The sequence below is a fragment of the Mycobacterium sp. M23085 genome (assembly GCF_045343915.1).
Lineage (GTDB): Bacteria > Actinomycetota > Actinomycetes > Mycobacteriales > Mycobacteriaceae > Mycobacterium.
This window is the reverse complement of the sequence record NZ_CP174280.1, coordinates 1884569-1940148: the sequence shown is the minus strand read 5'-3', so window position 1 is coordinate 1940148 and position 55580 is coordinate 1884569. Positions and strand designations below refer to the sequence as shown.

The 55580-nt window shown below is 68.4% G+C and carries 57 protein-coding genes, 3 pseudogenes and 1 riboswitch (2 of these 61 running past the window's edge); of the genes and pseudogenes, 28 read left to right on the top strand and 32 right to left on the bottom strand.

Features of this window, described 5'->3' with window-relative positions:
- Together ACIUM1_RS08720 and ACIUM1_RS08715 are read right to left on the bottom strand one after the other, a co-directional pair.
- Positions 1–484, bottom strand: the 5' portion of a protein-coding gene (locus tag ACIUM1_RS08720; RefSeq protein ID WP_406816787.1) for a YbaK/EbsC family protein. It extends 2 nt beyond the left edge of the window; the window shows 484 of its 486 coding nt (coding positions 1–484); its start codon is at positions 482–484; the stop codon is cut by the window's left edge — 1 of its three bases falls inside, at position 1.
- 59 nt (positions 485–543) lie between these two features.
- On the bottom strand, positions 544–1392 hold the full coding sequence (locus ACIUM1_RS08715) for an SDR family oxidoreductase (protein ID WP_406816786.1): 849 nt from the start codon (positions 1390–1392) through the stop codon (positions 544–546).
- 179 nt (positions 1393–1571) lie between these two features.
- Between ACIUM1_RS08715 and ACIUM1_RS08710 the strand changes: the two genes are divergently transcribed.
- A complete protein-coding gene (locus tag ACIUM1_RS08710; protein ID WP_406816785.1) occupies positions 1572–2354 on the top strand; it encodes a sigma-70 family RNA polymerase sigma factor in 783 nt (260 codons plus the stop codon).
- On the top strand, positions 2351–2665 hold the full coding sequence (gene rsrA / locus ACIUM1_RS08705; protein WP_406816784.1) for a mycothiol system anti-sigma-R factor: 315 nt from the start codon (positions 2351–2353) through the stop codon (positions 2663–2665). The genes ACIUM1_RS08710 and rsrA overlap by 4 nt, the downstream gene beginning before the upstream one ends.
- Positions 2666–2671: 6 nt before the next feature.
- Here rsrA and ACIUM1_RS08700 read toward each other — a convergent pair whose 3' ends face one another.
- Positions 2672–2746, bottom strand: coding sequence for a 50S ribosomal protein bL37 (locus ACIUM1_RS08700; protein ID WP_011728008.1), 75 nt, complete (start codon positions 2744–2746; stop codon positions 2672–2674).
- A 235-nt stretch (positions 2747–2981) separates the two neighbouring features.
- Between ACIUM1_RS08700 and ACIUM1_RS08695 the strand changes: the two genes are divergently transcribed.
- The gene (locus ACIUM1_RS08695) at positions 2982–3197 is read left to right on the top strand and encodes a biotin/lipoyl-binding carrier protein (RefSeq protein ID WP_225329925.1); all 216 of its coding nucleotides are present in this window, start codon (positions 2982–2984) and stop codon (positions 3195–3197) included.
- Positions 3198–3247: 50 nt separating this feature from the next.
- A complete protein-coding gene (locus tag ACIUM1_RS08690; RefSeq protein WP_406816783.1) occupies positions 3248–4747 on the top strand; it encodes a sensor histidine kinase in 1500 nt (499 codons plus the stop codon).
- Between the two features lie 88 nt (positions 4748–4835).
- Here the strand turns inward: ACIUM1_RS08690 and whiB1 are convergent, their stop codons facing one another.
- Both whiB1 and ACIUM1_RS08680 read right to left on the bottom strand, forming a co-directional pair.
- Entirely contained in the window at positions 4836–5090 is a 255-nt protein-coding gene (gene whiB1, locus ACIUM1_RS08685; protein ID WP_003874607.1) for a transcriptional regulator WhiB1, read from the bottom strand.
- A gap of 281 nt (positions 5091–5371) precedes the next feature.
- Positions 5372–6337: a diacylglycerol/lipid kinase family protein gene (locus ACIUM1_RS08680; protein WP_406816782.1), complete on the bottom strand. Its 966-nt coding sequence runs from the start codon at positions 6335–6337 to the stop codon at positions 5372–5374.
- Positions 6338–6472: 135 nt separating this feature from the next.
- Between ACIUM1_RS08680 and ACIUM1_RS08675 the strand changes: the two genes are divergently transcribed.
- Complete coding sequence (locus tag ACIUM1_RS08675; RefSeq protein WP_406816781.1) at positions 6473–6904, top strand: hypothetical protein; 432 nt, start codon at positions 6473–6475, stop codon at positions 6902–6904.
- Here ACIUM1_RS08675 and ACIUM1_RS08670 read toward each other — a convergent pair.
- From ACIUM1_RS08670 to ACIUM1_RS08660, 3 genes are read right to left on the bottom strand one after another with little or no spacing between them, the layout of a single operon-like run.
- A complete protein-coding gene (locus ACIUM1_RS08670) occupies positions 6856–7338 on the bottom strand; it encodes an N-acetyltransferase family protein (protein ID WP_406816780.1) in 483 nt (160 codons plus the stop codon). The two genes, ACIUM1_RS08675 and ACIUM1_RS08670, sit on opposite strands and share 49 nt — an antisense overlap.
- Complete coding sequence (locus ACIUM1_RS08665) at positions 7335–8432, bottom strand: isochorismate synthase MenF (RefSeq protein ID WP_406817598.1); 1098 nt, start codon at positions 8430–8432, stop codon at positions 7335–7337. Before ACIUM1_RS08665 ends, ACIUM1_RS08670 begins: the two co-directional genes overlap by 4 nt.
- Before the next feature lie 53 nt (positions 8433–8485).
- The gene (locus tag ACIUM1_RS08660) at positions 8486–9076 is read right to left on the bottom strand and encodes an acid phosphatase (RefSeq protein WP_406816779.1); all 591 of its coding nucleotides are present in this window, start codon (positions 9074–9076) and stop codon (positions 8486–8488) included.
- Between the two features lie 132 nt (positions 9077–9208).
- On the opposite strand from ACIUM1_RS08660, the gene ACIUM1_RS08655 reads away from it, so the two are divergent.
- A complete protein-coding gene (locus ACIUM1_RS08655; protein WP_406816778.1) occupies positions 9209–10009 on the top strand; it encodes a ParA family protein in 801 nt (266 codons plus the stop codon).
- Positions 10010–10071: 62 nt separating this feature from the next.
- Here ACIUM1_RS08655 and ACIUM1_RS08650 read toward each other — a convergent pair whose 3' ends face one another.
- Positions 10072–11298 carry a hypothetical protein gene (locus tag ACIUM1_RS08650; protein WP_406816777.1) on the bottom strand — a complete coding sequence of 409 codons (1227 nt, stop codon included), beginning with the start codon at positions 11296–11298 and terminating at the stop codon, positions 10072–10074.
- Positions 11299–11314: 16 nt separating this feature from the next.
- Complete coding sequence (locus ACIUM1_RS08645) at positions 11315–12865, bottom strand: DEAD/DEAH box helicase (RefSeq protein WP_406816776.1); 1551 nt, start codon at positions 12863–12865, stop codon at positions 11315–11317.
- 281 nt (positions 12866–13146) lie between these two features.
- On the opposite strand from ACIUM1_RS08645, the gene ACIUM1_RS08640 reads away from it, so the two are divergent.
- On the top strand, positions 13147–13866 hold the full coding sequence (locus ACIUM1_RS08640) for a ferritin-like fold-containing protein (protein WP_406816775.1): 720 nt from the start codon (positions 13147–13149) through the stop codon (positions 13864–13866).
- A gap of 164 nt (positions 13867–14030) precedes the next feature.
- On the opposite strand, the gene ACIUM1_RS08635 is transcribed toward ACIUM1_RS08640, so the two are convergent.
- Complete coding sequence (locus ACIUM1_RS08635) at positions 14031–14753, bottom strand: MmpS family transport accessory protein (RefSeq protein WP_406816774.1); 723 nt, start codon at positions 14751–14753, stop codon at positions 14031–14033.
- Positions 14754–14971: 218 nt separating this feature from the next.
- Between ACIUM1_RS08635 and ACIUM1_RS08630 the strand changes: the two genes are divergently transcribed.
- Positions 14972–15232, top strand: coding sequence for a DUF3107 domain-containing protein (locus tag ACIUM1_RS08630; RefSeq protein WP_406817597.1), 261 nt, complete (start codon positions 14972–14974; stop codon positions 15230–15232).
- Here ACIUM1_RS08630 and ACIUM1_RS08625 read toward each other — a convergent pair.
- Complete coding sequence (locus ACIUM1_RS08625; RefSeq protein WP_406816773.1) at positions 15229–15915, bottom strand: TetR/AcrR family transcriptional regulator; 687 nt, start codon at positions 15913–15915, stop codon at positions 15229–15231. The genes ACIUM1_RS08630 and ACIUM1_RS08625 overlap by 4 nt on opposite strands.
- A gap of 93 nt (positions 15916–16008) precedes the next feature.
- Between ACIUM1_RS08625 and ACIUM1_RS08620 the strand changes: the two genes are divergently transcribed.
- The 3 genes from ACIUM1_RS08620 (at position 16009) to ACIUM1_RS08610 (ending at position 19363) form a co-directional block, all read left to right on the top strand.
- Positions 16009–17139, top strand: coding sequence for a DUF3152 domain-containing protein (locus ACIUM1_RS08620; protein ID WP_406817596.1), 1131 nt, complete (start codon positions 16009–16011; stop codon positions 17137–17139).
- Between the two features lie 93 nt (positions 17140–17232).
- Entirely contained in the window at positions 17233–18417 is a 1185-nt protein-coding gene (gene moeZ, locus ACIUM1_RS08615) for an adenylyltransferase/sulfurtransferase MoeZ (protein WP_406816772.1), read from the top strand.
- A gap of 91 nt (positions 18418–18508) precedes the next feature.
- On the top strand, positions 18509–19363 hold the full coding sequence (locus ACIUM1_RS08610; RefSeq protein WP_406816771.1) for a TIGR02569 family protein: 855 nt from the start codon (positions 18509–18511) through the stop codon (positions 19361–19363).
- On the opposite strand, the gene ACIUM1_RS08605 is transcribed toward ACIUM1_RS08610, so the two are convergent.
- The 3 genes from ACIUM1_RS08605 to ACIUM1_RS08595 are packed head-to-tail and all read right to left on the bottom strand — an operon-like array spanning position 19360 to position 20701.
- A complete protein-coding gene (locus tag ACIUM1_RS08605) occupies positions 19360–19668 on the bottom strand; it encodes an MGMT family protein (RefSeq protein WP_406816770.1) in 309 nt (102 codons plus the stop codon). The genes ACIUM1_RS08610 and ACIUM1_RS08605 overlap by 4 nt on opposite strands.
- A gap of 1 nt (position 19669) precedes the next feature.
- Positions 19670–20455, bottom strand: a complete 786-nt coding sequence (locus tag ACIUM1_RS08600) for an alpha/beta fold hydrolase (protein WP_406816769.1) — start codon at positions 20453–20455, stop codon at positions 19670–19672.
- A gap of 45 nt (positions 20456–20500) precedes the next feature.
- Positions 20501–20701, bottom strand: coding sequence for a hypothetical protein (locus ACIUM1_RS08595; protein ID WP_406817595.1), 201 nt, complete (start codon positions 20699–20701; stop codon positions 20501–20503).
- A 166-nt stretch (positions 20702–20867) separates the two neighbouring features.
- Between ACIUM1_RS08595 and ACIUM1_RS08590 the strand changes: the two genes are divergently transcribed.
- The 4 genes from ACIUM1_RS08590 to nudC all read left to right on the top strand — a co-directional run bounded on the left by ACIUM1_RS08590 (position 20868) and on the right by nudC (position 29410).
- On the top strand, positions 20868–24005 hold the full coding sequence (locus ACIUM1_RS08590; RefSeq protein WP_406816768.1) for a PD-(D/E)XK nuclease family protein: 3138 nt from the start codon (positions 20868–20870) through the stop codon (positions 24003–24005).
- The gene (locus tag ACIUM1_RS08585; protein WP_406816767.1) at positions 24002–27313 is read left to right on the top strand and encodes an ATP-dependent helicase; all 3312 of its coding nucleotides are present in this window, start codon (positions 24002–24004) and stop codon (positions 27311–27313) included. Before ACIUM1_RS08590 ends, ACIUM1_RS08585 begins: the two co-directional genes overlap by 4 nt.
- A 94-nt stretch (positions 27314–27407) precedes the next feature.
- A complete protein-coding gene (locus ACIUM1_RS08580) occupies positions 27408–28478 on the top strand; it encodes a potassium channel family protein (RefSeq protein WP_406816766.1) in 1071 nt (356 codons plus the stop codon).
- Positions 28478–29410 carry an NAD(+) diphosphatase gene (gene nudC / locus ACIUM1_RS08575; RefSeq protein WP_406816765.1) on the top strand — a complete coding sequence of 311 codons (933 nt, stop codon included), beginning with the start codon at positions 28478–28480 and terminating at the stop codon, positions 29408–29410. Before ACIUM1_RS08580 ends, nudC begins: the two co-directional genes overlap by 1 nt.
- Positions 29411–29418: 8 nt before the next feature.
- On the opposite strand, the gene mrx1 is transcribed toward nudC, so the two are convergent.
- A complete protein-coding gene (gene mrx1, locus ACIUM1_RS08570; RefSeq protein ID WP_085292553.1) occupies positions 29419–29673 on the bottom strand; it encodes a mycoredoxin Mrx1 in 255 nt (84 codons plus the stop codon).
- A 112-nt stretch (positions 29674–29785) separates the two neighbouring features.
- Here mrx1 and ACIUM1_RS08565 point away from each other — a divergent pair, with 112 nt between their 5' ends.
- From ACIUM1_RS08565 to ACIUM1_RS08545, 5 genes are all read left to right on the top strand, one after another.
- Positions 29786–30673 (top strand): oxaloacetate decarboxylase, encoded by an 888-nt coding sequence (locus ACIUM1_RS08565; protein WP_406816764.1) that lies wholly within the window; start codon positions 29786–29788, stop codon positions 30671–30673.
- Complete coding sequence (locus tag ACIUM1_RS08560; protein ID WP_406816763.1) at positions 30666–32603, top strand: aconitate hydratase; 1938 nt, start codon at positions 30666–30668, stop codon at positions 32601–32603. The genes ACIUM1_RS08565 and ACIUM1_RS08560 overlap by 8 nt, the downstream gene beginning before the upstream one ends.
- Before the next feature lie 43 nt (positions 32604–32646).
- Positions 32647–34758 (top strand): ATP-dependent DNA helicase UvrD2, encoded by a 2112-nt coding sequence (locus ACIUM1_RS08555; RefSeq protein ID WP_406816762.1) that lies wholly within the window; start codon positions 32647–32649, stop codon positions 34756–34758.
- A 100-nt stretch (positions 34759–34858) separates the two neighbouring features.
- On the top strand, positions 34859–35026 hold the full coding sequence (locus ACIUM1_RS08550; RefSeq protein WP_406816761.1) for a hypothetical protein: 168 nt from the start codon (positions 34859–34861) through the stop codon (positions 35024–35026).
- A gap of 141 nt (positions 35027–35167) precedes the next feature.
- A complete protein-coding gene (locus ACIUM1_RS08545; RefSeq protein WP_406816760.1) occupies positions 35168–35440 on the top strand; it encodes a WhiB family transcriptional regulator in 273 nt (90 codons plus the stop codon).
- On the opposite strand, the gene ACIUM1_RS08540 is transcribed toward ACIUM1_RS08545, so the two are convergent.
- Together ACIUM1_RS08540 and ACIUM1_RS08535 are read right to left on the bottom strand one after the other, a co-directional pair.
- Complete coding sequence (locus ACIUM1_RS08540) at positions 35437–36783, bottom strand: ABC1 kinase family protein (protein ID WP_406816759.1); 1347 nt, start codon at positions 36781–36783, stop codon at positions 35437–35439. The genes ACIUM1_RS08545 and ACIUM1_RS08540 overlap by 4 nt on opposite strands.
- 156 nt (positions 36784–36939) lie before the next feature.
- Positions 36940–37230, bottom strand: a pseudogene (locus ACIUM1_RS08535) (cyclodehydratase); the annotation flags it as partial.
- A 38-nt stretch (positions 37231–37268) separates the two neighbouring features.
- Between ACIUM1_RS08535 and ACIUM1_RS08530 the strand changes: the two are divergent.
- From ACIUM1_RS08530 to ACIUM1_RS08515, 4 genes and pseudogenes are all read left to right on the top strand, one after another.
- Entirely contained in the window at positions 37269–38774 is a 1506-nt protein-coding gene (locus tag ACIUM1_RS08530) for a recombinase family protein (protein WP_406816758.1), read from the top strand.
- Between the two features lie 468 nt (positions 38775–39242).
- Positions 39243–39338: pseudogene (locus ACIUM1_RS08525) on the top strand (hypothetical protein); the annotation flags it as partial.
- 158 nt (positions 39339–39496) lie between these two features.
- Complete coding sequence (locus tag ACIUM1_RS08520; protein ID WP_406816757.1) at positions 39497–39691, top strand: hypothetical protein; 195 nt, start codon at positions 39497–39499, stop codon at positions 39689–39691.
- Complete coding sequence (locus ACIUM1_RS08515; protein WP_406816756.1) at positions 39688–41730, top strand: bifunctional DNA primase/polymerase; 2043 nt, start codon at positions 39688–39690, stop codon at positions 41728–41730. The genes ACIUM1_RS08520 and ACIUM1_RS08515 overlap by 4 nt, the downstream gene beginning before the upstream one ends.
- Positions 41731–42065: 335 nt before the next feature.
- Here ACIUM1_RS08515 and ACIUM1_RS08510 read toward each other — a convergent pair whose 3' ends face one another.
- Both ACIUM1_RS08510 and ACIUM1_RS08505 read right to left on the bottom strand, forming a co-directional pair.
- The gene (locus tag ACIUM1_RS08510) at positions 42066–42821 is read right to left on the bottom strand and encodes a hypothetical protein (RefSeq protein WP_406816755.1); all 756 of its coding nucleotides are present in this window, start codon (positions 42819–42821) and stop codon (positions 42066–42068) included.
- Positions 42822–43452: 631 nt separating this feature from the next.
- Complete coding sequence (locus ACIUM1_RS08505) at positions 43453–44841, bottom strand: helix-turn-helix domain-containing protein (protein ID WP_406816754.1); 1389 nt, start codon at positions 44839–44841, stop codon at positions 43453–43455.
- Between the two features lie 88 nt (positions 44842–44929).
- Between ACIUM1_RS08505 and ACIUM1_RS08500 the strand changes: the two genes are divergently transcribed.
- Positions 44930–45673: a GIY-YIG nuclease family protein gene (locus ACIUM1_RS08500; protein WP_406816753.1), complete on the top strand. Its 744-nt coding sequence runs from the start codon at positions 44930–44932 to the stop codon at positions 45671–45673.
- A gap of 52 nt (positions 45674–45725) precedes the next feature.
- On the opposite strand, the gene ACIUM1_RS08495 is transcribed toward ACIUM1_RS08500, so the two are convergent.
- From ACIUM1_RS08495 to ACIUM1_RS08460, 8 genes and pseudogenes are all read right to left on the bottom strand, one after another.
- A complete protein-coding gene (locus tag ACIUM1_RS08495; RefSeq protein WP_406816752.1) occupies positions 45726–46001 on the bottom strand; it encodes a hypothetical protein in 276 nt (91 codons plus the stop codon).
- 94 nt (positions 46002–46095) lie between these two features.
- Positions 46096–46368 (bottom strand): annotated as a pseudogene (locus ACIUM1_RS08490) (hypothetical protein); the annotation flags it as partial.
- A gap of 49 nt (positions 46369–46417) precedes the next feature.
- Positions 46418–46957, bottom strand: coding sequence for a recombinase family protein (locus ACIUM1_RS08485; RefSeq protein WP_406816751.1), 540 nt, complete (start codon positions 46955–46957; stop codon positions 46418–46420).
- Positions 46958–47188: 231 nt separating this feature from the next.
- Positions 47189–48916 (bottom strand): serine/threonine-protein kinase PknH/PknJ, encoded by a 1728-nt coding sequence (locus ACIUM1_RS08480; RefSeq protein ID WP_406816750.1) that lies wholly within the window; start codon positions 48914–48916, stop codon positions 47189–47191.
- Positions 48913–49209: a hypothetical protein gene (locus tag ACIUM1_RS08475; RefSeq protein ID WP_406816749.1), complete on the bottom strand. Its 297-nt coding sequence runs from the start codon at positions 49207–49209 to the stop codon at positions 48913–48915. The genes ACIUM1_RS08480 and ACIUM1_RS08475 overlap by 4 nt, the downstream gene beginning before the upstream one ends.
- A 59-nt stretch (positions 49210–49268) precedes the next feature.
- Positions 49269–49730 carry a hypothetical protein gene (locus ACIUM1_RS08470; RefSeq protein WP_406816748.1) on the bottom strand — a complete coding sequence of 154 codons (462 nt, stop codon included), beginning with the start codon at positions 49728–49730 and terminating at the stop codon, positions 49269–49271.
- A 385-nt stretch (positions 49731–50115) separates the two neighbouring features.
- Positions 50116–50409 carry a DUF732 domain-containing protein gene (locus ACIUM1_RS08465; RefSeq protein WP_406816747.1) on the bottom strand — a complete coding sequence of 98 codons (294 nt, stop codon included), beginning with the start codon at positions 50407–50409 and terminating at the stop codon, positions 50116–50118.
- Between the two features lie 57 nt (positions 50410–50466).
- Positions 50467–51597: a hypothetical protein gene (locus ACIUM1_RS08460; RefSeq protein ID WP_406816746.1), complete on the bottom strand. Its 1131-nt coding sequence runs from the start codon at positions 51595–51597 to the stop codon at positions 50467–50469.
- A gap of 340 nt (positions 51598–51937) precedes the next feature.
- Between ACIUM1_RS08460 and ACIUM1_RS08455 the strand changes: the two genes are divergently transcribed.
- From ACIUM1_RS08455 to ACIUM1_RS08445, 3 genes are all read left to right on the top strand, one after another.
- Positions 51938–52168 carry a helix-turn-helix domain-containing protein gene (locus ACIUM1_RS08455; protein ID WP_406816745.1) on the top strand — a complete coding sequence of 77 codons (231 nt, stop codon included), beginning with the start codon at positions 51938–51940 and terminating at the stop codon, positions 52166–52168.
- 69 nt (positions 52169–52237) lie between these two features.
- Positions 52238–52615, top strand: a complete 378-nt coding sequence (locus ACIUM1_RS08450; protein ID WP_406816744.1) for a DUF732 domain-containing protein — start codon at positions 52238–52240, stop codon at positions 52613–52615.
- A gap of 159 nt (positions 52616–52774) precedes the next feature.
- Positions 52775–52893: riboswitch (SAM riboswitch) on the top strand.
- Between the two features lie 7 nt (positions 52894–52900).
- Positions 52901–53197, top strand: a complete 297-nt coding sequence (locus ACIUM1_RS08445; protein ID WP_406816743.1) for a hypothetical protein — start codon at positions 52901–52903, stop codon at positions 53195–53197.
- A gap of 604 nt (positions 53198–53801) precedes the next feature.
- Here ACIUM1_RS08445 and ACIUM1_RS08440 read toward each other — a convergent pair.
- The 4 genes from ACIUM1_RS08440 to ACIUM1_RS08425 form a co-directional block, all read right to left on the bottom strand.
- The gene (locus ACIUM1_RS08440; protein WP_406816742.1) at positions 53802–53993 is read right to left on the bottom strand and encodes a hypothetical protein; all 192 of its coding nucleotides are present in this window, start codon (positions 53991–53993) and stop codon (positions 53802–53804) included.
- Between the two features lie 77 nt (positions 53994–54070).
- A complete protein-coding gene (locus tag ACIUM1_RS08435) occupies positions 54071–55129 on the bottom strand; it encodes a hypothetical protein (RefSeq protein ID WP_406816741.1) in 1059 nt (352 codons plus the stop codon).
- Positions 55130–55423 (bottom strand): hypothetical protein, encoded by a 294-nt coding sequence (locus ACIUM1_RS08430; RefSeq protein WP_406816740.1) that lies wholly within the window; start codon positions 55421–55423, stop codon positions 55130–55132. It lies immediately after the preceding gene.
- A 144-nt stretch (positions 55424–55567) separates the two neighbouring features.
- Positions 55568–55580, bottom strand: partial view of a hypothetical protein gene (locus ACIUM1_RS08425; RefSeq protein ID WP_406816739.1) — the 3' portion only. 773 nt of this gene lie beyond the right edge of the window; 13 of the gene's 786 nt are visible here — the last part of the coding sequence; its start codon lies beyond the right edge, outside the window; the stop codon is at positions 55568–55570.

Genomic DNA, 55580 nt, shown 5'->3' with positions numbered 1-55580 from the left:
ACGTTCGGCTGATGTCGGCGGTGATCGCGCCGGTGAGGCGGATCAGATCCTGCGGCGCCACCGCGACCTCCCAACCCCGACGGCCGGCGCTGCAGAACACCCGCTCCCACGCCAGCGCACCGGAATCGACCACCGTCGGCAGCTGCTTGCGCTGACCGAACGGCGACACCGCACCGACCACATAACCGGTGCTGCGCTCGGCGACCGCGGCCTCGGCCATCGACGCCCTGGCGACGCCCAGCGCGGCGGCGGCCGCCTTCAGCGACAGCCGCGCGGTCGCCGGCACGATCGCGACCGCCAGCCCACCGGGCACCGCGATGATGAGGGTCTTGTAAATCTGTCCGGGTTCGATGCCGGCGGCCTCGGTGAGCGCCCTGACCGCCTGCGCGCCGAACGATTGCTCCCGCCGATCGTGATCGAACGTCAGGACTTGGTGCGGCACACCGGCTTTCACCAACGCAGCAATGCCCGGTGTGGCGGCCACCGGCTACTTCCGATGGTCGTGACCCGCCACGACCGGCTGCGCCGCGCTCGCGATCACGACTAGGGGCCCGTGTACCCCGGCGGGTTGACGCCGTCTACCCAGAAGTCGACGCCCAGCTTGGAGCCGGGGATGCAGTCGTAGGTCGACAGGTCGGTGACGCCGGAATCCACCAGCACGTCCTCGCACAGCAGCATGTTGCCGGTGAACTCCTTGGCCGGCTTGTTGAGGATGACGTAGGCCGCGTCGGAGTAGATCTCCGGCTTGCGGGCGCGTCCCATCGCCTCGTCGCCGCCGAGCAGGTTCTGCACCGCGGCCGTCGCCACCAGCGTGCGCGGCCACAACGTGTTGGAGGCGATGCCCTCCTCGCGCATTTCCTGCGCGATTCCCAACGCGCACAACGTCATACCGAACTTGGCCATCATGTACGCGGTCGGCTTCAGCCATTCCTGGCCCAGCAGCACCGGCGGGGACAGCGTCAAAATGTGCGGGTTCTCCCGGCCCTTCATGTGGGGCAGGCAGGCTTGCGACACCGCGTAGGTGCCGCGCACCTGAATGCCGTTCATCAGGTCGAACCGCTTCATCGGCACCTCGGCGATGGACCCCAGGTTGATCGCCGACGCGTTGTTGACGCAGATGTCGATGCCGCCGAACTGCTCGACGGTTTTGGCCACGGCCGCCTCAACCGAATCCGGGTCGCGGACGTCCCCGACGATCGGCAGGGCCTGCCCGCCGGCTTCCTCGAGTTCCTTGGCCGCGGTGAAGACCGTTCCCGGCAGCTTGGGGTGCGGCTCGGCCGTCTTGGCGATCAGCGCGATGTTGGCACCATCCTGTGCGGCGCGCTTGGCGATCGCCAGGCCGATGCCGCGGCTGGCGCCGGAGATGAACATGGTCTTGCCGTGAAGAGACATGGCGTCACACTAACGCCACGCCCGAATCGGCCGGATCGGGGTGGCCCGGCCGGTATCGCCCAAATCGTGCTGCGGAAATAGCGGGGTCGCGCGCGCTGTTGATCTTGACGGTCTCACATGCGGTGGAGCGGACCCGGACAAAGAGTGTCGGGGTCAGCCTTTAGATTGGAAGGAGCAGTGTGGTGTCAACGGCGACGAGCCTGTTAGGCGAGGAGCGGTTGGCTGGCTTCCTTGCGAGTCCGGTGGCGCTTTCGGTGCTCGCCGGTAACACCGCCGCAGAAGGGACCGGGTTGATCGACATGGCCGACTCTGATGATGGCCGCGATGACGCGACAGGGCCCGAGATCGCCGCGTCCGCGGCGCACGAAGAGACGGACGCGGAACTGACGGCGCGATTCGAACGCGACGCGATCCCCCTGCTTGACCAGCTCTACGGCGGCGCGCTGCGCATGACGCGCAATCCCGCCGACGCCGAAGATCTGCTGCAAGAGACCATGGTCAAGGCCTATGCGGGATTCCGCTCCTTCCGGGCCGGCACCAACCTCAAGGCGTGGCTGTACCGGATCCTGACCAACACCTACATCAACAGCTACCGCAAGAAGCAGCGCCAGCCCGCGGAGTATCCAACCGAGGAGATCACCGACTGGCAGCTGGCCTCGAACGCCGAGCATTCGTCCACCGGGCTGCGCTCGGCCGAGGTGGAGGCGCTGGAGGCGCTGCCGGACTCGGAGATCAAAGAGGCGCTGGCGGCGTTGCCGGAGGAATTCCGGATGGCCGTCTACTACGCCGACGTCGAAGGCTTTCCATACAAGGAAATCGCCGAGATCATGGATACGCCGATCGGAACGGTAATGTCACGGCTGCACCGCGGCCGCCGGCAGCTGCGCGGCCTGTTGGCCGACGTCGCCAAGGAGCGGGGTTTCAACCGTGGTCAGCAGAGGCACGAGGAGGTGTCGTCATGAGCGAGTTCTCCGGCCCGGGCGCTGCCTCGCCCGATGCCTGCCCCAACGACGAATCCCACGGCAGCGTCGGCTGCGCGGAGGTCATCCGCCAGGTCTGGCTGCTGCTCGACGGGGAATGCGGCCCGGACACCCGCGAGCAGCTGCGCAAGCATCTCGAGGCGTGCCCCGGCTGCTTCAAGCACTACGGGCTCGAAGAGCGGATCAAGGCGTTGATCGCCACCAAATGCCGCGGTGAGAAGGCCCCCGAGGGACTGCGCGAGCGGCTACGGCTCGAAATCCGGCGCACCACCATCATCCGGGGTGCGCAGTAGCGTCCCTCAGGCGTTGGGGCGCTTGCCGTGATTGGCCTTGCTGTGCTTGCGGTCGCGCTTCTTACGGCCTCGTTTGGCCATGGTGAAAACCTCCGTGATTGCTTGTCAAACCAGGCGCCCGGCGCCCGTTGGCTTGACCGCCATTGTCTCACGAGACGTCCTGTGCAGTGTCTTCGCCCTCGTGGCAGCCACTCGGGGCCCCGTGCGCCGCGGCGCCGGCCGGTGCTGTGGTTCGATGTATCCGAGCCTGATAGGCCTATAGAACCGTGATGACCAGCAGCCAGCCTGCGCGAAGGCCGAGACTAGTGGGGTGAAGATGGCGGAGGATGTGCGCGCCGAGATCGTGGCCAGCGTGCTCGAAGTCGTTGTGAACGAGGGTGACCAGATCGGCAAGGGCGACACCGTGGTGCTGCTGGAGTCGATGAAGATGGAGATCCCCGTCCTGGCCGAAGTCGGCGGCACCGTCAGCAAGGTCAGCGTGTCGGTTGGCGATGTGATTCAGGCCGGCGACCTCATCGCGGTCATCAGCTAGCCATCGGGCCCCAACAACCAGCCGCCGGGGAACGACCCGGGGAGTAAGCGATGTCAACTCTCGGTGACCTGCTCGCCGAACACACCATGCTGCCGGGCAACGCGGTGGACCACCTGCACGCCGTGGTCGGGGAGTGGCAGCTGCTGGCCGACCTGTCGTTCGCCGACTATCTGATGTGGGTGCGGCGTGATGACGGCGTGCTGGTCTGCGTGGCGCAATGCCGGCCGAACACCGCGCCGACGGCGCTGCAGACCGACGCGGTGGGCACCGCCGTCGGATCCGATCGGTTGGCGATCGTGGCCGACACGTTCGCGTCGGGCACCGCCCAACGGAACGGCACTGCGGGACATGAAGATGCGTGGCTGCCCGGCACCCACGTCGAGGCCTCTCCGGTGCGCTACGGCGGCAACGTGGTGGCCGTGCTCACCCACCATCAGACGGCATTGGCCGCCGACCGCGCGTCCGGTCAGCTGGAGATCGCCTACCGGGAGTGCGCCGCCGATCTGGTCCACATGCTCGCCCAGGGGACCTTTCCCGACGTCGGGGACGTGGTCATGTCCCGCTCCACCCCGCGCGCGGGCGATGGCTTCATCCGCCTCGACGTGCACGGCGTCGTCGCCTACGCCAGTCCCAACGCGCTGTCGGCCTACCACCGGATGGGCCTGACCACCGAGCTGGAGGGGCACAACCTCATCGAGGTCACCCGCCCGCTGATCTCCGACCCGTTCGAGGCGCAGGAAGTGGCCGAACACGTGCAAGATCTGGTGGCCGGCGGCCGCAGCATGCGCATGGAGGTCGACGCCGGGGGAGCCACCGTGCTGCTGCGCACGCTGCCGTTGATGGTCGACGGCGCCAGCGCCGGTGCGGCGGTGCTGATCCGCGACGTCACCGAGGTCAAGCGTCGCGACCGGGCCTTGATATCCAAGGACGCCACCATCCGGGAGATCCACCACCGGGTGAAGAACAACCTGCAAACCGTGGCGGCGCTGTTGCGCCTGCAGGCCCGCCGGACCGTCAACGCGGAGGGGCGGGAGGCCCTGATCGAGTCGGTGCGCCGGGTGTCGTCGATCGCGCTGGTGCACGACGCCCTGTCGATGTCGGTGGACGAGCAGGTCAACCTCGACGAGGTGATCGACCGGATCCTGCCGATCATGAACGACGTGGCGTCGGTGGACCGGCCCATTCGCATCAACCGGGTCGGGGATCTGGGCGTGTTGGACTCCGACCGGGCCACCGCGCTGATCATGGTGATCACCGAATTGGTGCAGAACGCGATCGAACACGCTTTTGACCCGGCGGTGGAAGAGGGTTCGGTGACGATCCGCGCCGAGCGCTCCGCACGCTGGCTCGACGTCGTGGTGCACGACGACGGTCGCGGGCTGCCGGAGGGATTCAGCTTGGAGACCTCCGACAGTCTGGGCCTGCAGATCGTGCGGACCCTGGTGTCGGCCGAGTTGGACGGCACGCTGGGCATGCGTCAGGCGCCCGCCAGGGGCACCGACGTGGTGCTACGGGTGCCGATCGGCCGGCGGACCCGTTTGCTGCTATAGGCGCGCGGCACCGAACCCACACGCCGAACCCACACGCAAAGGTGCGGCCCCGACTTTCGTCGAGGCCGCACCTTTTGCGTTTAGTGGGCTATACCCCGCTGCGGGCCTTCGTCCGGGCGTTGCGACGCTTCAGTGCACGCCGCTCGTCTTCGCTCATGCCGCCCCAGACGCCCGAGTCCTGGCCCGTGTTCAGAGCCCACCCCAGGCACTCTGTGGTCACCGGGCACCGATTGCAGACCAGTTTCGCGTCAGCGATCTGCGCGAGCGCCGGGCCGCTGTTCCCTACCGGGAAGAACAGCTCCGGGTCTTCGTCGCGACAGACCGCCTTGTGGCGCCAATCCATACGTCTTTACTCCTCACTGAGTGCGCAGCAAGGCGCACGGCCATTTTTTCGGCTGTTTAACGCTTGCAGAAGAAAAGGAGTCCGGACTCCTACGTAAACTCTGCATGCAACCTTTTGATCGTTTCACAGGCTCAACAGATGTCAATAGTGTGAGTTCGCTCGTGGGCTATCTCACTTTGATCAACTCGTAGCCAAGCCCTTACTCAGTTGTACTACACTCCACGGGCCGCTTCGGCGTAATGCCGTCCCCGCGCGGGGCAAGGGCGCGACATCACCGCAGGTCAGTGCCGTTTCTGGTGGGGAGGGGCAACCACCGCCAGCGCGTCCGGGACCGCTTTGAACGTCATGGTTTCGCGCACGCCGAGGTAATCGCCGTCGAACTGGCACGCGACGGGGCCTGCGGTCGAGGTAACTCGCAGGGATGGCAGGTCGTCCTCGGTGATGAGGTGCTTGAACTCGAATCTGGGCCGTTTGGCGAACATCTGCCGCACGATTCGCAGGGTGGGGATCGGCTTCATGGTGGTGGGCGCGAACACCCCCAGGCCCGACTCGAAGCTGCAGCCGGGGTTGGTCCACACCGGCCGTTCGTTGGCGAACGTCCACGGGCTGGAGTTGGAGATGAACGCGAAGCTGACCCCGGGGATGGGTTCGCGGCCGGGGAGTTCGAGCGTCAGCGCCGGTTCGCGGCGGGTATAGCCCCACACGGCGGGTACCGCCGCGCGGATGTAGCGCCACGCCGAAACCTTGCCGCCCTTGTCCCGTTCGGCCTCGACCGCGGCCACCACCTCGGCGTCAACGCCCATGCCGGTGTTGAACACGGCCCAGCGCTCGCCGCAGTCGATCAGGCCGATCCGGCGCCAGGCGCCGCGCCGCCGATGGTCGTCGAGCAACTGGATGAGCTGGTTGGTGGCCGCGACGGGATCCGTGGAGATGCCCAGGGACCGGGCCAGCACGTTCGCCGAACCGCCCGGCACCACGGCAACCGCGGGTACCGGGCCGCTCGGCAGCGGCCCCGGCCGGCCGAGCAGCCCGTTGACCACCGCGCTCACCGTGCCGTCGCCACCGTGCACGACCACCAGATCGATAGCGTCGGCCACCGCCTTCTCCGCCAGCTCGGTGCCATGACCGCGATGGTTGGTGTGCTCGACGGTCAGCTGCAGGCGGCTTTTGAGCGCGTGCGCCAACAGGTCGCGAGCGGCCGGACTGGTGGAAGTTGCTGTGGGGTTGACGATCAGCACGGCCTGCATGAGGCACGAGCTTAGGCGGTGCGACGATGCGCGCCGCAGGGCGGCGTGAGGAGAAGCGCCGCAATCGGGCTAGGCGGTGCGACGATGCGCGCCGCAGGGGGAACAGCGGGCGGCCGCCCTGACTACGCTGACGCTGTGACGCCGCCCGCCGCCCCGACCGCCGTTCGCCGCGCCGGCCTGATCGTCGTGTTGCAGGGAATCGCGGCGCTGATCGTGGCGGCGGTGTTGGTGGTGCGCGGCATCGCGGGCGCTGATCAGCAGGTGGCCAACGGCTTGGCGACGGCGGGCTGGTTCGTCCTGGCCGGTGCCGGGGTGATCGCCGCGGGACGCGCTTTGATCCGCGGCAAGCGCTGGGGCCGTGGCCTGGCCGTGATCACCCAGCTGCTGTTGCTGCCGGTGGCGTGGTACCTCGCAGTCGGATCACACCAGCCGGGTTTCGGGGTTCCGGCGGGTGCGGCGGCGCTGATCGTGCTCGGCCTGCTGTTCAGCCCCGCCGCGGTGCGCTGGGCCGCCGGCGATCAGGGCGACTCGGCCAGCCCGGCCAACGGCGCCCCGGACAGCCGGTAGGTCGTCCATTCGTTTTGTGGCTCCCCGCCGATGCCGTCATAGAGGGCGATGGCGTCGGAGTTCCAATTCAGCACCGACCAGGACAGCCGGGTGTAGCCCCGCCGCACGCATTCGGACGCCAGCGCCGCCAGCAGCGCCCGGGCCAGCCCGCGCCGGCGAAACTCCGGCCGCACGAACAGGTCTTCCAGGTAGATGCCCGCCACGCCGTCCCAGGTGGAGAAGTTGACGAACCACAGCGCCATTGCCGCGAGCTCGCCGCCGACCTCCGCAACGTGGCCGTAAACCGTCGGCGGATCGCCGAAAAGCGCTGCGGCGATTTGCGTTTCGGTCACCGTGCACTGATCGGCGGCCTGCTCGAATTCGGCCAGCGCGTGGATCATTTCGGTGATCGCGACGGCGTCGCGGGGCGCGGCGCGACGGATGTGCCGGCTCATTGCTCGACTCCCAGGGCGTTGAGGATGGTGCCGAATTTCGTTGTGGTTTCCGCGACTTCCTCGTCGGGGTCGGATTCGGCGACGATACCGCCGCCGGCGCGCGCCAGCGCGGTGCGCCGGTCGGCCGACAGCTGCGCGCAGCGCAGCGACACCACCCAGCGGCCGTCGCCGCGGGCGTCACACCAGCCCACCGCCCCGGCGTAGAACCCGCGGTCGCCTTCCAGTTCGGTGATCAACCCAATCGCGGCCTTGGTCGGTACCCCGCCGACGGCCGGGGTGGGATGCAGCGCCAACGCCAAATCGATTGCGGTGCTTGATGTATCACGCAGCCGTCCGGTGATCGGCGTGCACAGATGCCAGACGGTGGCGGTGCTGCTCAGCTGCGGTTCGGCGGCGATGGACAGGTCGTCGCACAGCGGCTCCAGGGCGGCCCTGATGGTCTCGATGACCAGCTGGTGCTCGTGTCGGTTCTTGGCCGAGGCGGCCAGCGTGGCGCCGTTGGCGGCGTCGGTCCGCGGGTCGGCGGCGCGCGGGGCCGACCCGGCGAACGGCCGGCACTCGACGCGGTCGCCGCGGCGCGCCACCAACAGTTCGGGGCTGGCGCCCACCAGCACCGCCCCCGCGTATCGGTCGCCGGCGGTGGTCAGGTCGACGAGGTAGCCGTAGGCCCCCGGGTCGGCGGCGATGAGCCGGCGCAGGAGCACGCGCGCATCGAGCGGGGCGTCGGCGACCAGCCGCAGGGCGCGGGCCAGCACCACCTTGTCCAGCGGGTTGTCGGCCGCGGCGAGTTGTTCGCACGCCCGGCGGATCCTGTCCCGGTAGTCGATCAGCGGCGGCACTGCTTCGGCCACCCGAACCGGCGGCAGGTCGCCGGCCGGCCAGTCCGGCGGCCCATCCGTGAAGTTCACCGTCTCCGGCGTCAGCAACGCGGCCGGCCCGGAGACGTCAAAAGGCAACGCGCCCAAGACCATCGGCGCTTCCCCGGAGCGCAAGGCGGCCTGCGCCGCGCCGGCGTCGCGGTAGCGTCGCCGCACCCCGTCGGCGATCAGGGTCCGGGTCGGCCCGCACAGCGCGAACGGTGGCTCGTGATTCAGCTGCTCGACTCCTTCACGCGCCGCGGTGCGGCGCGCATCGTCGTGTTCACCGCTCACTGACCGGTCAATCCGAGCGCCCGCAGCTGGCGCACCCCGTGCTCGAATCCGCAGACCGCGATCGACGCGGTGATCATCCCGAACCGGCTGCCCTCGACGAGCGGCAGTTCGACCCAGCGCGTGATCACCGCCCGGGAGAAGTGGCCGTGGCTGACGAAGACCACGTCGCGCGACTCCATGTGCTGCAGCGCCGTCGCGACGGCCGCGTCGGCGCGCTCGCTGACCTGCGCGACGGTCTCACCGCCGGGACAGCCGTGCGTCCACACCAGCCAATCGGGCACCGTCTCGCGGATCTGCTCGGTGGTCAGGCCCTCGTAGGCGCCGTAGTCCCACTCCGCCAGCAGCTCGGACACCTCGTCGACGGACAGCCCGGCCAACCGCGCGGTGGCCAGGGCACGCTGCCGCGGGCTGCTGATCACCAGCGGGTCAACGAGTTTGAGTTCTCCGAGCACGCGGCCGGCCAGCTTGGCCTGCTTTCGGCCGGCCTCGGTCAGCTCGACCTCGGTGCGGCCGGTGTGCTGGCCCGATTTCGACCACTCGGTCTCGCCGTGACGCAGCAGCACCAGACGGTGGTTGTGCAAGCCCATATCGGTTGATTCTGCCGGACGACTCGCGGTGGTTGCTCGGGCCGAAGCGCTCGGCGGGCGAACATGCCAGGATGGCACTGTAAACCGCACGCGACGATGCAGTGGGGAGGCAGCGATGAGGTGGCGGCGCCGGTGAGTAAGACGCGGGTATTGGCGGTGGCCAACCAGAAGGGCGGTGTCGCCAAGACGACCACGGTCGCGTCGCTGGGGGCGGCGCTGGTGGACGAGAACAAACGGGTGTTGCTGGTCGACCTCGATCCGCAGGGCTGCCTGACGTTCTCGCTGGGGCAGGATCCCGACAAGCTGCCGGTGTCGGTGCACGAGGTGCTGCTCGGCGACGTCGAACCCAACGCCGCGCTGGTCGATACGGCGGAGGGAATGACGCTGCTGCCGGCCAACATAGACCTGGCCGGCGCCGAAGCGATGCTGCTGATGCGGGCCGGCCGCGAATACGCGCTCAAGCGCGCGCTGGCCAAGCTCGACGACATGTTCGACGTGGTGATCATCGACTGCCCGCCGTCGCTGGGCGTGCTGACCCTCAACGGGCTGACGGCCGCCGACGAGGTCATCGTGCCGCTGCAGTGCGAGACCCTGGCGCATCGTGGAGTCGGCCAGTTCCTGCGCACCGTCGCCGACGTCCAGCAGATCACCAACCCGGAACTGCGCCTGCTCGGCGCGCTGCCGACGTTGTACGACTCGCGCACCACCCATACCCGCGACGTCCTGCTCGACGTCGCCGACCGGTACAACCTGCCGGTGCTGGCCCCGCCGATTCCGCGCACCGTGCGATTCGCCGAGGCCAGCGCCTCGGGCTCGTCGGTGATGGCCGGCCGGAAGAACAAGGGTGCGGCGGCCTACGGGGATCTGGCGGCCGCGCTGCTCAAGCACTGGAAGAGCGGCAAGCCGCTGCCGACCTTCGCCGTCGAGGTTTAGCGGCGATCGCCAGCGCGGCGTAGCCGGGCGCAGCGGGTCGTCGCCGTAAATTTAGCGGGTCGTCAGCCCAGCGCGACCAACGTGTCGCCGCGCTGCTCGAGCACCCGGGACCCGATCACGGCCGGGAACACCGGTTTCCCGGCGGGCGGGGCGGTCGTCGACCGGTCCACCGGAATGTAGCGTTCGTTGGCGCCGCTGAGCGGGTCGTAGACCCCGATGGCGCCGGTGACCGGCACCAGCAGCCGGCCCGCCATCATCACCCCCGGTCCCAACGGCGCCGTCTTGTCGCCCGCGGCGATGGTGTAGCGCAGCGCCAACGTGTTCGGGTCGAAGACCATCAGCGAGTCGCCGGTCCACCAGGTGATCTGACTTCCCGGATGGGAGACCACCGCCGAGCGTGACGGTGGCTTGGGCAGCGGGGTGCTGGACACGGTGGCCCCGGTTTCGTCGATCACGTCGACCCGGGGCTGCGGCGCAGGCAGGTACACCGCGGTGGTGTTCTCCGCGACGGTCAGCACCCGGGCGCCCGAATCCGGCGCGATCCCCGGTTCGGCGACGATGTGTTGCTGGGGCTCGTCGTCATCCTTGCCCGGCCGCAGTAGCACCAACCGCAGGTCGGCCCGGTTCGCGCAGGTCTCCAGCACCGACACCGCCTGCGAGCTGGCCGCGGCCGAGATCAGCTTGCATCCGGAGTGCAGTCCCCGGGTCGACGGTTTCACCCGGGCGTCGGTCTCGCCGTAGACCAGCATCCGGACCATGTCCGAACGCCACAGCTCCAGCCGGGTGTCGCCGACCGACAGCACCGTCATGCCGTCGGAGGACAGCCGCACCCGCGGATCGGCGTAGCCACTGCGGGCGGGTCCCCTGCGACCGGTGGAGCCGTCCAGGGTGCTGACCTGTCCGCAGCCGCGGTCATCGCGGAAGACCCCGACCGCGTAGCGGTATAGCCAGGTGACGCCGCACAGGTCGATGTCGCGGGCGTAGCTCCAGCGGGACTGCCCGGTGTCGGGATCGCGCCCGTCGATCCGGCGACCGGCCGCGGTGACGACCTCACCGCCGGCGACCACCGGGGCGGTGGTGGCCGGGCTGGCGGCGCTCCATAGCTGCTTCAACCCACCCGGCACCTGCTTGGCCGGCGTCGGGTTGGGAGCGGGGACGGCCGCGGGCCGGCTGGTGGTGGCCCGGGCGTCACTGGTCCACCAGATCAACGCCGCGACCGCGGCGACCACGACCGCGATGACCGCGGCGGCGAGCAGGTCGCCCTTGGTCCGGCGCTCGGGTTTGACCATGCGTCGGCGCGGGTCGTTAGTTGCTCTGCGTGCTGGCGGCGGCCGGGGCGGACTGGCCTTCGGCGGGCTTGCGGCGCCGACGGCGGCGACGGGTGGAACCGGCGTTGCCCGGGGGCGAGCCGGCCGGGGTCTCCGCGGCGGCCTCGCCGTTGCTGCCGGCGGCCCCGTTGTTGGACGGGTGCGCGGTGACGGGCTGGCCGCCACGGGTGCGCCGCCGGGTGCCGGAACGGCGCGCGGGCCTGTCCGACTTCTGCTCCGTCTTCTTGCCGTCCCGGTCGCTGCTGCGGCGCTGGCCTTGCGGCTTGCGGGCCGCACCCACCGTGCCGCCGGCCTCGGCCGGAATGTCCAGCTCGGCGTAAAGGTGCGGCGAGTTGGAGTAGGTCTCGGCGGGCTCGGGGCAGTCCAGCCCCAGCGCCTTGTCGATCAGCGACCAGCGGGCGAGCTCGTCCCAGTCCACCAGGGTGACCGCGACGCCGGTCTTGCCGGCGCGGCCGGTGCGGCCGATGCGGTGCACGTAGGCCTGCTCGTCCTCCGGGATCTGGTAGTTGATCACATGGGTGACGTCGTCGATGTCGATGCCGCGGGCGGCCACATCGGTGGCCACCAGCACGTCGATGTCGCCGGTGCGGAAGGCCTTCAGCGCCTTCTCGCGGGCCACCTGGCCAAGGTCACCGTGCACGGCGCCGACCTTGAAGCCGCGCTCGGCGAGCTCGTCGGCCACCTTCTGTGCGGTGCGCTTGGTGCGGGTGAAGATCATCGTGGCGCCGCGGCCCTGGGCCTGCAGCACGCGGCTGACCAGCTCCACCTTGTCCAGGGCGTGGGCCCGGTAGACGTACTGGACGGTGGTGTCGTGGGTGGCCGCCGAGTGCGGCGCTTCCGCCCGGATGTGGGTGGGCTGGTTCATGAAGGTGCGGGCCAGCGTGATGATCGGGTCCGGCATGGTCGCCGAGAACAGCATCGACTGCCGGTCGGTCGGGATCTGGCGCAGGATGCGCTCGATGTCGGGCAGGAAGCCCAGGTCGAGCATCTCGTCGGCCTCGTCGAGGACCAGCACCGACAGCCCGCCCAATTGCAGGTGGTTCTGCTGGCTCAGGTCGAGCAACCGGCCCGGGGTGCCCACCACGACGTCGGCGCCGGCACGCAGCGCCTCGATCTGCGGTTCGTAGGGGCGGCCACCGTAGATGGGGACCACCGACAGTGCCCGTTCACGGCCGTCATCGTCTTTTTGGGCGGTCAGGTACTTGGCCGCCAGCGTCAGGTCATCGGTGACCTGCAGGCACAGCTCGCGGGTGGGCACCACGATCAGCGCCCGCGGTGTGCCGTTGAGCGGCCGGGCCGCGGTGCTCGCCGTGATGCGCTGCAGCAGCGGCACGCCGAAGGCGAAGGTCTTGCCCATCCCGGTGCGGGCCTGGCCGATGAGGTCGTCGCCGGCGAGCGCCATCGGCAGGGTCAGTTCCTGGATGGCAAAAGGGCTTTCGATCCCTTTTTCGGCGAGCGCGCGCACGATTTCGTCGCGGACGCCGAGTTGAGCAAAGGTCAGTTCAGTTGTGCTGGTGAGTGTGGTCATGCGTGGGTAAGTAGCCTCTCGGTGACGTATCGGGTTGTGTCGGTATTTCTCTGTCGCGGTCACGCGCGCACGAGTTCCGACTCCGAATACGTCGCCGAGTCGCCGGCCCTGGCTCAGTCTGGGAGGGCCCCAGTCAGGGCGGGCCAGCTGTGCACGCACATTTCGCCGATAGCGGCTTGAACAAACAATTACGGCATGAATACAGCCGCCATCTACTTACATGATAGCTGGTCGACAGCTGGCTCCCATTTTGTGCTAAGTCCGCCGACTACAGTGTTGCCATGACCCGGCCCTCCTGCCAGCCCTCCCAAGCCGATGTGGACGCCGACCAAACCGACGACTCGCCCGCCCCGCGGCTGTCGGCCGATCACCCTGGTGTCAACGAGTTGTTCGCGGTGCTGGCCTACGGTGAGATCGCCGCCTTCTACCGGCTCACCGACGAGGCGCGGATGGCGCCTGACCTGCGCGGACGGATATCGATGGCCAGCATGGCCGCCGCCGAGATGCAGCACTACGAGCAGCTGCGCGACGCGCTGGAAAGCCGCGGCGTCGACGTGGTGTCGGCGATGTCCAAGTACGTCTCGGCGCTGGAGAACTACCACCGGCTGACGATGCCCAGCACCTGGCTGGAAGCCCTGGTGAAAACGTACGTGGGTGACGCGTTGGCGGCCGACCTGTACCTGGAGATCGCCCATGGTCTGCCCGACGAGGTCGCCGACGTGGTGCGCGCGGCGCTGTCGGAGACCGGGCACTCGCAGTTCGTCGTCGCCGAGGTGCGCGCCGCGGTGACGTCCAGCGGCAAGCAGCGCAGCCGGCTGGCCCTGTGGTCACGCCGGCTGTTCGGCGAAGCGATCACGCAGGCCCAGTACCTGCTGGCCGACCACGACGAGCTGGTCGACCTGGTGGTGTTGGGGGCCGGGGGGCTGGGTCAGCTCAACGCGTTCTTCGACCGGATGCAGCAGACCCACGACCGGCGTATGCACGAACTCGGCCTGAGCTGAGGCCATCGGACTCAGCCGTGATCGCAAGCGCGGCGCAGCCGGGCGCAGGGGGTCACGGCCATCGGACTCAGCCGTGATCGCAAGCGCGGCGCAGCCGGGCGCAGCGGGTCACGGCCATCGGACTCAGCCGTGATCGCAAGCGCGGCGCAGCCGGGCGCAGGGGGTCACGGGCGCGCGCAGGTCGCCATGTTCGACACGTTGGTCGACGCGATGACCCGCTGCCCGGCGGCGTTGAAGATCGAGCAGCTGAGCTGGCCGTAGAAACTGGTGGCCACGACCGACTCGGTCTCCACGCCCGGGTTCAGCACCACGACCTTCGACCACGGCAGCGACACGTTGAACTCGGTCTGCGGCACGCCACGCGCGTCGGTGTAGACGATGTTCACCAGGTCCAGCAGCTGCTTGGTCCCGTTCACGCTGTAGAGCACGGTGCGCGGGTTCAGCGCCGCCGTCGGCGGCGCCGCGGCCAGCGGCGGCGCGACGGTGGGCGCGGCCATCGCCGGAGGTGCGACCGGCGCGGCGCTGGGCGTGGTGACCGTCGTGAAGGTCTCGGCCGGCAACTGGGAGGGGCCGGGCGCCGCCTTGGGCGGCACGGAGACCTTGGTCGTCGCGGGCGCTGACGTCACCGGGCTGGGCGCCGGGGCGCCCAGCGTCGCCTTGGTGGACGCGCTGTCGCCGCTGTTGATGATGACGGCGGTGGCGATGGCGCCGAGCGCCACCACCGCGCCCAGGATCGCCGTGGCGGGGCGCCAGCGTGAGTCGGCCGGCCAGCCCGTCCAGTTGTAGTCGGCGTTCAGGTAGGGATCGGTATCGCAGGCGCCGTCAACGTCGTCGTCGTCGGGGTAAGCCCGGATCCTGTCGTCAAGGTGCGCCCACGTGGTACCCATGGTGCCGAAGTTAGCGATGGGAAAACACGGATCGGGTATCGCGCGGGTGTGTGAGACAACCTGCAAGCGAATCGTTATCGGGCCGCGACCGGGTTTCGCTGACCGCGAAGTGGGGGGACGCGGCGAGGTGGTGGTCAGCCGCGTCCACTAGCCTGCTGCTGACAGGGCCGGGACTGCCATACCTGCGCAAGACTGCAAGACCCATGGAAGGGGTGACCGTGGAGGTCAAGATCGGTATCACGGATAGTCCGCGCGAGCTGGTCCTTGCCAGCGCCCAGACGCCCGCCGAGGTCGAAGAAATGGTCAGCGCCGCGATGAGCGACGGGTCGGGCCTGCTGCGCCTGAGCGACGAGCGGGGCCGCCGCTTCCTGATTCACACCGCCAAGATCGCCTACATCGAGATCGGCGCGGCCGACGCGCGCCGAGTGGGCTTCGGGATCAGCGCCGAACCCGGCAAGCACGCCGGCAAGGGGCACTAGGAGCGGGTCAGCGGCACGTGTGACAGTCCGCCCCAGGCGAACTGGACGGTGCCGTCGACCGCGTCCGCCTTGGAAATCGGGCGGTCGGAGTCCAGCCAGTACCTGGCGCAGTCGACGCTGATGCCCACCAGACCGACCGCGATCATCCGGGCCCGGTGCGGGTCCAGCCCGGAATCCTCGCTGATCAACGCGAAGACCGCATCGATGCAAGATTCCGTGGCGACGCGGACCTGGGCGGCCACCTCGGGTTCGGTGACGTAATCGTTCTCGAAGATCAGCCGGTAACCCTGACTGTCGTGCTCGATGAAATCGAAGAACGCCTGCACCGCGGAGTGCAGCCGGCGCCGGTTGTCGGTGGTGGTGCTCAGTGCGTTCTGGACGCCCGAGACCAGGTTCTCCACGTGCCGCGCCAGCACCGCCAGGTACAGCTCGAGCTTGCTCGAAAAGTGTTGATACAGCACGGGTTTGCTTACCCCGGCGCGGTCGGCGATCTCGTCCATACCGGCCGCGTGGTAGCCGCGGTCGACGAACACGTCGCTGGCCACGATGAGCAGTTGACCGCGCCGCTCGTCGCGGGGCAACCGGTTGCCGCGCCGGTTCGAAACCGCGGCCCCGTCCGCCGGCCGACCGCGGTCGGCCGACCTGACGGCGCGCCGCGCCGGCATCTTGGCGAGTTCGCTCATCGATTCCTCATCTGATTATCGGCGGCCGGCCGTCGCTGAACCGGGGCCAGCCGCTCGCAGCCCGTGGAAAAGACCTTACTACCCGCCCGGGCGATGCGGCCGTCATCGCCGTCGTCGCCGCAGGCAGAAGCGGTGTCGGAGGGCGGATTCGGGCGCGCCACAGGTCGCGTGGATGGCCGCCTGTGTAATCCTGGGGAAATGACGTCCCCGCGGCCCCCACGCAGCACAGGTCGCGTACCGGTGTTGCGCGACGAGTGGCGAGAGCCGCTGCGGGCGCTGCGCGACCCCCTGGCGCGGGAGGCCGGACGAGTCCGGGCCGACCGTGAGCGGCCGCGACAGTGGCGCAAACAAACCTGGCTGGGCCGCTTTGTGTCCACCTACGGGTGGCGCGCGTACGCCCTGCCGGTGCTGGTGGTACTCACCGCGGTGGTGATGTACCAGACGGTCACCGGCACCGGCGCGCCGAAGCCGACGGCCGGCCAGCCCATCCAGAGCCCGCCGGCGATCGGCGCGGTGGGCACCACGATCATCGACGCCCCGCCACGCGGATTGGCCGCGTTCGACGCCAACCTGCCGGCCGGGACCCTGCCCAACGGCGGCCCGTTCACCGAAGCGGGTGACAAGACGTGGCACCTGGTGCCGGGCACCACACCGCAGATCGGCCAGGGCACCGCAAAGGTGTTCAGGTACACCGTCGAAGTGGAGAACGGCATCGACCCGACCATGTTCGGCGGCGACGACGCCTTCGCCGAGATGGTCGAGCAGACGCTGGCCAATCCGAAGGGCTGGACGCACAACCCGCAATTCGCGTTCATCCGGATCGACAACGGCAAACCCGACTTTCGGATTTCGCTGGTGTCGCCGGTGACCGTGCGTGAGGGGTGCGGCTACGAATTCCGGCTCGAGACCTCTTGCTACAACCCGGTATTCGGTGCCAACCGCGAGGCGCGGGTCTTCATCAACGAGGCGCGCTGGATACGGGGCGCCGTGCCGTTCGAGGGCGACATCGGTTCCTACCGGCAGTACGTGATCAACCACGAGGTCGGCCACGCCATCGGCTACCTGCACCACGAGCCGTGCGAGCAGCAGGGCGCCCTGGCGCCGGTGATGATGCAGCAGACGTTTTCCACGTCGAACAACGACGCCGCCCAGTTCGACCCCGACGTCGTCAAGGCCGACGGGAAGACCTGCCGGTTCAATCCCTGGCCGTACCCGATCGCCTAGCCGGTCGGCGCACGTTGCCGCTGCCTGCGCGGGCTGCTGTGATGGTGCTAGACGACGCTCTACCCGCCAGGCCGATCGAGGAGATGTTTCGCAGTGCCGACGCCGCTGCCGCCCCTGGTGGCGCCCGCAGACCAGCTCAGTGCCGAGGAGGTGGCCCGCTATAGCCGGCACCTGATCATCCCCGGCCTGGGCCCTGACGGGCAGAAGCGGCTGAAGAACGCCCGGGTGCTGGTGATCGGCGCGGGCGGCCTCGGCGCGCCGACGCTGCTCTATCTGGCGGCGGCCGGCGTGGGCACCATCGGCATCGTCGATTTCGACGTGGTCGACGAGTCGAACCTGCAGCGTCAGATCATCCACGGAGTGGCCGACGTCGGACGGTCCAAGGCCCGGTCGGCACGCGATTCCATCGCCGCGATCAACCCGCTGGTCGACGTGCGGCTGCACGAATTCCGGCTGGACTCCACCAACGCCGTCGAGTTGTTCGGCCACTACGACCTGATCGTGGACGGCACCGACAACTTCGCGACCCGGTACCTGGTCAACGACGCGGCGGTGCTGGCGAAAAGGCCCTACGTGTGGGGATCGATCTACCGCTTCGAAGGTCAGGTCTCGGTGTGCTGGGAGGACGCCCCGGACGGGCGCGGACTCAACTATCGCGACCTCTACCCGGAGCCGCCGCCGCCCGGCTCGGTGCCCTCCTGCGCCGAGGGCGGCGTGCTGGGCATCGTCTGCGCGTCCATCGCCTCGGTGATGAGCACCGAAGTGATCAAACTCATCACCGGCATCGGCGACTCGCTGCTGGGCCGGTTGATGATCTACGACGCGCTGGAGATGAGCTACCGCACCATCGCGATTCGCCGCGACCCGTCGGACGCCGCCAGGCCCAAGATCACCGAGCTCGTCGACTACGAGCAGTTGTGCGGGGCGGTGCCCGAGGCCGCGGCCCACGACGACGCGTCGGCCATCACCCCGCGGGAACTGCGTGACTGGCTGGATTCGGGCAAGAAGCTGGCCCTGATCGACGTGCGTGAACCCGTGGAGTTCGACATCGTGCACATCGACGGGGCCCAGCTGGTTCCGCAGTCGTCGATCAATTCCGGCGAGGGCCTGGCGAAGCTGCCGCAGGACCGGGTGCCGGTGCTGTACTGCAAAACGGGTGTGCGCTCGGCCCAGGCGCTGGCGGTGCTGCGCGGGGCCGGATTCGCCGACGCGGTGCATTTGCAGGGCGGGATCGTGGCGTGGGCGCAGCAGATGCAGCCCGACATGATCATGTACTGAGCCCGAACGCCTGTTGGGCTGCGGCGACCCGCCGTGCCCGGCTTCGCCGCGCTTGCGATAGCCGCCTGTTGGACTCGTTTAGAGTACCGGTGTGACAGTCGAGCCACCGCCGGATCATGTGCTGTCGGCGTTTGGTTTGGCCGGCGTTAAACCCGTGTACCTGGGGGTCAGCTGGGAGGGCGGCTGGCGGTGCGGCGAAGTGGTCCTGTCACTGGTGGCCGACAACGCGCGCGCGGCGTGGTCCGCCCGGGTCCGCGAGACGCTGTTCGTCGACGGCGTCCGGTTGGCCCGGCCGGTCCGTTCCACCGACGGGCGCTACGTCGTGTCCGGATGGCGGGCAGACACCTTCGTCGCCGGGACGCCGGAGCCCCGCCATGACGAGGTGGTCTCCGCGGCGGTGCGCCTGCACGAGGCGACGGGCAAACTGGAGCGACCCCGTTTCCTGACCCAGGGGCCCACGGCGCCGTGGGGTGACGTCGACATCTTCATCGCCGCCGATCGTGCGGCCTGGGAGGAACGGCCGTTGGCCTCGGTGCCGCCCGGCGCGCGGGTAGCTCCGCCGACGGCGGACGCCGAGCGATCGGTGGAGTTGCTGCACCAGCTGGCCACGCTGCGCAAGCCGACCAAGAGCCCCAACCAGCTGGTGCACGGAGACCTTTACGGCACAGTGCTTTTCGTCGGCACCGCGGCACCGGGAATCACCGACATCACCCCGTACTGGCGGCCCGCGTCGTGGGCGGCCGGCGTGGCGGTGATCGACGCGCTGTCCTGGGGCGAGGCCGACGACGGGCTGATCGAGCGCTGGAACGCCCTGCCGGAATGGTCGCAGATGTTGTTGCGGGCGTTGATGTTTCGCCTCGCGGTGCACGCGCTGCACCCGCGGTCCACGGCCGAGGCGTTCCCGGGCCTGGCCCGCACCGCGGCGCTGGTCCGGCTGGTGCTCTAGCCTCCGTCGGGGAACTCGAAGCGGACCTCGCGCAGCGCGATCCTGCCGTCGGTCGCCAGCACGCCTTCGGCCCGCAACAACTCCAGCTGCCGGGTCGTCAGGTGCCGCGCCGGCCGGCCGGAGGCGGTGATCACCCGGTGCCAAGGCAGGTCCGAGGAGTCGGTGCGCATGATCCAGCCGACGATGCGCGGGCTGGAAAGCCCTGCGACGGTGGCGATGTCGCCGTAGGTGGCGACCCGCCCGGCAGGGATGGCGGCGACCAGCGCGCGCACCCGTTCGACCTGCTCGTCGGTCACCGGGGTCATCTCAGCGGGCCCCCAGCAGCTCGCGGGTCAACGCGGCGACTTCGTCGGGTTTGGCATAGGGCACCATGTGGTTGCAGTCGAAATCCAGCAGCCGGAAATGCGGTCCCAACCGCCGCGCCAAGCCGTCGATGAGTGTGTCGGTGACGTAGGGCGGGGTGGTCCGCTTGGCCCGCACCAGGACGGTCGGGGTCTGGGCCGGAGGCAGCACGGGGTCGCGGGCCAACTCGCTCCAGTACGACATCATCGCGGGCAGGCTGACCCGCCAGCCGTAGCGCCCGCCCGGCAGCGTGATCAGATGCTCGTCGATCTCGGCGTCCAGCAGGGCTGGTTCGACGTCCGACCACGAGCCGTGCACCTTTTCCATGCGCGCTTCCTCGGCGTCCGGATAGTCGGGCGAGGCCAGCATCGCCTCGGCGATCTCGCGCATCCACCCACCGTCCAATCCGACCGCCGGGTCGAGCAGTAGCAGCCCCGCCACCCGATCGGGGCAAGCCGCGGCCAGATGCATCGCCAGCCCACCGCCGAACGAGTGACCCACGATCACCACCGGAGCGTCGGGCTGCTCGTCGAGCAATCCCGCCAGCGCCGCGACGTTGGCGTCAATGGTCCACGGCGCGGCCCACGAAGACCGGCCGTGACCAACCAGATCCGGTGCGGCGATGCCGATCCCGGGCAGAAAGCCGGACAGATGTTGCCAACGCTGGCCGTGGCCGGTCAACCCGTGCAACGCCAGGATCCGCACCGGACCCGACGGGCCGTAGCGGTGCACATGCAACTTCGCGGTCACCCGTCGATGGTGCCAGCCGCCACTACCGGGGCCGGCAGGCGGCCCTCACCGGTCGTCATCCCAGTCGTCCTCGGTGGAGACGATGTAGGCCTGCTCGATCACGTCGGCCTCGTTGGCCTCCAGGTCCCTGGCGGCCACGTAGTCGGTGTCCAGCCCGGTCTCGTCGTCGGTATCGACGGGCCGCAGTTGTTCCACCGCGTCGCCTTCGGGCGCCTCGTCGATGGGATCGCGTTCGTCGTCCTGCATGGTCTTCAACCCCGTTCCGGTATTCGGTTGCTCCGGCCTCCAGGGTAAGAGCAGGCGGCTCGCGCGTCCTTTTCGCTCGGCGTTCGGGGGTTCGGCCACCAGGCGTTGCGGGCCGCGTTCGTCGCGCGCCGGCGGACCTGTCGGACCCTCATGATGTCATGCCGTCATGGCCTACACGTGGGACGCCGAAGCGCACACCGTTTTAGATCCGGGTGTGCGCGGTCAGCTGCGCATTCTCGGTGGGCCCGGCACCGGCAAGAGCAGCCTGCTGATCGACGCCGCGGTCGCACAGATCGACGCCGGGGTCAATCCGGAATCGGTTCTGCTGCTTACCGGTTCGGGCCGGATCGGGATGGCCGAGCGCAGCGCGTTGACGACGGCGTTGCTGCGTTCGCGATCCGCCGGCCCAGCCCGGGCCGCGGTGAGCGAGCCGCTGGTGCGGACCGTGCACGGCTACGCATACGCCGTTTTGCGGCGCGCCGCCGAACGCGCCGGCGAGGCGCCCCCACGGCTTGTCACCAGCGCTGAACAGGACGCCATCATTCGGGAACTGCTGGCCGGAGACCTCGCGGACGGGCCTCGCGCGGCGACGGCGTGGCCGGCTCAGCTGCGGCCGGCGCTGAGCACCGCCGGCTTCGCCACCGAACTGCGAAACCTTTTGGCCCGCTGCGCCGAACGCGGGGTGGATCCCGACCAGCTGGAGCGGCTGGGCCGTCGTTGCCGGAAGCCGGAATGGGCCGCGGCCGGCCAATTCGCGCGCCAGTACGAGCAGGTGATGCTGCTGCGGGCGGCGGTAGGCACCGCCGCGCCGGAGGCCACCACACCGGCGCTCGGCGCCGCCGAATTGGTCGGCGCCGCACTGGAAGCGTTCGCCGTCGACCCCGACCTGCTGTCCGCCGAACGCGCCCGGATCCGCGTCTTGCTGGTCGATGACGCCCAGCAGCTCGACCCGCAGGCCGCCCGCCTGGTTCGGGTCCTCGCGGCGGGCGCCGAGCTGGCGCTGATCGCCGGGGATCCCAATCAGGCGGTGTTCGGCTTCCGGGGCGGCGAGCCCGTCGGGTTGCTGGGCGGCGACACGCCTTCGGTGGCGCTGACCACGTCGCATCGCTGCGCTCCCGCGGTGGCACGCGCGGTCAGCGGTATCGCCGCCCGGTTACCCGGCGGCAGCGCCGGCCGGCGGATCGACGGCACCGGGGTGGGGCAGGGATCGGTCGCGGTGCGGCTGGCCGCGTCGGCGCACGCCGAGGCGGCCACCATCGCCGACGCGCTGCGGCGCGCCCACCTGGTCGACGGCGTGCCCTGGTCGCAGATGGCGGTCATCGTCCGGTCGGTGCCGCGGGCCGGCGCGCGATTACCGCGGGCGTTGGCCGCCGCCGGAGTGCCGGTGGCCGCACCCGCGGTACCGGGACCGCTGTCCGGGGAGCCGGCCGCGCGAGCCCTGCTCACCGTGCTGCTGGCCACCGCCCACGGGCTGGACGGGCAGCAGGCGCTGGCGTTGCTGACCGGCCCCATCGGCCGTGTCGATCCGGTTTCGCTGCGCCGGCTGCGCCGAACACTGCAGCGCGCCAACCCCGATCGGCCACCGGCAGACTTCGCCGAGCTGCTGGTCGAGGCGGTCTCCGGTGACGCGACCCCCCCTGGTCCGCAGTTCGCCCCGCTGCGCAGGGTCCGCGCCGTGCTGGAGGCGGCCGCGCGCTCGCACCGCGCCGGTGACGACCCGCGCTACACCCTGTGGGCCGCCTGGCACCGGTCCGGGTTGCAGCGCCGCTGGCTGTCGGTGGCCGAGCGCGGTGGCCCTGCCGCGGCCCAGGCCACCCGCGACCTCGAGTCGGTGACGACGCTGTTCGACGTCACCGACGACTATGTGTCGCGCACCTCGGGCGCGTCGCTGCGCGGCCTGGTCGAGCACATCGCCGCGCTGACGCTGCCGAGTGCCACCCCCGAGGCGGTCGCCGCGGCCGAGCAGGTCAGGGTGCTCAGCGCGCACGCGGCGCTGGGGCACGAATGGGATTTCGTGGTCATCGCCGGGTTACAGGATGGCTTGTGGCCCAACACCGTTCCGCGCGGCGGAGTACTGGCCACCCAGCGCCTGCTGGATGTGCTGGACGGGGTCGGCGCGGACGCCTCGGTGCGCGCGCCGCTGCTGGCCGAGGAGCGCAGGCTGCTGGTGGCGGCGATGGGCCGGGCCCGGCGCCGGCTGCTGGTGACCGCCGTCGACAGCGACACCGGTGGGGCCGGTCTGGAGGCCGCGCTGCCGTCGGTGTTCTTCGCCGAGATCGCGCAGTGGGCCGACGACATCATGGAAAGTGCTGGCCTGCAACCGGTCTCGGCGCCGCGAGTGTTGTCCGCGGCCGCGCTTGTGGGCCGGTTACGTGCCGTGGTGTGTGCGCCCGAGGGGGCGGTGGACGAGCTGGCCCGTGACTGTGCGGCAATACAATTGGCCCGGTTGGCCAAAGCCGGCGTCCCCGGCGCCGACCCGGCCGGCTGGCATCGCCTGACCCCGATCAGCACCAGCGAACCGCTGCGCGACAGCCGCGATGTGGTCACCTTGACACCGTCGACCTTGCAGACCCTCAACGACTGCCCGCTGCGTTGGCTCGCCGAGCGGCACGGCGGCTCCGGCCCGCGCGACGTGCGTTCGGCGATCGGGTCGATGGTGCATGCCCTGATCGCCCAACCGAACCGCAGCGAATCGGAACTGCTGGCCGAGCTGGACCGCGCCTGGAAGCACTTACCCTTTGCGGCGCAATGGCATTCGGCGAACGAACTGGCCCGGCACCGTACCATGCTGGAGGCGTTCATCCAGTGGCGGGCGCAGACCCGGGGCGCGCTGACCGAGGTCGGCGTCGAAGTCGAGATCGAGGGCACCGTGGCCACCGGGGACGGCGGCGAGGTGCGGCTGCGGGGCCGGGTCGACCGGCTGGAGCGCGACGCCGCCGGCCGGCTGGTGATCGTCGACATCAAAACCGGCAAGTCACCCGTCAGCAAGGACGATGCGCAACAACACGCCCAGCTCGCCATGTATCAGCTGGCGGTGACCGAAGGATTGCTCGGCAAAGCGACCGACAATGCCGAGCCCGGCGGCGCACGGCTGGTCTATGTCGGCAAGACCGGGGCGTCCGGAGTCGCCGAACGCGAACAGGATCCGCTGACCCCGGCCGCCGGCGAGGAATGGCGCCGGATCATCGCGCGAGCGGCGGAGGCGACGTCGGGCCCGCAGTTCATCGCGCGGCGCAACGACGGCTGCACCCAGTGCCCAATCCGGCCGAACTGCCCGGCCCACGCCGACGGGTCACAGCGATGACCCCGACGCGGCCGCGCTACAGCCCTGCCGAATTGGCCGGCGCGCTAGGCCTTTTCCCGCCGACCGACGAACAGGCCGCCGTCATCGCCGCTCCGCCGGGGCCGCTGGTGGTCATCGCCGGCGCCGGCGCCGGCAAGACCGAGACCATGGCCGCGCGGGTGGTGTGGCTGATCGCCAACGGCTACGCCGAACCCGGTCAGGTGCTGGGGTTGACGTTCACTCGCAAGGCCGCCGGCCAGCTGTTGCGGCGGGTCCGGTCCCGACTGGCCCGGCTGGCCGGTGTCGGCCTGGGCGCGCCGGGCACCGCCGGTGATGCGGTGATCGACACCGAGGGCGCGCCGACCGTCAGCACCTATCACGCCTTCGCGGGCTCGCTACTGCGCGACTACGGGCTGCTGCTCCCCGTCGAGCCCGACACCCGGCTGCTCAGCGAAACCGAGCTCTGGCAACTGGCTTTCGACGTGGTGAACGGGTATCCCGGCGAACTGCGGACCGACAAGACCCCGGCCGCCGTCACCTCGATGGTGCTGCGGCTGTGGGGGCAATTGGCCGAGCACCTGGTGGACACCGGCCAGCTGCGCGACACCCACGTGGAGCTGGAGCGGCTGATCCACTCCCTGCCCGCGGGTCCCTACCAACGGGACCGCGGTCCCAGCCAATGGCTGCTGCGGCTGCTGGCCACCCAGACCGAACGCACCGAACTGGTCCCGCTGCTCGACGCGCTGCACGACCGCATGCGCGCCGCGAAGGTGATGGACTTCGGGATGCAGATGGCCTCGGCGGCCAGGCTGGCGGCGACGTTCCCTCAGGTCGGCGAGGATCTGCGCGCCCGCTACCGGGTGGTATTGCTCGACGAGTATCAGGACACCGGCCACGCCCAACGCATCGCGCTCTCAGCACTTTTCGGCGGCGGGGCCGACGACGGGCTGGCGCTCACCGCCGTCGGCGACCCCATCCAGTCGATCTACGGCTGGCGTGGCGCGTCGGCCACCAACCTGCCGCGGTTCGCCACCGACTTCCCCCGATCCGACGGCAGCCCCGCGCCGATCCTGGAATTGCGGACCAGCTGGCGCAACCCGCCGCGGACCCTGCGGGTGGCCAACGCGGTGTCGGCCGAGGCGCGGCGGCGGTCGGTCGCCGTGCACGCGCTGCGCCCACGCCCGGACGCCCCGCCCGGCACCGTCCGCTGCGCATTGCTTCCCGATGTGACGGCCGAGCGGGAGTGGATCGCCGACCACCTGTACGAGCGGTACCAGCGGGCCCGCGACGAGGGTGTCGCTCCGCCGACGGCCGCGGTGTTGGTGCGCCGCAACGCCGATGCCGCGCCCATCGCCGATGCGCTGCGTGCCCGCGGCATCCCCGTCGAGGTCGTCGGGCTGGCCGGGCTGCTGGCCATCCCGGAGGTCGCCGATGTGGTGGCCATGCTGCGGCTGGTCGCCGATCCGACGGCCGGCGCGGCGGCGATGCGGGTGCTCACCGGCTCGCGCTGGCGCCTCGGGGCCCGCGATCTCGCGGCGCTGTGGCAGCGGGCGTGTGCGCTCGGCGGGGGGGTGCGGCCGGGCGAAGCGTGCTGTCCCGAGTCGATCGCCGGCGCGGCAGGCCCGGATGCGGACACCGTATGCCTGGCCGACGCGATCGCCGATCCCGGTGCGGCCGCGGCATATTCGACTGCCGGATATCGTCGCATCACCGCGTTGGCCGCCGAACTGAACGCCCTGCGCGCCCACCTCGGCCATCCGCTCCCAGATCTGGTTGCCGAGGTGCGCCGGGTGCTGGGCATCGACTGCGAAGTCCGGGCCGCGGTGGGGGTCGGGGCCGGCTGGGCCGGCACCGAGCACCTGGATGCGTTCGCCGACGTCGTCGCCGGGTACGCGGAACGCACCGACGCCGCGACCGGGCCGGCGGACGCGTCGTCGGCCACGTCGGTGACCGGCCTGCTGGCGTTCCTGGACGTCGCCGAGTCGGTCGAGAACGGTTTGGCGCCAGCACCATTGGCGGTTGCCCGCGACCGGGTACAAGTGCTCACCGTGCACTCCGCGAAGGGGCTGGAATGGCAGGTCGTGGCGGTGGCCCAGCTGTCCGGCGGCACCTTCCCGTCGACGGCGTCGAAGAGCACCTGGCTGACCGACGCCGCGGAGCTGCCGCCGCTGTTGCGTGGCGACCGCGCCGCCGCTGGCGCGCTGGGCATCCCGGTGATGGACACCTCGGACGTCACCAACCGAAAGCAGCTGTCGGACAAGATCTCCGAGCATCGCCGCCAGCTCGAGCAGCGGCGCATCGACGAGGAACGCCGGTTGTTGTACGTGGCCATCACCCGGGCCGAGGACACCCTGCTGGTTTCCGGGCATCACTGGGGGGCCACCGGCATCAAACCGCGCGGCCCGTCGGACTTCCTGTGCGAAATCAAAGGCATCATCGACGGGTCGGCGGCGGCCGGCGATCCCTGCGGAACGGTGGAACACTGGGCACCCGCACCCGCCGATGGTGAGCGAAACCCGCTGCGCGACAATGTCGTCGAAGCGGTATGGCCGCCCGATCCGCTGGCGACGCGGCGCGACGATGTCGAGCGCGGCGCCGCGCTGGTGGCCCGGGCCGACGCGGCCGAGGCGTGCGTCGATGTGGACGGCTGGGCCGCCGACGTCGACGCCCTGTTGGCCGATCGCGCCCGGCTGGTGCAGCCGCCGCCCGCCGCCCTGCCGGGTCAGTTGTCGGTCAGCTCGCTGGTCGGCCTGGCGCGCGACCCGGCCGGCACCGCGCAGCGGTTGAGGCACCGGCTACCGTCCCGGCCGGAACCGAATGCCTTGTTGGGCAACGCGTTTCATGCGTGGGTTCAGAAATTTTACGGCGCCGAGTGTCTGTTCGATCTCGGCGATCTGCCGGGCGCGGCGGATTCCGATGTCGGCGACACCGCTGAACTGGCGGCGTTGCAGGATGCGTTCACCGAATCACCCTGGGCCGCGCGCACCCCCGTCGCCGTGGAGGTGCCGTTCGAAATGCCGGTCGGCGACACGCTGGTGCGTGGGCGCATCGACGCCGTCTTTGCCGACCCCGACGGCGGCGCCACCGTGGTGGACTGGAAGACCGGCGAACCGCCGCACGGGCCGGAAGCGATGCGGCAGGCCGCCGTCCAGCTCGCCGTGTACCGCATGGCCTGGGCGGCGCTGGCCGGCGTCCCGGAATCCTCGGTGCGCACCGCCTTCCACTACGTGCGCGCCCGCACCACCGTCATCCCCGAGGAACTGCCCAGCGCCGCCGAGGTCGCGGGGTTGTTGAAAAGTCCGGCCGTTGACCGTCGCGTCCAGGTGTGACCTGCGCCGCCCGAGTATTAGAGAAGCTGTGGCCGTGGTTACATAAGACCCGTGCGGGTCTCTTGCGCAGAAGGTAAGCCGACGACGGACCGCCGTGGGAAACGGTAGGGCCCGAAAGCTGAGCGGTCTGGACGAAACCCTGACGGCTCAGCGCGGTCACCAGCTGATCGGCGTGGTGCGCATCCCCGAGGAGCATGCGAGTCCGATCCGCGTCATCACCCGGCGCCTGGCCATCGCGTTGGTGGTGCTCTTCGCCGCGGCCGTGATCGTCTACCTGGACCGCACCGGTTACCGCGACGTGCGCAACCAACCGCTGACCTTCCTGGACTGCGTGTACTTCTCTGCGGTGTCGCTGTCGACCACCGGCTACGGCGACATCACGCCGTACACCGAAACCGCGCGTCTGGTGCACACCCTGATCTTCACCGCGCTGCGGATCGCGTTCCTGGCGGTGTTGGTCGGCACCACGCTCGAAGTGCTCTCCGAGCGGTCTCGCCAAGGGTGGAAGATTCAGCGTTGGAGGAGCAGAGTGCGCAACCACACCATCGTGATCGGCTACGGCACCAAGGGGAAGACGGCCGTCGCGGCCATCCTCGGTGACGAGGATGCCCGCGGTGACGTCGTCGTCGTCGACATCGACCGCGGCACGCTCGAGCACGCCGAGAGCGCGGGGCTGGTTACCGTGCACGGCGATGCCACGCGAGCCGATGTGTTGCGGCTGGCCGGGGCGCAGCATGCGGCGTCCGTCATCGTCGCCACCAACCGCGATGACACCGCGGTGCTGGTGACGTTGACGGCCCGCGAGCTCGCGCCCGACGCCAAGATCGTCGCTTCGATCCGGGAGACGGAGAACCAGCACCTGCTGCAGCAGTCGGGTGCGGACTCGGTGGTGGTGTCCTCGGCCACCGCCGGCCGGCTCCTCGGGCTGGCCACCACCTTGCCCAGCGTCGTGGAGATGATCGAGGACTTGCTGACTCCCGACGTCGGGCTGGCCATCGCCGAGCGTGAAGTGGAGCAGACCGAAATCGGCGGCTCGCCGCGGCACCTGCGCGACATCGTGCTCGGTGTGGTGCGCGACGGCCACCTGCTGCGCATCGGCGCCCCGGAAGTGGATGCCATCGAGGCCAACGACCGGCTGCTCTACATCCGAAACGCGGACCGCTGATGGCGATCGCGGACTTTCAGTTGCGCAGCGTCCCGCTGCTGTCGCGGGTGGGCGCCGACCGCGCCGATCAGCTGCGCACCGACGTCGAGGCGGCCACCGCCGGCTGGGCGGACGCGGCGCTGCTGCGAGTGGATTCCCGCAATCAGGTGCTGGCCGCCAACGGTCGGGTGGTGCTCGGCGCCGCCGCCGCGATGGGTGACAAGCCGCCGTCGGAGGCCGTGTTCCTGGGGCGTCTCGAGGACGGCCGCCACGTGTGGGGCATCCGCGGCGCGCTGCAGGCTCCGGACGATCCCGACACGCACGCCGAGGTGGTGAACCTGCGCAGTCTCGGCCCGATCTTCGACGACACCAGCAGTCAGTTGGTGTCCGCGGCCGTCGCGCTGCTGAACTGGCATGAGAAGTCGCGTTTCAGCCCGGAGGACGGCTCGCCGACCAGACCGGCCCGGGCGGGCTGGGCACGCATCAACCCGGTGACCGGTCACGAAGAATTCCCGCGTATCGACCCCGCGGTGATCTGCCTGGTCCACGACGGCGGTGACCGCGCGGTGCTGGCCCGCCAGGCGGTGTGGCCGGAGCGGATGTTCTCGCTGCTGGCCGGGTTCGTCGAGGCCGGCGAATCCTTCGAGGTGTGCGTCGCCCGGGAGATTCGCGAGGAGATCGGGCTGACCGTCCGCGACGTGCGGTACCTGGGCAGTCAGCCGTGGCCGTTCCCGCGCTCGCTGATGGTGGGCTTCCACGCGGTGGGCGACCCGGCCGAGGAATTCGCGTTCAACGACGGCGAGATCGCCGAGGCGGCCTGGTTCACTCGCGACGAGGTGCGTGCGGCGCTGGCGGCCGGGGACTGGTCCAGTTCGTCGGAATCGAATCTGCTGCTGCCCGGGTCGATTTCGATCGCCCGGGTGATCATCGAATCCTGGGCCGCGATCGACTGACCGCGCGACTAGTTGCCGGCCTCGGCCAGCTTCGCCTTCACCTGGGCCGCGCTCGGATTGGTCAGCGTCGATCCGTCGGCGAATTTCACCGTCGGAACCGTCCTGTTGCCGCCATTGACCGAACTGACGAAATCAGCGGCCGCCGCGTCGTGCTCGATGTCGACCGCCTCGTAGGGAATGCCGTTGGACTTGAGCACCGTCATCAGCCGATGGCAGTAGCCACACCAGGAGGTCGTGTAGACGGTCAGCGGGGCAGAGGTCATAGCTGCTTAACGTAGCCCGGCGGCGACGCATTCCGCGCGGCGGGATGCGCAACAGCGGGTGTTCGCACGTTTACATGCCGGTGCTGCGGCAACACGGTGCACGGTGAGCCCGATGACCACACACGCCGCCCGCCTGCGACAGCTCATCGCCGACCCGGCGATCCTCATTGCGCCAGGGGTATACGACGGCACCGGGGCACGGATCGCGGGACAGCTCGGCTTCAACGCGCTGTACCTCAGCGGGTTCGCCACCTCGGCCAGCATCCTTGGACAGCCGGACGTCGGTTACCTGACGTTGACCCAGATGGCCGAGCGGGTCGGTCAGCTCGCCGACGTCGTCGACCTCCCGTTGATCGCCGACGCCGACACCGGATACGGAAACCCGCTGAACGTCCGCCAGACGGTGGCGGCATACGAGAAGGCGGGTGCCGCCGCATTACACATCGAGGACCAGACGTTTCCCAAGCGGTGCGGGCACATGCTGGGCCGCGACGTGATACCGGTCGCCGAAATGACCCAGAAGATCAAGGCGGCCGTTGACGCCCGCCGCGACGACGACTTCGTCATCATCGCCCGCACCGACGCCCGGACCACCGAAGGGCTCGATCAGGCGATCGACCGTGGCCTCGCTTACCGGGACGCCGGCGCCGACGTGCTGTTCATCGAGTCACCCGAAAGCGAGGACGAGATGCAGCGCATCTGCGACGCCTTCCGCGGCAGCGTTCCGGTGCTGTCCAATCAGATCGAAGGCGGGCGCACCCCGACACCCGGCGCGCGCCGTCTCGAGCAAATGGGTTACGCGCTGGCCATTTTCGCGGTGGGCGCGGCGTTCGCCGCCGCCCAGGGCATGCAGCACTATCTCGCGACGCTTGCGGCTACCGGCGACACCCGGGAAGCGCGCGATCGGATGTTGGTCTTCGACGATTTCAACAAGCTCATCGGGCTGGACCAGCACGCCGAACTCGAACGGCGCTATTCCGCCGAGGGCCGGCATGGCTGACAACCTGACTCGCAAGCTGATCGCCGATCACCTCGTTGACGGCGAGATGACGCCCGGCAGCGAAATCGCGCTGAGCATCGACCAGATTCTGCTGCACGACGCGAGTGGCCCGATGGTCGCACTGGAACTCGCAGCGATGGGCCTGGACGAGATCAAGGCGCCACTGGCCGTGGCCTACACCGACCACCTGCTGCTGGAAAGCGATAGCCGCAACGCCGACGACCACCTGCTGCTGGAAAGCGCCGCCCGCCGTTTCGGCATGTGGTTCTCGCGATCCGACAACGGGGTCAGTCACGCCGTACACCAGCAGCGATTCGGCGTCCCCGGCCAGTCGCTGCTCGGTGGCGACTCGCACACGCCTGCGGCCGGTTCCCTGGGCATGCTGGCGATCGGTGCGGGCGGCTTGGCGATCGCGCTGACGCTGGCCGGCGAGCCGTTTCGCATCGCGATGCCCGAAGTCTGGGGAGTCGAGCTGATCGGAGAACTGCCGGACTGGGTCAGCGCCAAGGACGTCGTGCTCGAGATGCTGCGACGGCACGGCGTCGACGGCGGCAAGGGCCGTGTCGTCGAATACTTCGGTGACGGACTGCGCCAGCTGTCGGCGATGGACCGCCACGTCGTCGCCAACATGGGCACGGAGATGGGCGCCACCAGCACCGTGTTTCCGTCGGACACCGAGGTCCGCGCCTACCTGAGGAAACAACACCGCGAACACGAATGGCGTGCCCTTGCGGCCGATGACGGCGCGGGCTACGACGTCACCGACCGGCTCGATCTCAGCGAGTTGGAACCGTTGATCGCGCTGCCCTCCAGCCCGGGCAACGTCAAGCCGGTGGCCGAGGTCGCCGGAGACGAGATCTACCAGGCTTACATCGGCTCCTCGGCCAATCCCGGCTTTCGCGACATCGCCGTGGTCGCCGAGATCGTCAAAGGCCATCGCGTGCCGCCCGACGTGTCGCTGGACATCAATCCCGCCTCCCGTCAGAGCCTCGAACAACTCATCGACGAAGGACACTTGACCGCGCTGATCCGGGCGGGAGCGCGATTGCATCAGACCGGGTGCAACGGCTGCATCGGGATGGGCCAGGCCCCCGCGTCCGGCCGTCGCAGCCTGCGCACCGTGCCGCGCAATTTCCCGGGCCGCTCGGGCGCCTCCGAAGACCAGGTGTACCTGTGCAGCCCGGAAACCGCGGCCGCGTCCGCGCTGAACGGGGTGATCACCGATCCGCGCACGCTGGACATGCCCTATCCACGGATCAGCGAGCCCAAAGCTGCGCCTACCGTGCGCGAACTGCTGGTGCCGCCCGGCGACGGTGAATCGGCCGAACTCGTCAGAGGCCCGCACCACGCGGACATCCCCGACTTCGACCCGGTGCCCGACGAATTCGAGGTGCCGGTGCTGCTCACCGTTGACGATCACCTCACCACCGATGCGATCATGCCGGCCGGTGTCGAAGGGATGTCGTTGTGGAGCGACCTGCCCGGCATGATGGAACTCACCTTCCGGCCCGTCGACGAAAGTTATGTGCAGCGGGCGCGCGAGAGCGGAGACCACGCGATCGTCGCGGGACGCAACTACGGCCAGGGTTCCAGCCGCGAGCAAGCCGCGCTGGCGCCGCGGGCGCTGGGACTGCGGGTGGTGCTGGCCGAAAGCATCGCGCGGATTCACGCCGAAAATCTCGTCTACTTCGGGGTGCTGCCGCTGATATTCACCGCTGCCGATGACCGCCGGCATCTCGACACGGAAACCACGCTGCGAATCAGCGGCGTGCACAAGGCGATTCGCGGCGGGCCCGGTGAGTTCGACATTCAGGTGGGCGGGGGCCGGACCGTTCGGGTGCGACACGACCTGTCGCCGCGGCAGGCCGAGATGTTGCTCGCCGGCGGCGGCATCCCCTGGAAACGCCGGCAACTCGCCGACGCGCACTAGCAACGGCAGCGCTTTGTCGGCGACCGCTGCCAAGATGGACGCCATGCCGACCGTCGCCGATCCATTGACAGCCGGGCTGGATGACGAGCAGCGCGAGGCCGTGCTGGCTCCCCGCGGCCCGGTCTGTGTGCTCGCCGGCGCCGGAACGGGGAAGACCCGCACCATCACGCACCGGATCGCCCAGCTGGTCGCCGGCGGTCACGTCGCGGCCGGGCAGGTGCTGGCCGTCACGTTCACCCAGCGGGCGGCGGGGGAGATGCGCTCGAGATTGCGGACGATCGACGCCGCGGCGGGCGCCAGCACCTCGGTCGGCGCGGTGTCGGCCCTGACGTTCCACGCGGCCGCGCACCGGCAGCTGCGGTATTTCTGGCCGCGGGTGGTCGGTGACACCGGTTGGCAACTGCTGGACAGCAAATTCGCCGTGGTCGCCCGGGCGGCCGGGCGCGCCCGGATCAACGCCGGCACCGACGACGTGCGCGACCTGGCCGGCGAGATCGAGTGGGCGAAAGCCTCGCTGATCGGGCCGGAGGAATATCCGGCCGCGGTGGCCGCCGCCGCGCGTGACATCCCGTTGGACGCCGCGCGGGTCGCCACCGTCTACGCCGCCTACGAGGCGCTGAAGGTGCGCGACGAGGCGGTGACGCTGCTCGACTTCGACGATCTGCTGTTGCACACCGCGGCCGCGATCGAGAACGACGCCGGCGTGGCCGAGGAATTCCGGGACCGCTACCGCTGCTTCGTCGTCGACGAATATCAGGACGTCACCCCGCTGCAGCAGCGGGTGCTGTCCGCGTGGCTCGGCGACCGGGACGACCTGACCGTGGTCGGCGACGCCAACCAGACCATTTACTCGTTCACCGGGGCCTCGCCGCGGTTCCTGCTCGACTTTTCCCGCCGGTTTCCCGACGCCACCGTGGTGCGCCTGGAGCGCGACTACCGCTCCACGCCGCAGGTGGTGTCGTTGGCCAACCAGGTGATCGCGGCGGCGCGCGGCCGTGTCGCGGGCAGCAAGCTGCACCTGGTGGGCCAGCGGCCGCCGGGTCCGGCGCCGTCGTTTCACGAGCATCCCGACGAACCGGCCGAGGCCGCCGCGGTCGCGGCCTCGATCAAACGACTCATCGAATCCGGCACCCCGCCGTCGGAGATCGCGGTGCTGTACCGGGTCAACGCGCAGTCGGAGATCTACGAGGAGGCGTTGACCGAGGCCGGCATCGCCTATCAGGTTCGCGGCGGCGAGGGATTCTTCAACCGCCAGGAAATCAAGCAGGCCCTGCTGGCGCTGGGCCGGGCCGCCGAGCGCGGCGCTGAGCATGGCCCAGCGGCCCCGCTGCCCGACGTGGTGCGCGCGGTGCTGGAACCGCTGGGGCTGACGGCCGAGGAGCCGGTCGGCGCCCGGGCGCGGGAGCGCTGGGAGGCTCTGACCGCGCTGGCCGAGCTGGTCGACGACGAGGTGGCTCAGCGCCCGCAGCTCGATTTCCCCGGGCTGATGGCCGAGCTGCGGATGCGGGCGGATGCCCGGCACCCACCGGTGGTGCAGGGTGTCGCGCTGGCGTCGCTGCACGCCGCCAAGGGGCTCGAGTGGGACGCGGTGTTCCTGGTCGGGCTGGCCGACGGCACGCTACCCATCTCGCACGCGTTGGCGCACGGCGCCGAGAGCGAAGCGGTGGAGGAGGAGCGCCGGCTGCTCTACGTCGGGATCACCAGGGCCCGAACGCATCTGTCGCTCAGCTGGGCGCTGGCCCGCAGCCCGGGTGGGCGCCAGGGCCGCAGGCCGTCGCGGTTCCTCAACGGCATCGCGCCGCAGGCCCGGGCTGATGCGGCGCCGGGCAAGTCCCGGCGCAGCCGTGGCACCGCGACCCGCTGCCGGATCTGCAACAACAACCTGACCACCCCGGCGGCCGTCATGTTGCGGCGCTGCGAAACCTGCGCCGCCGACATCGACGAGGACCTGCTGCTGCGGCTCAAGGCTTGGCGGCTGGACGTCGCCAAGGAGCAGAAGGTGCCCGCCTACGTCGTCTTCACCGACAACACGCTGATCGCCATCGCCGAGCTGCGGCCCGGCGACCAGGAGGCGCTGATCGCGATTCCCGGCATCGGCGCACGCAAGCTGGAGCAGTACGGTCCCGACGTGTTGGAACTGGTCCGCGGCCGCTGACCGGTAAACGCGCTGGTCAGAAAATCGGTTGTGGTCATCGGCGGCCACCGTTTACCCTCGAAACCGCAACTCGGCACTACGGAGAAGGAGGGTGGCCCCGATGATCAACGACGCGTTCGGCGTAGGCGTGGCCCGCGCGACCCGCCCTGTCCTGGCCGCGGGTACCGCCCATGCCGCGCACGCCGCCTCGGCGGCCGCGCGTAAGCATCGCGCCGCCGCCGCGACCGACGCGTCCGTAGATGTCGGGGGGCCGCCGAAGGCAAGGTAAGCACCAGCCCGGTTTTCTCCCAGATGGCCACGGACCCGAAGTCACCAGGATCCGTGGCCATAGTTGTAGGTCGGCAACTCTTCGACCTGGTCCGGATCACTGCCAAAGACAGCAACCAGATCAGGAAGTAGGTGGTAGGACATGTCGGCACCGACAGTCCCCAGACAGGCCCTGCCGTGTCACGTCGGTGATCCGGACCTGTGGTTCGCCGACACCCCGGCCGATCTCGAGCGGGCCAAGACGCTGTGCGCCGGCTGCCCGGTCCGGCGGCAGTGTCTGGCCGCCGCCTTGGAACGGGCCGAGCCCTGGGGCGTGTGGGGCGGCGAAATCATCGACCGCGGCTCGGTCTTGAGCTTCAAACGGCCGCGCGGACGCCCCCGCAAGGACGGCCGGCAAGACGGAGCCGCCGCCTAAGACGAGACGATGGCCTCATCGGGTTCGGCGAAGCCAGGGACCAGTTCTTCGGACAGCGCCTTGATCGGCACGTGTGCGTCCAGCTGACACAGGATCGCCGACACCGACAGGATCACCCGCATCGGGATAACCAGTTTGGGCGGCAGATCCATCTGCCGGGCCGTGCGGATCTGCGACACCGACCGATCGATTTCGATGGCGGACATCTTCTGCAGCCACTTACGGGTGTAGTGGAACACCTCGACCTCGACCGGTTCGACGTACTGGCGCAGCATGTCGTCGATGTCGCGCACCGACACCTGCTGGCCCTTCTGGATGAAGCCGGCCTTCTCCATCGTCGGCAACAGCAGGTCGTAGTTCTTGTCGCGGGCCAGCCGGATGCTCATCCCGAGCTCGATCGGCAAGCCATCGGGCAGCGCGGCTACGGCGCCGAAGTCGATCACACCCATCCGGCCGTCGGGTAGCAGCATGAAGTTTCCCGGGTGGGCGTCGCCGTGCAGCATGCCCAGCCGGCGGGGTGCATCGAAGGTGAGCTCGAGCAGCCTGGTCCCCATCAGGTCGCGCTGTTCGGTGGTGCCGTGCCGGATGATCTCGGCCATCGGGGTGCCCTGCATCCACTCCTGGACCACGACTTTCGGTGCGCTGGCCACGATGCGTGGCACCGCGAAGTGCGGATCGTTGTCGTAGGCCTTGGCGAAGGCGCGCTGGTTCTCGGCCTCCAGCCGGTAGTCCAGCTCCATCTCGGTGCGCTCGATCAGCTCGTCGACCACGCCCTCCACGTCGGCGCCGGGCGCGAGCTGCTTGAACACGCTCACCAGGCGCTGCATGGTCTTGAGGTCGGCCCGCAGCGCCTCGTCGGCACCCGGGTACTGGATCTTGACCGCCACCTCGCGGCCGTCGGCCCAGACGCCCTTGTGCACCTGGCCGATGCTGGCCGAGGCCACCGGGGTGTCGTCGAAAGACCTGAACCGTTCGCGCCACTTGGTGCCCAGCTGGGCGTCGAGCACCCGGTGCACCTTGGCGGCGGGCAGCGGCGGGGCGTCCTTCTGCAGCTTGGTCAGCGCCTCGCGGTACGGCTCGCCGAACTCCTCGGGAACCGCGGCCTCCAGCACCGACAGCGCCTGGCCCACCTTCATCGCGCCGCCCTTGAGCTCGCCGAGGACGGTGAACAATTGGTGGGCGGCCTTTTCCAGAAGCTCGGCCTGAACCTCGTCCCTGGACTTTCCGGTCAGCCGTTTACCGAATCCGAGCGCCGCCCGGCCCGCGAATCCGACCGGGATGCTGGCCAGCTTCGCGTTCCGCGCCGCCCGGCCCCGTTTGATGTCTGCCACGTACCCCATCATCCACGATGGTCGGCGGGATGTAGAGAGATGTCGACAACGCTCGTTGTCAGGCTAATTAACGGCCTGGTCAACCGGTATCGACCGTCGATGTGGCCTTCACAACATGTCGTCGACTCGCGCCGCCGGCCGGCGCTGACCCCGGAAGCGCACGGGTTTTCAGCAGGCGCACAGCGGGTGCCTGGCCCACCGCCGCGTGACGAGCGCGCCCGAGCGCAGATCGAATTCCAGCGTCGCGTTCAGGGTCTGCGGCGGCCCGGGGTCGGCTGCCGCCTCCTGCTCGTGCACGGCCGCGATCACCCGGTTCACCTGGCTGAGTGCCAGCGCCGCCGTCCCCAGCACGGTGGCCCGATCGGCGACCCCGACGGTTTCGCGCAGCTGCGCACAGATGACCGGCCAGGCCGGGTCGCGGTCCCGCCGGTGCAGGTCGGCGCAGCCCAGGCAGCTAGTACACTCTTAGGAGGGTTTACTTTGGCCAAGGGGTTCGGTTGGCGGAACGCGCAGTGTTGTACGCACGAATCAGCGTGGACAAGACCGGCGAGGAGATCGGCGTCAACCGCCAGCTCCATGACATGCGTGCTTTGGCGCAGGCACGTGGTTACGAGATCACGGCCGAGATCGTCGAGAACGACGTCACCGCCAGCAAGGGTTTGCGTAGGCCCGGATATGAGCAGGTATGGGAGCTGGTCCGCTCCGAGCGGGTCGACCACGTCATCGCCTGGCAATCCTCGCGGCTGATGCGGTCTCGGAAAGACCGCGCCGAGGTGATCAATACGTTCGGAAAGCACAACGTCGACGTCATCGCGGTCAAGGGGCTGTCGCTGGACCTGAGGTCCGCTTATGGGCGGGGTTTGGCCGACATGGTGACCGCTTTCGACTCCATGGAGGGGGAGGTGAAGGCCGAACGGGTCTCGGCGGCCATTGCCGATCTCGCCCGTCGGGGTAAGGCGTGGGGCTACTGCCCGTACGGCTGGGACCGAGTTGGCCGCGGTATCCACGCGCAGCAGATCGTCAACGAGCACGAGGCAGCCGTCGTGCGCGAATTGGTGGACCGGCTGCTGGCGGGGGAATCACTCAATGAGCTCTACCGCGACATGAACGCTCGCGATGAACCGGCGCCCGGTTACGCCCAGTGGATGAAGATCCCCGCCGACGCGCGAGAGCAGCGGGAGGCCAAGGGCCGAAAGCAACCGACTCGGAGGTGGGCCAAGTCCACCGTGCGGACCCTGGTGGTCCGGGATGCCAACGCGGCCATCCGCCGTTTCCGTAAGCGTGACAACGGTGGCACCGAAATGCCCGGGGACTGGGATCCGATTGTCGAGCGGGCGAAGCACGATCGCCTCGTGGCCCTGCTGTCGGCGCCGGAGCGGCGAAGTCACAGCGGACGGCGCCCCGGCGCCCGCAAGCACCTGCTGACCCACGGCGTCGGCAAGTGCGGTGTTTGCGGGGGCATGCTGCGGGTTGCCCGGCGTAACGGCCGTCGCGATCAGACCCTGATCTACATGTGCGCCGGATCGAGCGGGTGTACTGGTCGTGTCCTGGCCGGGGTGGACGATCTGGTGGCGAGGGTGGTCGTCGGGAGGCTGGCGAAGCCCGACGCACTGGACTGGCTGCTCGGGGATGATGAGCGCGCGCGCCGACTATCGGACCGGTGCGATCAGCTACAGCAACGCCTCGACGAGGCAGCCGACTCGCAGGCCGATGGCAAGATCACCATTCGCCAGCTCGAGCGCATCACGGCCAGGCTGGCACCTGAACTGGAGGGCACCCGCCGCGAGCGTGACGCCGCGGTCCAATCCCTGGACATCGAGGTGTTGCGAAAGCTGGCGGGACCGACGGCGGCCGAGAACTGGGACGCCATGTCGGTATCCACTCGGCGGGCCGTATTGGAGACGCTGGGCATGGAGGTGATCCTCATGCCCCGAGAGAAACACGGGCCGGGTTTCGAACCGGAAACGGTGAGGGTGACTTGGCGAACCCTGGGTGAGGAGTGATGCACGCGTTCCACCGGCTCTTCCTCACCGAATTCCTGATCAAGGCGCGCTGCGACCGCTGCTACAAAAAGGTTGCTGTGTACGAGTACGACCCCGGATGCCCCGGGTGTCAGGCCAGCGGGGGTAGGTGGGTGAAGGAGGGCCGGTGCCCGTGCGGACCGCCCACGCTCCCGGCGGGCAGCGAACTCGAACAACTGACCACTAGGGCGCGCCGGAGAGGTCCGGGCATGTCCCTCGGAGAGGGATCGATCACCGTGCGGGTAACGTGCGGTCACCCCCCACCGCCCAGGTAGCATGGGGGCGACATCTTAAAAGCAAGCTCAGTCGGTTACGAGGTGCACGCGTGGCACCAACCGCAGGGTAGAGCGCCTGCAGACCAGAAAGGTCTGCATTGCCATGCCCAAAAAGGGGCTAAGCCCATCCGAACACGCCCGCCATGCGGCGATTGCCGAGTACGTAAAACTAATTCTGGCCGAAGCGCCCCCACTCACCGATGAGCAGCGGGTCAGGCTGTGCGAGCTACTCCGGCCCGTCCGGAGGTCCGTCTTTGAGGCGGCGTCGTGACGATGACGAACTCGAACATCCTCGGAGGTCACGCGGCGGCCCAACCTACGGCCCGTCCCGGCGGTGCTGACACCGCTCCCGCCGGAAAAGTCGCTCAGGTTTCTAACCCTCAGGCCGGAATGGCCGCTTGTGCGAGATGTGAGGCGCGCTGGGGAGGGGTGAAGACGGCGCACTGCGACGCCTGCCACGAAACCTTCACGGTCGTCGCCGCATTCGACAAGCACCGCGCGGGCCCCCATACCGACCGCGGTCGACGCTGCCTCGACCCGGCCGCCGTCGGACTCGTCGACGCGGGGCGCGCTTACCGCTGCTGGGGCCACCCCGGCCGCGACCACGACGAGGCCGCGTCATGACCGAACGCAATGCGCGGCACGATGCCGAGGCGACAGGGCCGGCTGGGACCGCCGCGGGCGACGTGCTCGGCTATGGGTGCGCGGCTCAGCTCTATCGAGATGCTGGCTGGTTGGGTGTGCTGCCGCTGCCGCCACGGGAGAAGGTACCTCACCTCGCGGGCTTCACCGGCAACGACGGCGCGTGGCCCACCGACGAGCAGATCGCCGCGTGGTGCACCGACCAGCCCGCCGACGCGAACCTGATGCTGCGGGTCAACTACGGCGTGGTCGGCGTCGACGTGGATGCCTACGACGGCAAGACCGGCGGCCGCACCCTCGAAGAGGCGGAACGATGCTGGGGCGCCTTGCCTCCCACCTACCGCAGTAGCTCTCGCGGTGGGGATGCCGTCAGCGGCATCCGCGTCTACCGTGTGCCCGAGGGCGTGCGGTTTCGGGGTGTCGTCAAATTCGGCGACCTGGGCATCGGCGACGTCGAGACCGTTCAGCCGCACCACCGCCACATCACGGCGTGGCCCTCCGTTCACCCCACTGGGGGCCGCTACCGCTGGTACGGGCCTGAGGGAGTAATGCTCCACGAGGGGCAGGTGCCCCGGGTCGGGGATCTGCCCGAGCTACCACCAGCGTGGATCGAGCACCTCAGCCGGGACGCGGCGCGCGACGAGGCCTTCGACGGCTCAGCGCCCAACCGCACCCAGGCGCAGCGGAAGAGGATCAACGAGGAGCTGTACCAGCGGCTGATCGCCCTGCCTGACGACGGAGCACCGCCGGACCGCGTCGTCGCGGCACGGCTCGACCGCGCGATGACCGACCTGACCAACGGCACCGGCAACCGGTATGACACCACCCGCGACCATGTCGCCGCGCTGATGAGGCTGCACGCCGCGGGCCGGGCCGGGGTGCCCGGCGCCCTGGGCCAGCTGCACGTGGCTTACGTCCTGGAGGTCGGCGACGCGCGCCCCCACCCGGTGGCCGAGGCCGAGTTCCTGCGCTCCGTCGAGGGCGCCGCAGCCCTGGTCGCCGCGTCCTCGGCCAAGGTCGCCGAACGCGCCGACGGCGACGTGGGTCCTGGCGACGCGTGGACCTTCACCGACGGGGCCTCGTTCGTGCTCGACGTGCCCGACGAGATCCCAGCGCTGTGGGGCACCGGCCAGCGCGTGCTGTGGCCGGAGGGCGAGTCGCTGATGATCTGCGGATTGCCGGGCGTGGGCAAGACCACGCTGGCCGGGATGCTGGTGAGCGCCCAGCTCGGCGGCATCGGGGATCTCGGGGACCAAGTGCTGGGCCTGCCGGTGGCCCCGGTGTCCGGCAAGATCCTCTACCTGGCGATGGACCGTCCCCAACAGATCGCCAGGTCGTTGCACCGGCAGTTCGACGATCGCCATCGCGACGCGCTGCGCGAGCGGCTGGTGGTCTGGAAAGGCCCGCCGCCCGCCGACATCGCCGCCGACCCGCCGCTGTTGGCCCGGCTGGCCGAGCGTGCCGGTGCCAGCGTCGTGTATCTCGATTCGCTCAAGGACGCCGCCACGGGCCTGGCCGACGACGCCGTCGGTGCCGGATACAACCGGGCCCGGCAGCTCCTGCTGAACCGCGACGTCCAGCTGGTCGAGCTTCACCACACCACCAAGAAGCCCAGCGGCGGCGTGGCCGACGTCTTCGGTTCGGTGTGGCTGTCCAGCGGAGCGGGCTCGATCATCATGCTGACCGGCCAGCCGGGCGACCCCCTCGTCGGATTCCGACACGTTAAGCAGCCCGCCGAGGAGGTCGGGCCGCTGATGCTCTCACACGACGAGGACAGCGGGACCGTGTCGATCCTGTCGAGCACCGACCCGGTCGCGCTTGCCAAGGAGGCCGGTGACGAGGGCATAACCGTGAGGGCAGTGGCCGCGGTGATGTTCGACAACCTCACCCCGGACAAGAACGAGATCGAGAAGGCCCGCCGCAAGCTGAACAAGCTGACGCGCGCAGGCAGCCTCGAGTGCATCCCGGGCACAACCGGAGGCTCCGAAGGCGGCATCGCGACGAGGTGGGTGGCGACATGACTCCGTTCACGCGCCGATCACGGTCCTTGCAAAACCGCGGGTAAAGCGTTCACGCGCGCTGTCGATCACGAAGACGTTCACGAAGCGACCACGTCCGTTCACGGTCCCGCTAGAGCCGCAGGTCAAGCGATCACGCACCGATCACGGAAAGCAATCACGACAACCGTTCACGTTCCCCACTGCCCCTTTAGGGGCAGGGGAACGAACGGGACCAAAAAACAAAAGGAGCGCATTGATCCAGAGTTCCGCGCCGCGGCCCGCCTACGCCGGGCGGGTCTCCATCGCTACGGGGCTCGGCGACACCCCGTAGGCACCTCGGTGGCGCCCGTCAGGTTCTACGCGCCGAACAGGTCCGCGGACCACGCGGCGATGGTCGGCTCGAACCGCTCGGGAACGTACGACTCCGCGGGGCGAGCGCCTCCCGGCGGGCGCGACGCCGCCTCGAATAGGCACACCGCGCATTCGACCATGTTCAGCGAGACCGCGAGGGCGTCGGCGATCAAAGTGAACACCGTGCCGCCGCGGGCGTACTCCGTCATCCACTTGTAGCCGTGGATGAAGCTGGAGCCGTAGGAGTAGAACGACCGCGCGGCCCCTTCCAGTGGGTTGGCGGCGATCTCCCCGGTGTCATGCGCCGGAACGTGGGCATCGACCCACTGCGCGGACGACCTGATCATCGCGGTGAAGGACGGCGTCTTGGCGAAGGCGTACGCAGCCTTCGCGTTGTCGAGCATGTCGTTGTACTTGCGCCGGTGTTCGGCGTTCGCGTTGCGGAGCTGCTGCGGATAGGGGGTGCGGCGGTTGTCCTCGTCCCATTCGGAGATCACGAGGAACCGGCGTCGTTGTTCCAGTTGCTCCATCTCCTCGGACATGCACCGGTCTCGGCGAACCGCGCGGTCGGCGTCGCCGAGCAGCCAGATGGTCAGGGCCGCGGACTCCATCGCCACCCGGCACAGCTGCAGGACCTCGGCCACGTGGGGTTGCCGGTGCGTTCGGCGGCGCGCGACCAGCACCCCGGTGGTGTTCAGGCTCTCGGCCGCGCTCATCGCCGGGAACATCGCGTGTTCGGTGACGGGGTGCGGTCCCGCCAACGTCAACGGGTACGCCGCGGCGAAGGCGGCGTCGTCGTGGGCGAGTGGGCTCCCGGGTTCGGCGTGGTGCGGGTGCAGGCCCCACTGGTACAGGTCGCCGCAGCGCCGCCCGCGCTCGTCGATGCGCGTGAGGACGCCCCTGTTCGCGAGGTTGAACAGCGCCTCGGCTTGTTCGGCGGTCAGTCCCAGGTTGGGGATAGCCGTAGGGCGAGGCTAGGCGGCGGGTGTGACAGGTCGCCTGCGATCAACGGTCACCCGTACGCGGTGCACCGCCGAACCTAGGCCTTCCAGCGAGATACCGGCGGGAGATCGGCAGGGGCGGCGCGGCGATAGGCGAAGGCACGCTCGGAGCCAGGTGGTCGGGATTACTCATGTGCACCAGGCATTTTCGGTACTCGTGGCGACCTCGCCGCTGCCAGGACCATGACCAGCCTTTGTTGGCGTCGCGTCGGAAGGCCGACCCTTTGGCCAATTCGGCCTGCGTCGACTCAGTCATCGTGGCGGCCTTCCTCGCTGCGTGGTCATCATCATTGTCGCCTATGCCATGTGCGACCGGGCTTGAGCCGGGCCACCGGCTCGTAACGCGCGACGTCTCTCATCGCCCGACCCGCGAGCCCCAAGCCCGCCGGGATTACATACCGGGCTCGGCGTCGAACCAGTCGTCAACCGTCCAGGTCCTCGAGCTCACCGTCACGGTTGCGTTCGAGCTCGCGGTTCGGCGGTGGCTCAGAGATCGTGCAACGAGCTCGATCTCTAGCCTCTCGGGTGCACTAGGACCGGCCACGACGGTCAAGGTGAGGGCGCGTGACCACTCCCCAGGGCGGAGGTCGCCAATGTCCCAGGTCACTTCGAACGTGTTGTCCTTCTCCACCACGGATGCGCCATCGCGGCTGAAGTCGTAGTCGTGAAAGTTATCGAGCACTTGTGGCGCGAGGTTGCCCACCCATTTGTCGAGTGGGTCGGGCCACTTTGGCATCTGCCGCGGCAACGGATAGGCCGCCGGTGGCGCGCCGTATACCAGCACACTGCTCTGGGGGACGGTCGCGGTGAGCTTTACGCCCGTGACCGAATTGTCGGTCTCGTTGCCGACGGCAAAAGTGACCTTGTTGTCATCAGACTGAACGACGCCCCGCAGTAGGTGGTCGATTAGGCCGGTCCTGAGTTGAGCGAGGTGGTCCTCCACGCGGCGCTCGAACTCTTCGGCGTCTTCCGGCTTGTACGTGTTTCTCAACAGACCGCCCGCGCCTATCGAACTCGCGCTGAGGCTGCTGGCCAAGCCCGCGAGACTGCCCAGCTGAGAGAAGGGAGACGTCTCGCTGCTCGCCGGTGGGGGCGCAGGCGGCGTCGGTTGCCCGCTGTTAGCGCGGATGTGGGCCTCATGTCGCCGCAGCCAGTCCTCGATCTCCTCGGAGTCGGCGCTCAGCCGGGTGAGCGGTTCAGCCTGCGTGTCGAATCTCAGGTCCAACTCGGGCTCACGCTGCCCTTCTAGGAGGCGCCCCTGCAACATCGCGATAACCTTCGGTCCCGCTGGCTCTGTTTGTGCCGCCCCGCGGTGGAACACGGTGCCCGCGTAGTACTTGTCGTACGTCTTCTGCAACGTGTGGATCGGGTCACCGCTCCGGGGAGCCTCGATCACGATCACCAGCACGGTGACGCCCACCAACTCGACATAGTGCAACGACCAGCGCACGCCGTCCACATATGTCTTCAGCCCCTGGCTGAGGCTCGCATGGTCGATGTTGGCCACGCCCGCAGCGCTGCCCGGCTCCACGCCGACGACCATGTACGACACGCCCTCGCACGCACGTTGTGCTTCAGCAACCGATCGGTTGGCGAACCCGAGGACGGCCTTCGCCACCGCGAACCGGCCCTCGACGACGCCGAGATTCAGGCTGCTCTTCCACTCAAGCCAGTTCGTCTCCTGCGCGGTCGGCGGCGAGCTGTGGATGGCCTCCACCAGCCCCAGCAGCTCCTCGTCGGTACGCAGGGCGCGGGTCGTGCCGATGTCGCTCAAGCTCATGGTGGACGCAGCTTACGCCGGGGTACCGACAGATCGGGTCCACCGAAATTGCACCTAGTACGTCGTCGCCGCTGGCTACGATCCCGGCATGGACTCGGTGGACAAGGCGACGGTCGTCTCGGCGATACGGCGCCTCGCTGAGGAGAACGGCGGCGTGCCAGTTGGCAAGGAACGATTCGTCGCAGAGACCGGGTTCCCCGACTACCTGTTCCAGGGGCGGTTGTGGCTCACGTGGAGCGACGCCGTGCGCGAAGCGGGGTATGAACCCAACGCCTTCGGGCTCGCCCGCCTTGAGGACGATCACCTACTACGGCAGTTGGCCGAGCTGACCCGCAAGCTGGGCCGCTTCCCCACCAAGGCCCATATACGGATGGAGGGCCGTCTCACCCCTGCGCTATCCAGTGCGACGACCTTTGCAAAACGCCTAGGCACCCGGGCAAAACAGATCGACCGGCTCCGCGACTTCACTGAACACACGCCCGAGTTTTCCGATGTCGCCGCTCTGCTCCCCGCCGTGGCGGACGAACCAGCGGTGCTCGACGAGGCCGAGGATCCTGACACACAGCAGCCAGTGCCGGGATACGTCTACCTAGTTAGGTCGGGTAAGTATCACAAGGTCGGTCGGTCGAACTCTCACGGGCGACGCGCCTACGAGATCGGGCTACAGCTCCCCGAGAAGCTGGAAGTTGTGCACACCATCGAGACCGACGACGCCGTGGGGATCGAACGCTACTGGCACGAGCGATTCAAAGACCGGCGCCGAAACGGTGAATGGTTCCTGCTGACCAAGGCGGACATCGCAGCCTTCAAGCGCCGCCGCTCGTTCATGTAGCTAACCGGCATCTTCGGCATCGTCTCCGGCGTCGGCGTCGGCTGCGCGGCCCTCATTGAACAGCTCGGCCTCCACGGCCTCGGGATCGTCGGGGTTTCACCTGCTGGCAGTAGGTCAGATAACGCTCGTAGAGGCTGCTGGGCCAGTCAGAGTCGCCAGCCTTTGGGCCGAACACTTCTCGGCCCCGAAGCGCCGGGGCCACCCGCTTGTCGAGGATCAGCGGGCGCAATCCCGTGACCGCGGGATTCTGGTAGCCGATGAAGAACAGGAACTTGGTGAAGTAGGCCGGGCCCATGAACTTGGTCTGCGCCCGCCCGCCCGCCAGCATCGACCCGTAAGCCCGCGACGGCGCCGCCCTCGACCAGGATCGACGCCGCCAATCGCAGGTTGCTCTCCACGGTGTCGACGTTGGCGGTGAAGGCGCGTACCAGCCAACCTATAGAGTAGGCGTTCTTCCCGAGCCCCCACACGTAGGCGGCCGCGGCGGTGTGCAGCTCGCGGTGGTCGGATTCGGTGGCGGCGATGGCGAACACGTCGCTGCGCGACACCCAGCGGTAGTTGTCCTTGTCCGGCTCGGGCTGGCCGCGCTGCGGGGGCCAGAAGTGGGCCAGCTCGCCGGTGAAGTACCGCGTCCACCACGCCGACCGATACTTGGCCCAGTTGTCGTAAGGCCTCTCTTCTGCCGCGTCCGTCATGGCCAGCAGTATGCAAGACCGCACTGACGTCGGAGAGGCCCGAGGGAGTTCAGGCGGCGCTGTCGGCGTTGAGGTAGCGGTACAGCGTCGTCCGGCTCACCCCGAGGTACTTCGCGATCGCCTTGCCCGTGTGGCCGTCGGCCTTCATCCGTCTCGCGGTGGCAATGTGCAGTGGGTCGTCCACCTTCCTGGGGCGCCCGAACCGTGTGCCGCTTGCGCGAGACGCCGCTCGCTTGAGCGCAGTCCGCTCGATGGTGAGTTCGCGCTCGTACTCGGCGAGCGACCCGAGCACGCCGATCATCATGCGCCCCGCGGGGGTCGAAGAGTCTATGCCGTCGGTGATGGAGACGAGGGTGACGCCCTGCTCGGTCAGGGCCCTGACCGTCTCTAGGACGTGCAGCGTGTTGCGCCCCAGGCGGTCGAGCTTCCACACCACGACGGTGTCGCCCTCGCGCACGTAGGCCATGAGATCGGCCAGCCCCGGGCGATCGTCGCGGGCACCGGACATCGTGTCGGAGAAGGTCTTGGCGACCCCGGCTTTCGCCAGGGCTTGCTGCTGCTGGTCGAGGGTCTGGGCGACGGTGCTCACCCTGACGTATCCGATTCGTTGTCCCGGGTTGGTCGTCCCCGGCGCTGCCTGTTGCATAAAGCGAGCAACACGGCATATGTAGCAGGTATTTCTGGTGCAAACATATGTAACACCGCCACCTGCGAGTACCTCGTCGGCGAAGCCGCTGCCGCACGCGCTGCATATGTGGTCTATTTCGACACACCAAGCTGCTTTGCAGCGGTTATCGGGACGAATGGTCGCGTGACTTCGCTACGCGGGTACTTTGGCGGCAATCTGATGCGCGATGTTGACCGCGGCGTCGGCCTGAGAGTCGGACTGGCTTTTGCTGCACGCGTTGACGTCGATGACGACGTTGTTGGCCACCGTCAGCGCCCGCTGGCAGCGATCCCAGCGGTAAGGCGGGGCAATGTTTGTGGTGGTGCTGAGGATGCCGTTGGTGTTGGAGACCGGTCCCACGGTCCACACCTGAGCGGGTTTGCCAGCGCGGACGTTGAGGGTGAGCTGCCGGTTGGAGCATGCGAGCCAGCTTTGGGTAGACGCGGTGAAGAACGCCTCCGCGTCATGAGCGGAGGAAAACAACACCACGTCCTGATGGACGGCGTGAACGAAATCGGCGAACTCTGCGGGCTCGTGCAGCCACTTTCCGAGATAGCCGCTAAACCCGCTGGCGGCATAGGCGGGGGCCTGCGCCGACCAGATCAAGGGTAGGCAGGCCTTGTCCGCCTTGTCCGCGGCGAAATTGCTGGGGTCATCCATAGTGGTGTAGGTTCCCGCGACCGTCATTCCGGTGGCGCCCATCGCGGTATTGATTTGGTCGGGGCTGAGCAGCAGCCCGTCCAGTGCGGCCGCGGCGACAGGAGGTGCGGTGGTCGGGGTGGTGGTCGGCGCGGTGGTGGTGCTGGTGGTGGGGAGCTGCGCGATGGTGGAGGGCTGGCGCCGGAGGTACCCGGTGATACCGACGGCGGCCAGGAGCGCCACGGCAACGACGGCGACGACCGCGACCCAAGGCCGCTTCCATCGCTTCCCAGGATTGACTAGGCCGTCGTGTCGATTAGCGGCGCCCGCTGTGGGGCGAGGCCTGGGTGCTCGTGCGGTCGGAGCCAAAAGTGTTGGCGGACCGTCCGAATTGATCTGTTCGCTAAAGGCGCGGGCGAAGTCAGAGCACCGTTTGAATCGGTCTTCGGGCCGCTTGGCGAGCCCGATGGCGAGCACCTGGTCGAATTTGGCGAGTGCCGGTCGGCGGTCCGCTAACGCGGGTGGCGGCACATTGAGGTGGTGGCTGATGACGACCGCGGGGTTGGAACTCGGGAACAATTGCGAACCCGCCAAGAGGTGAAATGCCGTGGCCGCCAACGAGTACTGATCAGCTCGGCCATCGACGTCTTCGCCCAGGAGCTGTTCGGGAGCGCAGTAAGCAACGGTACCCACGGTCATGTTGGTCTTCGTCAGCCCGCTGATGTCGTTGACGTTGCGGGCTATCCCGAAGTCGGTCAGGAGGATTCGCTGTCCGTCCTCGTCGTCGGGGTGGGTGATCATGATGTTCGCTGGCTTCACATCACGGTGCAGGAGATCCTGCTTGTGTGCGTAATCCAGCGCGCTGGCGACGGCGGTGACAATGCGAGCGACTTCCTCGACCGGCATCCCGGCCGGGTAGCGATCGGCCATGAGCCGGGCCGCGTCGAGCCCGTCGACGAAGTCCATCGAAATCCACAGCCGACCGTCCTCCTCCCCGCGGTCGTGCACGCCGACGATGTGGGGATGCCAGAGCGTCGAAGCAAGGTCGGCCTCCCGGTTGAATCGGGAACGAAATTCGGCGTCCCCGGACCACTCGTGGGGAAGGAGCTTCAATGCGTCGCGACGCGGCAACCGTGGGTGTTGAGCGAGATACACCTCACCCATCCCGCCGGACCCCAGCAGGCGAATGATCGTGTACCCGGCGAAGGTCTGCCCGTTGGTCAACGGCAAAGCCTGGCTCATGCGCGCTTCGCGGTCAGGTGGATGACGACGGCGACGATGAAGAATACAGCCGCCAAACCGATGATCAGGCCCAGCTCATGATGGTAATTGTCCAACGCGACCGCACACGCTGCGAGCTCAGTGCGGGGAACTCCGTACTGGCTGCGGCAGTCGATGCCATCGACGGTGGTAACCGTCATCAAGAACCGCTCGCAGAACCAGACCACGGACGCGACACCGCCCAAAGCGAGGCACACGTTCCTGACGATCAGCGCACCAGTCGGCGTGCTCTTCGGGTTGGATTCGGCAGTCATCTCGCACTCCCTTGTCGTGACGCGGTGATCGTGGTGATCGCGATGGCCCAGAAAGGAGATCAGAACGGTGCAACGTTCTCGATGCTGACGAACATGCCGTGGCCGGTGCCGTCGTTGGTGAAGCGGGTGCCGTCGCCGTTGGGCAAGATCGTCCAGCCCTGCAGGCGATAGGTCTGGCCGTAGTTGAGGACGACGTCGTTCTGCGGGCTGGCGCTCCCGCCCGCAGCGAGGTTTCCGTTCATCCAGGAGAACGCCCCGCCCGCCGTCACGTTGGCGATGTCCCAGTGAAATCCCTCCCCGCCGCAGCGCAAGTAGGTTCCGGGAGGAGGGGGACACGGGGGCGGGGGATCAACGGGGGCCTGTGGGAAGCCCGGGAGGTACTGGCAACCAACCTTGTCGGCCTGGACATCGCAGCGCACCTTGCCCGATTCGGTCCTCACGTATTGCTCGGCGTGGGCGACCGGTACCCCAGCCATCGCCAGTGCGGCGACAACTGCGGCGACAATGGCGATCCGCTTCACGGTGCAGGGCCTAGCGAGCAAATGTCGGTGTCCGCACGAGACCAGGCACCGGAGTGTCATCATTGCGGGCACGGTTGGTGGAACCGGATGCATGCCGGTGGCATGGGCTGATCAGGGCCGATGCCGTCGCCGCTGTTCGGGTCGAACGTGGGCGGCGGATAGTACTGCCACGCCCCGCCCTGGCGCTGGTACCAGTCGCTCGAACCACCGCCGGGTTTGACACCACCGTTGTTGCACGTATGGGCACGGGCGGGCGCGGCGCTCAGTGCCGCGGTAGCGGTTGTGGCTGTTGCCAGAGCACCAACGACTCTGGTTAATGGATTCGTGATTTTCATTTGGACCATCGCGTTCTCGGGGTGGGTAGTCCGCACAGCTTGTCAATCCCCTAATGGGGGTTCTTAAATTGCAGATTGCCGTATTTCGGGCAGTAGTGGGTCGCTGAAAACCCCTCGAACATCGCTGCCCTATCCGATCGCAACCCCAGCTGAGAGACGAGAGCATCTGCGATGGCGTCCGGAGAATTTCCGCTATCGAGACCCTGGCACACCTGGTGGGCAATACGGATTAAGTCCGCGGGAGCCCCAGCGACCCCGACGTTGTTCGACTGCCGAACAAAGTCGTCGTCATTGCTGTCGGCGTGGGCCGTACCGACGGATAGCAACACCAGGGACACGGCCATGGCCGACGACGCCTTAATTAGCCTCACGGTCTTTCCTTTCCGAAATGGTGCGGGTTCCTATGGATGCACTACGCAGTCTTGGTGAAGCGGCCCTTCGTGGAAGCCTGTGAGCCCGGCACGGTCAAGGCAGCCTCGAGTGAGCGCGACGATGAGTAGATCGCCACGTTTTCCGAACGTGCTCATGATGCTGTTTTGATCCCATACCGCGCATTGTCCGCCGGGTAGAAAAGGCTGCTGTTGGCAATGACCGTTGAGGGCATTAACCCAGTTCTGGGGGAAGCAGCCCAATTTGAGGGCGTACATTCCGGTGGCGCCGCCCGGTTGCACAACCCAATAGTCAAGGCCTCGGCTATTGCAGTCTTGGTCGCCCTCCGAATAATTCCGCAGCCACGGACCGTCCCAGTAGGGCTGTGCTGTTGAGCTTGGTGCTGACGTCGGAGCGTAGGTCGTCGGGGGCGGTTGTGCGGCTAGCCCAGGATTCGCAGGCGCGGGTGTGGCCTCGACACCTGGATCAGATTGGCCGGTCACCGGGGTGTCCCAGCGGCAGTACTGCTGGTAATAAAGCACAAGGGGATCCGCAGTCGGTGGAACATCCCACGAAATGGGCGCAATTCGGATGGTGGGCCTGAAGTCGCCGTTTCCTAGCAATTCTGATTGCCCCGTGAGGTCAACGACAAATTGTGCGACGTTGCCATCGGTTCGCACCGACGTCAGCAAATTCGAAGGGTTATGCCTTGCTCTCGGGTCATGGTTCAGGCCCTTTTGAAGGTCCTCCATGCTCTGATCCATCTGTCCTGCAACCCATTCCGCCGGGCCAGGGTCGGGGGGTGACGAAAAAATCGTGATGCTGCCTTTGTGCCCATTCGAGCCCATCAGTTCGATCACGTACCCCATTCTCTGGGGCTTTGGCGGCTGACCAAACTCGACGGAAAGTGCCACCAGTTGGTCGCTTGGATGGGTTAAACTCGCCTGCTTCGCCCGGGCCATATCCGGTGGATACGTATTGACGATCCCAGGTGGAGGCGGATTCGGCTCGGGTGGCATATCCGGAGGCGACGTATCAACTGCGCAGCCCATCGTGTGCGGAAATGCAGACCATCTGTAATTATGGGTCGCGCAACCCGCCGACCAGGCGATCATGATAACGGCAGCGATGATGCCGATCGCCTTATAGGTTGATGATTTCATTCGGGGTAATTCTCGGATCGGGCTTCAGTTCCACAACCCTGGGCAAAATCGGGGATCGACGCTGTTGCACGGCGGGAAGTGTCCGTTGGGCGGTGGCGGTGGATCTGGTGGATAGCACCCCATGTGGTACGGCCAGGTGGGGTCCGGTTTCGCCACCCAGTTCGCAGGGCATCCCTGCGGCGCCTGCGGTGCCCCGACCAACGACAACGCGACAGCTGCCGCAGCGATGGTGCTCAGCATCATTTGCCCTCCGATTCTTCGAGGTCACGGCGTCCGGGCCGGGCGGGAGCCAGAATATCCCAACTTGGGATATTCAGAGGCGCGAATGTGCGCTGTCCGGGTGGAGAAATCCATCTACTCGGTGGAATACCAGCAGCTGTGTGCGTTGCTGCGGGAGTTGCGCCGGGAAGCTGGACTCACCCAGGTCGACGTCGCCGAGCGGCTCGACGTCCCCCAATCGTTCGTTAGCAAGTACGAGTCGGGCGAACGCCGACTGGACGTCATCGAGCTCCGCCACGTCGCCGCGGCCATCGGCACAACGCTCCAGGCCATTATCGAACGTCTGGACTAAGGCTGCCGCCCGCCTCCGGACTTTTCAATTTGCTTCGGGTTGGAACATTGGTTCGCTACCGTCTCAGCCGTGAAGCGGATCGACCGCCGCGGCCGCCAAGTGGCCGCCCTGTTTGGTGTCCTGCTGTTCTTCCTGGCCCTCGGCATGGGCGGCAGCCCCGCCCGCGCGGTGACGGACGAGGCTAACTTCGTGGCCGCCACCAGGGCCGACGGGATGGCCGGTACCGACCACGACCTCGTCGCCAACGGGAAATGGGTCTGCGATCGCTTCTTCGCGAGCGACTGGAACGACGACCAGATCGCCGCCAAGTTCCGCGAGACCAATCAGGTCGACGTCGCCCAGTCCCTGCGCTTCGTCGCCGACTCCGTGAAGTTCTTGTGCCCCCAGTTCACAGCCCGGGAGCACGCCCCCGCGGGAGGGGAGATGCACCAGGGAGGAACGGTCTGACGATGACCGGACAAGCCCCCTTTTCCGGCGACGTGGCGAGATGCGGCTAGCGGCTCAAAGGGCAGCGACAGTGACCGCGAGCACCATCCGCCTCACGGCTCAGAGCCGAACGGACAAAACACCCTTGCCCCGGTCACCCGTCTCGATACCATTAATCACGGCCAAGAGATTCGCCCGCACGCCTCCGAACGTGGGCGAACGGCAACCGCGCCACCCGGCACGGTGCCCTTCGGAGAAGGCCCGGGCTGGCAGGGAACGCTGCCGGTCAAGACGGGAGCACCAACCATGGACGAAGAGCCGTACCGCCACTACTGGCGCGTGATGTACCCCCAATTCGCCGACCCTGGTTCGACGGCGCACTGGTACGGAAAGTGGAAGACGTCCGAGATGTGCATGGGCTTGTTCGCCAAACGCCAGCAGGCCCGGCACGAGTGGCTCGCGACCGGCCCACGTCGGGGGCGCAAAGAGGCCCACGTGACCGCGGTCGTCACCCACCACGCGTCGCCGGTGCGGGCGCAGACGGTGAGGGTATGCCTCAGCTGCCTATGGGTTTCGCGGAACCTCGGCGAAGGGCACCCCTAAGACCGGTGGTTAGCTCCTGACCGGCGCGGTTACCGGTGCGCGTTGTCTGGCTTTGTGCTAAACGGGCTGACTTAGATGCGTGGTACTTGCTGGCCGGATATTTGAAAAAGGTTTGATAACCGCGCGTGCTTTGTCGACGCAAAACCCCACGCCACACGCCTAATTGTCCGATTTCCGGTGCCTAAATGCCGTTCCCGGAGTTCGCACCTGCACTTGATTTGCGCTTTAAAGGCCGTGTCCCGTCTGACTCCCATGCGACTTGTCGAGTCAGCTCACGGCGCTCGTCCAGCAGGGCGTCCGCCACGTCTACCGACGGCAGAGGACCACCCCGCTCCTGCGCAGCGCGGCGAAGAAGCGCCACCAAACGCAACTCGGAGTCGATGGTCACGACATCGCGCACGTGCCGAGCGTAGGTTGGGGCGCCTACCTTCGCACTTCACCTTCCGAGCTGGACGTCGCCTTCACCCCGCACCGATGCTCGAACGGTGGCAAATGCCAGCCCGGAAGAAAACCAGTCCGCCAAAGCGCGCGAGCACACGTGGGCTTGCGAATGGCCGGTCGAGATCAACGCCGGGGTCGGGTTGGGCGACGTGGCGTTGTAGGTCTACTGCTGGTTTATGCGGCGCTTGCCGAGCCAGGCCCGGTAGGCGAGGTAGCCCATCAACACGGTGAGGCCCCCGGTGCTGGCCAGGCCCAGGGCGGTGCCGTGGGTGCACACGTTCAGCACGAACAGGGCAAGGAATAGGACTGACATCGCCGCGTAGAGCGGGAGGCCGTACCGGGGGTTCCTCTTCACGCGCGCGTCCTCCCTGTCGTTGGCGTGCCTGGGATTCAGCATGCCAGTCACCCGTCCAGTGTGTGCTGTTGGCGGCATCAAGGTAGGCATTTGTCGGCGGCGTCCAGACCATCGGCGACCGCCGCCGTACCGAGGGCGATTTGACCGAGAGCAACGGGGATCCCTACGCCGGTCCCACCCTCGGGAACGGCCGTCAAGATGGCGACCGTGCCGCCCACAGGCTCTAGGAGGGCCTTCGTCGCGTCGTAAATGCTGCATCCGGGTTTGGCGGGCGCGGCGGCGGTCGGTGCAGCGGCCGCCGGGTTCGGCAGTGGGGTTGTCGAGGGGCTGGGCAGCGGTGATGCGGGCGGACCAGGCTTAGGCGCTGGAGGCGCGGTCATGCTCTGTTCTAACTGGGGAATGACCCCGGGCTGGATCGGTGAGGGCGGCGCCCCATCCGGGGTGTCCCATGGCGCAAAAGGCGGTGGATTGGGCCCGGCGGCATTGTCCTGGGTGAAGTCAACCAACTGGACGCCGTTGTGGTTGGTGGTTGCAGGTTGTGGCGGCCCACCGGTGTGGCCGGGTTGTGGCTGCCCCCCGTTGCCGCTGCTGCTTTGCGCTTGCCCGCCATGATCGGAGGTCGAGTTCTGCGGAAACCCACCGCCGCCGAGACCGGCAGTAGCGGCGGTGAGCTGGCCGGAAACCTTGGTGTCGGCCCCGTCGAGTTGCTCGGCGCGCAACCGGAGGTCAGCGGCGAACGCTTCCGCCTGAGCTTGGCGCGTGGCGCGTTCCGCCGGGCTGGTGCTGCGGGTGTCGGTGACCGACAAGTCTTCTCCGACAGTAAATCCCGTGTTCTGGGCGTCTTCGACGCCATAGAGGACTCGCCGCTGGGCCGCGCTGATGTCGCTGGCGCCGTTGCGGGCTATCCCGGCTGCCTGCCGCAGCTGGTCGGCTTTGCCGCTGACGACGGATACATCGGCTGCGGTGCGTTGCCGCAGTGCGTCGCCGCCAGCGCCGTGCCAGATGATGGATTGCGCCTGGTTGCGCATCGTCAGGAATGCGTCTTCCCAGCGGTCTGCGGTCTGGGTCCAGTAGGCGGCGGCGTCGATGAGGTGCTCGGTGCTCCATGCCTGGATCTGCGAGAGGGTGGCGGGCATCTAAACCACCGTCACGCCGGTGATGGCGCCGATCTCGGACGCCGACGTGGCCTCTTGGCTGGTGTAGTTACCGGCGGCCGTCGTCACCCCGGCGACGGTTTCCTGCGTCCGCGCGGTGAAGGACGCTGCGGTGACGCCGATCGCCGCGTTGACGGCGTTCACGGCAGCCGTGGTGGCCTGGAATGGTTGTCCGGGTGACGGCGGCGCACCCGCCAGTTGGGAGCTAAGCGCCTCCCACTGGCCAGCCGTAGCTTCTAGCTCCGCGGGGACGACCTGCAATGTATCCTGCGCCATACCGCGCAAGTTTATGCAGCTTGCTCGTTCATCGCTATTCACGGGCCGCTGGGTAGCCCATGGGCGCCTTCTAAGGAGTGGGCGGCGGCGTTAGAGGCTGGACGGTCGCGGACCGTGCGCGTGAGGGGCGCCTCCGGATCTCCTCTATTGGGGGTTG

Bases quoted from the DNA above. Each gene is read 5' to 3' on its own strand.
- ACIUM1_RS08715 (WP_406816786.1), bottom strand. From the start codon at position 1,392: ATGTCTCTTCACGGCAAGACCATGTTCATCTCCGGCGCCAGCCGCGGC.
- rsrA (WP_406816784.1), top strand. From the start codon at position 2,351: ATGAGCGAGTTCTCCGGCCCGGGCGCTGCCTCGCCCGATGCCTGCCCC.
- ACIUM1_RS08695 (WP_225329925.1), top strand. From the start codon at position 2,982: ATGGCGGAGGATGTGCGCGCCGAGATCGTGGCCAGCGTGCTCGAAGTC.
- ACIUM1_RS08690 (WP_406816783.1), top strand. From the start codon at position 3,248: ATGTCAACTCTCGGTGACCTGCTCGCCGAACACACCATGCTGCCGGGC.
- whiB1 (WP_003874607.1), bottom strand. From the start codon at position 5,090: ATGGATTGGCGCCACAAGGCGGTCTGTCGCGACGAAGACCCGGAGCTG.
- ACIUM1_RS08680 (WP_406816782.1), bottom strand. From the start codon at position 6,337: ATGCAGGCCGTGCTGATCGTCAACCCCACAGCAACTTCCACCAGTCCG.
- ACIUM1_RS08670 (WP_406816780.1), bottom strand. From the start codon at position 7,338: ATGAGCCGGCACATCCGTCGCGCCGCGCCCCGCGACGCCGTCGCGATC.
- ACIUM1_RS08660 (WP_406816779.1), bottom strand. From the start codon at position 9,076: ATGGGCTTGCACAACCACCGTCTGGTGCTGCTGCGTCACGGCGAGACC.
- ACIUM1_RS08650 (WP_406816777.1), bottom strand. From the start codon at position 11,298: ATGGTCAAACCCGAGCGCCGGACCAAGGGCGACCTGCTCGCCGCCGCG.
- ACIUM1_RS08645 (WP_406816776.1), bottom strand. From the start codon at position 12,865: ATGACCACACTCACCAGCACAACTGAACTGACCTTTGCTCAACTCGGC.
- ACIUM1_RS08640 (WP_406816775.1), top strand. From the start codon at position 13,147: ATGACCCGGCCCTCCTGCCAGCCCTCCCAAGCCGATGTGGACGCCGAC.
- ACIUM1_RS08635 (WP_406816774.1), bottom strand. From the start codon at position 14,753: ATGGGTACCACGTGGGCGCACCTTGACGACAGGATCCGGGCTTACCCC.
- ACIUM1_RS08625 (WP_406816773.1), bottom strand. From the start codon at position 15,915: ATGAGCGAACTCGCCAAGATGCCGGCGCGGCGCGCCGTCAGGTCGGCC.
- ACIUM1_RS08620 (WP_406817596.1), top strand. From the start codon at position 16,009: ATGCGGCCGTCATCGCCGTCGTCGCCGCAGGCAGAAGCGGTGTCGGAG.
- ACIUM1_RS08605 (WP_406816770.1), bottom strand. From the start codon at position 19,668: ATGACCCCGGTGACCGACGAGCAGGTCGAACGGGTGCGCGCGCTGGTC.
- ACIUM1_RS08595 (WP_406817595.1), bottom strand. From the start codon at position 20,701: ATGCAGGACGACGAACGCGATCCCATCGACGAGGCGCCCGAAGGCGAC.
- ACIUM1_RS08590 (WP_406816768.1), top strand. From the start codon at position 20,868: ATGGCCTACACGTGGGACGCCGAAGCGCACACCGTTTTAGATCCGGGT.
- ACIUM1_RS08585 (WP_406816767.1), top strand. From the start codon at position 24,002: ATGACCCCGACGCGGCCGCGCTACAGCCCTGCCGAATTGGCCGGCGCG.
- nudC (WP_406816765.1), top strand. From the start codon at position 28,478: ATGGCGATCGCGGACTTTCAGTTGCGCAGCGTCCCGCTGCTGTCGCGG.
- mrx1 (WP_085292553.1), bottom strand. From the start codon at position 29,673: ATGACCTCTGCCCCGCTGACCGTCTACACGACCTCCTGGTGTGGCTAC.
- ACIUM1_RS08565 (WP_406816764.1), top strand. From the start codon at position 29,786: ATGACCACACACGCCGCCCGCCTGCGACAGCTCATCGCCGACCCGGCG.
- ACIUM1_RS08560 (WP_406816763.1), top strand. From the start codon at position 30,666: ATGGCTGACAACCTGACTCGCAAGCTGATCGCCGATCACCTCGTTGAC.
- ACIUM1_RS08555 (WP_406816762.1), top strand. From the start codon at position 32,647: ATGCCGACCGTCGCCGATCCATTGACAGCCGGGCTGGATGACGAGCAG.
- ACIUM1_RS08550 (WP_406816761.1), top strand. From the start codon at position 34,859: ATGATCAACGACGCGTTCGGCGTAGGCGTGGCCCGCGCGACCCGCCCT.
- ACIUM1_RS08545 (WP_406816760.1), top strand. From the start codon at position 35,168: ATGTCGGCACCGACAGTCCCCAGACAGGCCCTGCCGTGTCACGTCGGT.
- ACIUM1_RS08540 (WP_406816759.1), bottom strand. From the start codon at position 36,783: ATGATGGGGTACGTGGCAGACATCAAACGGGGCCGGGCGGCGCGGAAC.
- ACIUM1_RS08515 (WP_406816756.1), top strand. From the start codon at position 39,688: ATGACCGAACGCAATGCGCGGCACGATGCCGAGGCGACAGGGCCGGCT.
- ACIUM1_RS08505 (WP_406816754.1), bottom strand. From the start codon at position 44,841: ATGAGCTTGAGCGACATCGGCACGACCCGCGCCCTGCGTACCGACGAG.
- ACIUM1_RS08500 (WP_406816753.1), top strand. From the start codon at position 44,930: ATGGACTCGGTGGACAAGGCGACGGTCGTCTCGGCGATACGGCGCCTC.
- ACIUM1_RS08495 (WP_406816752.1), bottom strand. From the start codon at position 46,001: ATGCTGGCGGGCGGGCGGGCGCAGACCAAGTTCATGGGCCCGGCCTAC.
- ACIUM1_RS08480 (WP_406816750.1), bottom strand. From the start codon at position 48,916: ATGAGCCAGGCTTTGCCGTTGACCAACGGGCAGACCTTCGCCGGGTAC.
- ACIUM1_RS08475 (WP_406816749.1), bottom strand. From the start codon at position 49,209: ATGACTGCCGAATCCAACCCGAAGAGCACGCCGACTGGTGCGCTGATC.
- ACIUM1_RS08465 (WP_406816747.1), bottom strand. From the start codon at position 50,409: ATGGCCGTGTCCCTGGTGTTGCTATCCGTCGGTACGGCCCACGCCGAC.
- ACIUM1_RS08460 (WP_406816746.1), bottom strand. From the start codon at position 51,597: ATGAAATCATCAACCTATAAGGCGATCGGCATCATCGCTGCCGTTATC.
- ACIUM1_RS08445 (WP_406816743.1), top strand. From the start codon at position 52,901: ATGGACGAAGAGCCGTACCGCCACTACTGGCGCGTGATGTACCCCCAA.
- ACIUM1_RS08435 (WP_406816741.1), bottom strand. From the start codon at position 55,129: ATGCCCGCCACCCTCTCGCAGATCCAGGCATGGAGCACCGAGCACCTC.
- ACIUM1_RS08430 (WP_406816740.1), bottom strand. From the start codon at position 55,423: ATGGCGCAGGATACATTGCAGGTCGTCCCCGCGGAGCTAGAAGCTACG.